Source organism: Granulosicoccus sp. 3-233 (genome assembly GCF_052681095.1).
In genome coordinates this window covers 73781-131451 of the sequence record NZ_JBQYLE010000012.1, presented here as the reverse complement: position 1 = coordinate 131451, position 57671 = coordinate 73781, and the positions used below count along the sequence as shown (strand labels likewise).

At 59.4% G+C, this 57671-nt stretch carries 51 protein-coding genes (2 of these 51 running past the window's edge); 19 read left to right on the top strand and 32 right to left on the bottom strand.

Annotation, left to right across the window (positions count from 1 at the left end; translation table 11 throughout):
- Positions 1-653, bottom strand: the 5' portion of a protein-coding gene (locus tag ACUNV4_RS25180) for a hypothetical protein (protein WP_430881413.1). Its footprint begins 1096 nt before the window's first position; the window shows 653 of its 1749 coding nt (coding positions 1-653); its start codon is at positions 651-653; its stop codon lies beyond the left edge, outside the window.
- Between the two features lie 260 nt (positions 654-913).
- Between ACUNV4_RS25180 and hemH the strand changes: the two genes are divergently transcribed.
- Complete coding sequence (hemH, locus tag ACUNV4_RS25175) at positions 914-2044, top strand: ferrochelatase (RefSeq protein ID WP_430881412.1); 1131 nt, start codon at positions 914-916, stop codon at positions 2042-2044.
- A 156-nt stretch (positions 2045-2200) separates the two neighbouring features.
- On the opposite strand, the gene ACUNV4_RS25170 is transcribed toward hemH, so the two are convergent.
- The 7 genes from ACUNV4_RS25170 to ACUNV4_RS25140 form a co-directional block, all read right to left on the bottom strand.
- Positions 2201-3400: a serine hydrolase domain-containing protein gene (locus ACUNV4_RS25170; protein WP_430881411.1), complete on the bottom strand. Its 1200-nt coding sequence runs from the start codon at positions 3398-3400 to the stop codon at positions 2201-2203.
- Between the two features lie 49 nt (positions 3401-3449).
- On the bottom strand, positions 3450-5264 hold the full coding sequence (locus ACUNV4_RS25165; RefSeq protein ID WP_430881410.1) for a GGDEF/EAL domain-containing response regulator: 1815 nt from the start codon (positions 5262-5264) through the stop codon (positions 3450-3452).
- Between the two features lie 9 nt (positions 5265-5273).
- Entirely contained in the window at positions 5274-7973 is a 2700-nt protein-coding gene (locus tag ACUNV4_RS25160; RefSeq protein ID WP_430881409.1) for a hybrid sensor histidine kinase/response regulator, read from the bottom strand.
- 167 nt (positions 7974-8140) lie between these two features.
- Positions 8141-10315: an HlyD family efflux transporter periplasmic adaptor subunit gene (locus ACUNV4_RS25155; RefSeq protein ID WP_430881408.1), complete on the bottom strand. Its 2175-nt coding sequence runs from the start codon at positions 10313-10315 to the stop codon at positions 8141-8143.
- A complete protein-coding gene (locus ACUNV4_RS25150) occupies positions 10252-12099 on the bottom strand; it encodes an efflux RND transporter periplasmic adaptor subunit (protein WP_430881407.1) in 1848 nt (615 codons plus the stop codon). The genes ACUNV4_RS25155 and ACUNV4_RS25150 overlap by 64 nt, the downstream gene beginning before the upstream one ends.
- Before the next feature lie 62 nt (positions 12100-12161).
- Positions 12162-13232: a hypothetical protein gene (locus ACUNV4_RS25145; protein ID WP_430881406.1), complete on the bottom strand. Its 1071-nt coding sequence runs from the start codon at positions 13230-13232 to the stop codon at positions 12162-12164.
- Between the two features lie 41 nt (positions 13233-13273).
- Positions 13274-14092, bottom strand: coding sequence for a peptidoglycan-binding domain-containing protein (locus ACUNV4_RS25140; RefSeq protein ID WP_430881405.1), 819 nt, complete (start codon positions 14090-14092; stop codon positions 13274-13276).
- Between ACUNV4_RS25140 and ACUNV4_RS25135 the strand changes: the two genes are divergently transcribed.
- A complete protein-coding gene (locus tag ACUNV4_RS25135) occupies positions 14091-14420 on the top strand; it encodes a hypothetical protein (RefSeq protein WP_430881404.1) in 330 nt (109 codons plus the stop codon). The genes ACUNV4_RS25140 and ACUNV4_RS25135 overlap by 2 nt on opposite strands.
- On the opposite strand, the gene ACUNV4_RS25130 is transcribed toward ACUNV4_RS25135, so the two are convergent.
- The 8 genes from ACUNV4_RS25130 to ACUNV4_RS25095 form a co-directional block, all read right to left on the bottom strand.
- A complete protein-coding gene (locus ACUNV4_RS25130; protein ID WP_430881403.1) occupies positions 14348-14797 on the bottom strand; it encodes a chemotaxis protein CheX in 450 nt (149 codons plus the stop codon). The two genes, ACUNV4_RS25135 and ACUNV4_RS25130, sit on opposite strands and share 73 nt — an antisense overlap.
- A 42-nt stretch (positions 14798-14839) precedes the next feature.
- Positions 14840-15652 (bottom strand): CheR family methyltransferase, encoded by an 813-nt coding sequence (locus ACUNV4_RS25125; protein WP_430881402.1) that lies wholly within the window; start codon positions 15650-15652, stop codon positions 14840-14842.
- Positions 15649-16815, bottom strand: a complete 1167-nt coding sequence (locus ACUNV4_RS25120; RefSeq protein WP_430881401.1) for a protein-glutamate methylesterase/protein-glutamine glutaminase — start codon at positions 16813-16815, stop codon at positions 15649-15651. The genes ACUNV4_RS25125 and ACUNV4_RS25120 overlap by 4 nt, the downstream gene beginning before the upstream one ends.
- A 5-nt stretch (positions 16816-16820) precedes the next feature.
- Positions 16821-17207 carry a response regulator gene (locus ACUNV4_RS25115; protein WP_430881400.1) on the bottom strand — a complete coding sequence of 129 codons (387 nt, stop codon included), beginning with the start codon at positions 17205-17207 and terminating at the stop codon, positions 16821-16823.
- A 202-nt stretch (positions 17208-17409) separates the two neighbouring features.
- Positions 17410-17868 carry a chemotaxis protein CheW gene (locus ACUNV4_RS25110; protein ID WP_430881399.1) on the bottom strand — a complete coding sequence of 153 codons (459 nt, stop codon included), beginning with the start codon at positions 17866-17868 and terminating at the stop codon, positions 17410-17412.
- The gene (locus ACUNV4_RS25105; RefSeq protein WP_430881398.1) at positions 17865-20630 is read right to left on the bottom strand and encodes a chemotaxis protein CheW; all 2766 of its coding nucleotides are present in this window, start codon (positions 20628-20630) and stop codon (positions 17865-17867) included. Before ACUNV4_RS25105 ends, ACUNV4_RS25110 begins: the two co-directional genes overlap by 4 nt.
- Before the next feature lie 230 nt (positions 20631-20860).
- A complete protein-coding gene (locus ACUNV4_RS25100; RefSeq protein WP_430881397.1) occupies positions 20861-21277 on the bottom strand; it encodes a response regulator in 417 nt (138 codons plus the stop codon).
- Positions 21274-21696: a hypothetical protein gene (locus tag ACUNV4_RS25095; protein WP_430881396.1), complete on the bottom strand. Its 423-nt coding sequence runs from the start codon at positions 21694-21696 to the stop codon at positions 21274-21276. Before ACUNV4_RS25095 ends, ACUNV4_RS25100 begins: the two co-directional genes overlap by 4 nt.
- 333 nt (positions 21697-22029) lie before the next feature.
- Here ACUNV4_RS25095 and ACUNV4_RS25090 point away from each other — a divergent pair, with 333 nt between their 5' ends.
- A complete protein-coding gene (locus ACUNV4_RS25090) occupies positions 22030-23256 on the top strand; it encodes a DUF937 domain-containing protein (RefSeq protein WP_430881395.1) in 1227 nt (408 codons plus the stop codon).
- A 113-nt stretch (positions 23257-23369) separates the two neighbouring features.
- Here ACUNV4_RS25090 and ACUNV4_RS25085 read toward each other — a convergent pair whose 3' ends face one another.
- Genes ACUNV4_RS25085 through ACUNV4_RS25075 form a run of 3 tightly spaced genes read right to left on the bottom strand, consistent with a single transcriptional unit; the run spans position 23370 to position 26262 of the window.
- A complete protein-coding gene (locus tag ACUNV4_RS25085; protein ID WP_430881394.1) occupies positions 23370-24266 on the bottom strand; it encodes an N-acetylmuramic acid 6-phosphate etherase in 897 nt (298 codons plus the stop codon).
- Complete coding sequence (locus ACUNV4_RS25080) at positions 24263-25396, bottom strand: N-acetylglucosamine-6-phosphate deacetylase (protein WP_430881393.1); 1134 nt, start codon at positions 25394-25396, stop codon at positions 24263-24265. The genes ACUNV4_RS25085 and ACUNV4_RS25080 overlap by 4 nt, the downstream gene beginning before the upstream one ends.
- Complete coding sequence (locus ACUNV4_RS25075; protein WP_430881392.1) at positions 25393-26262, bottom strand: BadF/BadG/BcrA/BcrD ATPase family protein; 870 nt, start codon at positions 26260-26262, stop codon at positions 25393-25395. The genes ACUNV4_RS25080 and ACUNV4_RS25075 overlap by 4 nt, the downstream gene beginning before the upstream one ends.
- 190 nt (positions 26263-26452) lie before the next feature.
- Here ACUNV4_RS25075 and ACUNV4_RS25070 point away from each other — a divergent pair, with 190 nt between their 5' ends.
- From ACUNV4_RS25070 to ACUNV4_RS25045, 6 genes are all read left to right on the top strand, one after another.
- Positions 26453-27703: an ABC transporter substrate-binding protein gene (locus ACUNV4_RS25070; protein WP_430881391.1), complete on the top strand. Its 1251-nt coding sequence runs from the start codon at positions 26453-26455 to the stop codon at positions 27701-27703.
- A 175-nt stretch (positions 27704-27878) separates the two neighbouring features.
- A complete protein-coding gene (locus ACUNV4_RS25065; RefSeq protein ID WP_430881390.1) occupies positions 27879-28823 on the top strand; it encodes a carbohydrate ABC transporter permease in 945 nt (314 codons plus the stop codon).
- Positions 28820-29659 (top strand): carbohydrate ABC transporter permease, encoded by an 840-nt coding sequence (locus ACUNV4_RS25060; protein WP_430881389.1) that lies wholly within the window; start codon positions 28820-28822, stop codon positions 29657-29659. The genes ACUNV4_RS25065 and ACUNV4_RS25060 overlap by 4 nt, the downstream gene beginning before the upstream one ends.
- Positions 29659-30705, top strand: coding sequence for an ABC transporter ATP-binding protein (locus ACUNV4_RS25055; protein ID WP_430881388.1), 1047 nt, complete (start codon positions 29659-29661; stop codon positions 30703-30705). Before ACUNV4_RS25060 ends, ACUNV4_RS25055 begins: the two co-directional genes overlap by 1 nt.
- Positions 30705-31484, top strand: a complete 780-nt coding sequence (nagB, locus tag ACUNV4_RS25050) for a glucosamine-6-phosphate deaminase (RefSeq protein WP_430881387.1) — start codon at positions 30705-30707, stop codon at positions 31482-31484. The genes ACUNV4_RS25055 and nagB overlap by 1 nt, the downstream gene beginning before the upstream one ends.
- A 156-nt stretch (positions 31485-31640) precedes the next feature.
- Positions 31641-32159, top strand: a complete 519-nt coding sequence (locus ACUNV4_RS25045; protein ID WP_430881386.1) for a hypothetical protein — start codon at positions 31641-31643, stop codon at positions 32157-32159.
- A gap of 108 nt (positions 32160-32267) precedes the next feature.
- On the opposite strand, the gene ACUNV4_RS25040 is transcribed toward ACUNV4_RS25045, so the two are convergent.
- Positions 32268-33662, bottom strand: a complete 1395-nt coding sequence (locus tag ACUNV4_RS25040; RefSeq protein ID WP_430881385.1) for an MATE family efflux transporter — start codon at positions 33660-33662, stop codon at positions 32268-32270.
- 411 nt (positions 33663-34073) lie between these two features.
- Here ACUNV4_RS25040 and ACUNV4_RS25035 point away from each other — a divergent pair, with 411 nt between their 5' ends.
- Entirely contained in the window at positions 34074-35054 is a 981-nt protein-coding gene (locus ACUNV4_RS25035) for a YHYH protein (protein ID WP_430881384.1), read from the top strand.
- An 82-nt stretch (positions 35055-35136) separates the two neighbouring features.
- On the opposite strand, the gene ACUNV4_RS25030 is transcribed toward ACUNV4_RS25035, so the two are convergent.
- The 8 genes from ACUNV4_RS25030 to ACUNV4_RS24995 all read right to left on the bottom strand — a co-directional run bounded on the left by ACUNV4_RS25030 (position 35137) and on the right by ACUNV4_RS24995 (position 43867).
- Positions 35137-35496, bottom strand: a complete 360-nt coding sequence (locus tag ACUNV4_RS25030; protein WP_430881383.1) for a VOC family protein — start codon at positions 35494-35496, stop codon at positions 35137-35139.
- A gap of 441 nt (positions 35497-35937) precedes the next feature.
- Positions 35938-36993, bottom strand: a complete 1056-nt coding sequence (locus ACUNV4_RS25025; protein WP_430881382.1) for a Gfo/Idh/MocA family protein — start codon at positions 36991-36993, stop codon at positions 35938-35940.
- A gap of 26 nt (positions 36994-37019) precedes the next feature.
- Positions 37020-37994: an ABC transporter ATP-binding protein gene (locus ACUNV4_RS25020; protein WP_430881381.1), complete on the bottom strand. Its 975-nt coding sequence runs from the start codon at positions 37992-37994 to the stop codon at positions 37020-37022.
- Positions 37995-38002: 8 nt separating this feature from the next.
- The gene (locus tag ACUNV4_RS25015) at positions 38003-38986 is read right to left on the bottom strand and encodes an ABC transporter ATP-binding protein (protein ID WP_430881380.1); all 984 of its coding nucleotides are present in this window, start codon (positions 38984-38986) and stop codon (positions 38003-38005) included.
- A gap of 1 nt (position 38987) precedes the next feature.
- The gene (locus ACUNV4_RS25010; protein WP_430881379.1) at positions 38988-39920 is read right to left on the bottom strand and encodes an ABC transporter permease subunit; all 933 of its coding nucleotides are present in this window, start codon (positions 39918-39920) and stop codon (positions 38988-38990) included.
- Positions 39917-40921 (bottom strand): ABC transporter permease subunit, encoded by a 1005-nt coding sequence (locus ACUNV4_RS25005; protein ID WP_430881378.1) that lies wholly within the window; start codon positions 40919-40921, stop codon positions 39917-39919. Before ACUNV4_RS25005 ends, ACUNV4_RS25010 begins: the two co-directional genes overlap by 4 nt.
- A 78-nt stretch (positions 40922-40999) precedes the next feature.
- On the bottom strand, positions 41000-42103 hold the full coding sequence (locus ACUNV4_RS25000) for a M24 family metallopeptidase (RefSeq protein ID WP_430881377.1): 1104 nt from the start codon (positions 42101-42103) through the stop codon (positions 41000-41002).
- Positions 42104-42268: 165 nt separating this feature from the next.
- Positions 42269-43867 carry an ABC transporter substrate-binding protein gene (locus ACUNV4_RS24995; RefSeq protein ID WP_430881376.1) on the bottom strand — a complete coding sequence of 533 codons (1599 nt, stop codon included), beginning with the start codon at positions 43865-43867 and terminating at the stop codon, positions 42269-42271.
- Between the two features lie 222 nt (positions 43868-44089).
- Here ACUNV4_RS24995 and ACUNV4_RS24990 point away from each other — a divergent pair, with 222 nt between their 5' ends.
- Together ACUNV4_RS24990 and ACUNV4_RS24985 are read left to right on the top strand one after the other, a co-directional pair.
- Positions 44090-44755 carry a Crp/Fnr family transcriptional regulator gene (locus tag ACUNV4_RS24990; RefSeq protein ID WP_430881375.1) on the top strand — a complete coding sequence of 222 codons (666 nt, stop codon included), beginning with the start codon at positions 44090-44092 and terminating at the stop codon, positions 44753-44755.
- Between the two features lie 420 nt (positions 44756-45175).
- Positions 45176-46087, top strand: a complete 912-nt coding sequence (locus tag ACUNV4_RS24985) for a DUF4344 domain-containing metallopeptidase (protein WP_430881374.1) — start codon at positions 45176-45178, stop codon at positions 46085-46087.
- A 42-nt stretch (positions 46088-46129) separates the two neighbouring features.
- On the opposite strand, the gene ACUNV4_RS24980 is transcribed toward ACUNV4_RS24985, so the two are convergent.
- The 3 genes from ACUNV4_RS24980 to ACUNV4_RS24970 form a co-directional block, all read right to left on the bottom strand.
- On the bottom strand, positions 46130-46621 hold the full coding sequence (locus ACUNV4_RS24980) for a cupin domain-containing protein (RefSeq protein ID WP_430881373.1): 492 nt from the start codon (positions 46619-46621) through the stop codon (positions 46130-46132).
- 136 nt (positions 46622-46757) lie between these two features.
- The gene (locus ACUNV4_RS24975) at positions 46758-48167 is read right to left on the bottom strand and encodes an AI-2E family transporter (RefSeq protein WP_430881372.1); all 1410 of its coding nucleotides are present in this window, start codon (positions 48165-48167) and stop codon (positions 46758-46760) included.
- A 113-nt stretch (positions 48168-48280) separates the two neighbouring features.
- The gene (locus ACUNV4_RS24970) at positions 48281-49192 is read right to left on the bottom strand and encodes an SMP-30/gluconolactonase/LRE family protein (RefSeq protein WP_430881371.1); all 912 of its coding nucleotides are present in this window, start codon (positions 49190-49192) and stop codon (positions 48281-48283) included.
- Between the two features lie 172 nt (positions 49193-49364).
- Here ACUNV4_RS24970 and ACUNV4_RS24965 point away from each other — a divergent pair, with 172 nt between their 5' ends.
- The 4 genes from ACUNV4_RS24965 to gnd all read left to right on the top strand — a co-directional run bounded on the left by ACUNV4_RS24965 (position 49365) and on the right by gnd (position 53570).
- Positions 49365-50453: a LacI family DNA-binding transcriptional regulator gene (locus tag ACUNV4_RS24965; RefSeq protein WP_430881370.1), complete on the top strand. Its 1089-nt coding sequence runs from the start codon at positions 49365-49367 to the stop codon at positions 50451-50453.
- A gap of 5 nt (positions 50454-50458) precedes the next feature.
- Positions 50459-51025, top strand: a complete 567-nt coding sequence (locus ACUNV4_RS24960; RefSeq protein ID WP_430881369.1) for a gluconokinase — start codon at positions 50459-50461, stop codon at positions 51023-51025.
- An 81-nt stretch (positions 51026-51106) separates the two neighbouring features.
- Positions 51107-52051, top strand: coding sequence for a 2-hydroxyacid dehydrogenase (locus tag ACUNV4_RS24955; RefSeq protein ID WP_430881368.1), 945 nt, complete (start codon positions 51107-51109; stop codon positions 52049-52051).
- A 70-nt stretch (positions 52052-52121) separates the two neighbouring features.
- Positions 52122-53570 (top strand): decarboxylating NADP(+)-dependent phosphogluconate dehydrogenase, encoded by a 1449-nt coding sequence (gene gnd, locus ACUNV4_RS24950; RefSeq protein WP_430881367.1) that lies wholly within the window; start codon positions 52122-52124, stop codon positions 53568-53570.
- A gap of 130 nt (positions 53571-53700) precedes the next feature.
- Here gnd and ACUNV4_RS24945 read toward each other — a convergent pair whose 3' ends face one another.
- Positions 53701-54312, bottom strand: coding sequence for an HAD-IA family hydrolase (locus tag ACUNV4_RS24945; RefSeq protein ID WP_430881366.1), 612 nt, complete (start codon positions 54310-54312; stop codon positions 53701-53703).
- Positions 54313-54597: 285 nt separating this feature from the next.
- On the opposite strand from ACUNV4_RS24945, the gene ACUNV4_RS24940 reads away from it, so the two are divergent.
- The 3 genes from ACUNV4_RS24940 to ACUNV4_RS24930 all read left to right on the top strand — a co-directional run.
- Entirely contained in the window at positions 54598-55587 is a 990-nt protein-coding gene (locus ACUNV4_RS24940; protein ID WP_430881365.1) for an extracellular solute-binding protein, read from the top strand.
- Positions 55588-55770: 183 nt separating this feature from the next.
- Positions 55771-56874, top strand: coding sequence for an ABC transporter ATP-binding protein (locus ACUNV4_RS24935; RefSeq protein WP_430881364.1), 1104 nt, complete (start codon positions 55771-55773; stop codon positions 56872-56874).
- Positions 56874-57671 carry the 5' portion of an ABC transporter permease gene (locus ACUNV4_RS24930; protein WP_430881363.1) on the top strand. It continues 867 nt past the right edge of the window, so 798 of the gene's 1665 nt are visible here — the first part of the coding sequence; its start codon is at positions 56874-56876; the stop codon falls past the right edge of the window. The genes ACUNV4_RS24935 and ACUNV4_RS24930 overlap by 1 nt, the downstream gene beginning before the upstream one ends.

Here is a 57671-nt window from a genome sequence, read left to right as displayed (position 1 = left end):
ACGCCCGTGTCGATCATCCGGGCTCCCAGTGACTCGATCTGCTCCTTGGCCGCCTTGCGAATATCATAGGCCTCGACCTGTGCGCCAAGACGTCTGGCAGTGGCAATGGCCTGCAATCCGGCAACCCCTGCGCCGATCACCAGCACCCGGGACGGTCGAATGGTACCCGCCGCCGTGGTCAGCATCGGAAACAGTCGCGGCGACAGTTCTGCAGCCAGCAAGGCCGCCTTGTAGCCGGCAACCGTGGCCTGAGAGGACAGGGCATCCATTGGTTGCGCGCGCGTTGTCCGCGGCAGATGATCCATGCCCAGCACCGTGATCTGGCGCTCTTGCAGTGCACGCAACTCATCGACATGCTGGAACGCCGACATGATGCACACCAGTACCGAGCGCTCCGGCAACAGGGCGATTTCCTCGAGAGTCGGACACACGACCTTGACGACGATGTCGACATCCTGCACCAGCTCGGCAAAATCCTCGACGACAGTGACCCCCTGATAGGCCTCATCGTAGAAACTGGCGGCATGACCGCATTCGGCCTCGATGCGAACCTGCATGCCATCCTGCAGCAGTCGTTCCACTCGAGACGGGTCCAGGGCAACCCGGCGTTCGCCGGAGCGACGCTCTCGGGGTAAGGCGATGATCAGCGACAAGGCGCACCTCTTTCGCGTTGACTAATCGGCATATGTCCGAACGGTTATACTGATGATTGGCTGCAGTTTACCCGTACTGACTCGATACGAGTGAACCGAGTCACCAGGATAGCGACATATGACTACCTGACCTGAAAAGGTCACGGCTGCTGCTGGCGTGACGCTTGCGTTACCACGGCGGCAATCTTGCAACGCTCCAAGCCGATGGAATCAGCGTAACAGTGTGCACTGATCCCCTTCAGGCACGATCCGAACTCTTCATGAAATACATTGGAACACCGAATCACGAACATGGCACAGCGGCGCGTCTGGGCGTTCTGCTGGTCAATCTGGGTACGCCAGAGGCCCCGGAAACCGGACCGGTACGGCGTTATCTGGCCGAATTTCTGAGTGATCCCCGCATCATCGAAGCGCCACGCTGGCTGTGGAAGATCATCCTGCATGGTGTCATCCTGCGGATCCGCCCTGCTCGCAGCGCCAAGGCCTACCGGGAGGTGTGGTCCGAACAGAGCGGCTCCCCCCTGCTGAGTATCTCGCGCCAGCAGGCCGCTGCGCTCCAGCAGGACCTGCAGCAACGATTCGGTGAACCGGTCACGGTCGCTCTGGGCATGCGCTATGGTCAACCCTCCATCGACAGCGCCATTGCTGAACTCGAGGCTGCCAACGTGCGCCGGCTGCTTGTACTGCCGATGTACCCCCAGTATTCGGGAACCACCACGGCCTCGGTATTCGACGCAGTCACGCAGCGACTGCAGCGTACCCGCTGGATACCCGAGATGCGCTTCATCAATCAGTACTGCGATCATGCCGCTTTCATCCGCTCACTGGCGAACAGTGTCCGCGAAAGCTGGGAAGCGAACGGTCGTGGCGAGCTGCTGGTCACCTCCTATCACGGCATCCCCCAGCGCTATGTGCTCGACGGCGACCCCTACTTCTGCCTCTGTCACAAGACATCCAGACTCCTGGCCGAAGAACTGGGCATCGCCAGCGACCGCATCAGAGTGGTCTTCCAGTCACGCGTCGGGCGCGAAGAATGGCTGCGACCGTATTGCGACGACACCATGAAGGCACTGCCGGCCGAGGGTTTCAAGTCGATCGACATCATGTCTCCGGCCTTCTCTGCCGACTGCCTGGAAACCATCGAGGAGATCTGCGGCGAGAACCGCGAATACTTCGAGGAAAATGGTGGCGAGCGCTTTCAGTACATTCCCTGTCTGAACGATCGTCCTGACCATATCGCCTTTCTCGGCAGCCTGGTGGAACAACACTGTCAGGGCTGGCCGGAAGCCGATGCGCAACGCGACCGGCAGGCGCAGGAGCAACAGAACAAAGCGACAGCCGAGCGCGCTGCGGCCATGAAACCATCGTTTGCCAGTGGCCGCCCGAACTGAGCCCTGACGAGCGATCCGGCTCCGACAAGCCCTGCCACACACACGGGTCGGTAACGCGTGGCAGTGTCACTTCACGGGCGAAGCCCCGTGACAGCCAGAAGTGGGGGGGCTTGCAACACCGCATCGACGGATGATCACCGATGCGGGTCTGCCCGCTCAGCCGAGGGCGGCGTAGGCCAGGCCCTGCATGTCAGGCCCGAGACTGATTTCCGAGCCCAGATACTGCGTCATGACGATGCCGCTGAATTCACGGGCCGGATCCACCCAGAACCAGGTGGAGGCAGCCCCCGCCCATCCGCCTTCACCACAGGCACTGAGCCGCAGGGCTGCCGATGTGTCCACCATGAGACGTCCGGTCAGACCCCAGCCGTAACCCGGGTAGGCCTTGTCTCCGATCGTGATCGGCATCTGCGAGTCACGCAGGCGATTCTGCCACGCCAGATCCAGCATGGGCCGCGACAGCAACCGGGCCCCGTCAGGCGTCTTGCCGTGCATGAGCACACCCATGAAGCGGCGATAATCGCGCATGCTGGAGTACAGGCCGATTCCGCCACGGGTGAAGGTCTCGCTATCCGAAGGATAGCTCTGTTCGACATCCATGGGCTGCAGTCTGTTGACGGGAGCCCGATCAGTGGCTCCCGCCACGGGTACTTGCCCAAGCTCTCGCTGCCCGAACATCTGCGCCAGCCGTGAGCGGTTCTCGGCACCCACCTGAAATGCGGTTTCCTCCATGCCCAGCGGTGCAAACAGCGATTCCTGCAGACAGGTCCCCAAGGGCTTGTCGGAGACACGCTCGAGAACGCCGGCGAGGACATCGGTGGAATAGCTGTAATACCAGCATGACCCCGGTTGATGGGCCAGCGGCATCTCTGCCAGCGCCACGCAGAGCTCCTGCAGCGAGCGCCCTCCGTCGGCTGCAAAACCGGCGTCACGGTATCCCTCGGCCACCTTGCAACCGGGCAGGAAATCATAGGACAGACCTGAACGGTGCGTCAGCAGATCCTCGATGGTCATGGCGCGTTGCAGCGCTTGCAGACGACCATCGGAGGCCAGCACCTGCTGTTGGCCGAACTCCGGAATGTAACGGCTGACCGGATCATCCAGCTGCAGCAGACCGGATTCGATCAGCTGCAGACAATACACGGACACGATCGGTTTGGTCATCGAGTACAGGCGGAACAGGGTGTCCTCACTCATGGCCTGCAAGGCTTGTGCATCACGATGGCCGTCGGCGCCCTGCGCCACGACACGACCTTGATGTTCGACACACCAGGTCACTCCGGAGAACTGACGCGCCTCGATCAGGCGGCGAACGTGCGTTTCCAGAACCCTGCCACGCTCAGACTGAAACTCCATACAACAGAACCCTTGCCACAGAACCGATGGCAGACAGTCTATCGCAGCATCAGGCGCATTTCCTCACGTCATTCAGCATCAACTGCATGAATTCAGCGGCTTCGACGGGCCGACTCTTCAGGTAGCCCTGATATTCCTCGCATCCGAGCCTCGCAACCAGATCCAGCTGAACCTGCTCTTCGATACCTTCTGCCACCACGCTGAGCCCGAGATCATGCGCCAGCGATACGATGGCCTTGACGATCGGCGCCTTTTCATCCGCCGACTCGATCTCCATGATGAATGAGCGATCGATCTTCAGCTGATCTATCGGAAAGCGTTGCAGATAGCTCAGGGACGAATAGCCGGTACCGAAATCATCCACCGAGATGCGGACACCAAGATCACGCAGCCTTGACAGCTTGCCGATGTTCGCCTCGACGTCGTCCATGATCATGTTCTCCGTCAACTCGATGATCAGTGCCTCGGGCGGCAGGCCGGTTCGTTTCAGGATCTCATCCACCGACTGGTGAAAGCCGGCTTCGTACAACTGCCGGATGGATACATTGACCGCGATCTTGAAGGCGGGGTTGCACTCCCTGCGAAAGATCGCCGCCTGCAGACAGGCGGCCTCGAGCACCCAGTGACCGATCGCAACGATCATGCCCGTGGACTCGGCGACCGGCACGAAATCCACGGGTGAGACGAATCCGAGATCCGGGTTTTCCCACCTCAGCAAGGCTTCCGCACCGTTGATCAGACCGCTGCGTATATCGACCTTGGGCTGATACACCAGCCTCATTTCCTCATTGACCAGCGCCGTGCGCATGGCGTTTTCCAGGCGCAGGGCGCGACGTGCCATCGACACCATGTCTGCCGAGTACAGGGCATAACCCGGCGACTGCTGTTCCTTGGCATACCGCATGGCGGTCTCGGCATTGTTGATCAGGCTCTCGACCGTGCGGGCCGTTTCATCCAGTGCCGAGATGCCGACGCTGGTCGAGACATAGACATCCTGTTGCTCGACCACAAAGGGCTTTTCCAGTTCGGCAATCAGCAGAGGCATCCATTCCTGCACCCAGACTTCATCGCATCGATCGGTACCGAACTGCGCCAATACACCAAAACGTGCGCCACCCAGGCGAGCGATACAGTGGGGTTTCAGCGTGTCCTTGCGCAAGGGTGAGATACCCTGCGCGTGATCGAACACCACTTGCATTCGCTGACTGAAGGCCCACAGCACATCATCACCCTGCTCCGAGCCGAATGTGTCGTTGATCGACTTGAAGCGGTTGATGTTGAACAGCAATAGCGCCACTCGGCTGCTGGTCGCCGCCGCCGACTTCATCAGCTTCTGTACCAGCCTGGAGAAATACAGCCGATTCGGCAAGTTGGTCAGAGCATCGAAATGCATGAGGCGCTGCTCATAGGCGCGCGCCACAATGGTGTTCTTCATGCGCAGTGCCAGCTCATTGGCATCGACCGGTTTGGGCAGAAAATCCGTTGCTCCCAGTTGCAAGGCCTCGACCTTGGTCTCCGGATCATTGGACGAAGTCAGCACGATCACCGGCAACTGCTTCAACTCGGGATCGGAGCGCACCTCGCTGAGAATCTCCAGTCCGGAGACATCGGGCATGTTCAGATCGAGCAGCAGGACACTGGGCCTTTCACTGCGAAGGGTCGACATCGCCAACCTGGAGTCCGTCACACTGACAAACCGGCCATAGCCCTGAGCCGTCAGATGCAGTTGCAACACGCGCATGTTGATCGGCTCATCATCGACCATCATGATCTTGGAGCTCGCCACCAGTTTGCTTGTCTGCGGGTCCATCAATACCGCGGGACGCTCGCTGCCGGCCTTGTCGGTGGACTCACCCTGTGACATGACTATTGATCAACCGGCGGCACTGGGGCGGGGTGTCACGTGCCAGCCGGCAAGTACCTGTCGGGTAAATGCCTGCAGCTGCTCCTGCAAGTCCATCAGCCGCGAACTGTCGCCATGGGCACAGGCCTCGATCTCGTTACAGAGATCGGCAAAGCCGCCAAAGCCGACATTACCGCCCGAACCACGCAACCAGTGCGCTATCTGGGCGATGGTCTCGCCATCGTTCTGCTCAATTGCCATTGTCAACCTGAGTTGCTCTTCCTGGACTCGCTGTATGAACTGTTCAACGACTTCGTAGAAATCCGGAATCTGCACCGGCAATGTGGTGTAGACAGGCTCGACGCCGTCAAAGTCATCCTGTTCACTCTCCACTTCCTGAGAATCGGCAGCAATGGCAGAGTCTGAAGCTTCGACGGCAGACTGCTCGTCAATCAGACCCGTTTCGGCTTCCGGCTCCATCTCGACAACGCGCCGCTCGCCTCCCAGCTGTCTTGCCAGCAGATCGCCCAGCAGGTTCATGTCGATCGGCTTGACCATGTAATGCGAAAAGCCGGCTTCCAGAATGTCTTTCTCGAAGCCTTTCATCGCATTCGCCGTCAAGGCCACCACGGGCAGCTCCAGCCCTGCCTTGCGCATTTCGGCAACCGCTTCATACCCATCCATTACCGGCATCTGAATATCCATGAAAATCAGGTCGAATGGCTCTGATTGCATGGCGTCAACAGCCATGTCAAGTCCTTCCTTACCGTTTTCGGCCACGGTCACATGAAGCTTGAGGCCGGTCAGTATGACCGTCATCAGTTGCCGGTTCTCGGGTCCGTCATCCACCACGAGAATGCGGCTTTCGGGCAAGTCCCAGGTAACCTGCACAGGCACTTCAATACGCTCCAGCGATTCCATGATGTCAGCGGGTGACAGCAATGTGTACGATTCCTGTGCAACCGGCAGCTCGACATGAAAGGTACTGCCGACGCCCTCTTCACTGGATACTTCCAGGGTGCCATTCATCGCCTCGGTCAGTTGCCGGCTGATCGACAGGCCGAGCCCGGTCCCGCCGAAGCGTCTGGAAATGCTGGCACTGGCCTGGGTAAAGGCATCGAATATTTTTGCCTGCTGCTCTTCGCTCATGCCGATGCCGCTGTCCACGACATCGATCCGGATGCGGGCCTGTTCCGGCTTCTGCGCGGCGATGAAAGACAGCTGGACCCGTACCGCCCCCTGATCCGTGAACTTGATGGCATTGCCGACCAGATTGGTGATGACCTGTCGCAGGCGAGACGGATCGGCAATGATCCTGTCGGGAAATTCCGAGAGAATCTGCACCTGCAGGTCGATGCTCTTCTCATCAGCCTTGGACTGCAGGACCCGCACGACATCCTGGGCAATCGAGGGACAATCGCAAGGCAGTTCCTCCACCTCCATGGCGCCGGACTCGACCTTGGACAGATCCAGTACATCATTGATCAGTTCCAGCAGGTGCTGACCACTGTTGGAAATGGTATTCAGATAGCCCAGTCGTTCCGATTCACTGGTGCGGTTGTTGCGTTTCATCACCTCGGTGAAGCCGAGGATGGCGGTCATCGGCGTGCGTATCTCGTGACTCATGTTGGACAGAAAGGCACTCTTGGCCTGACTGGCCTCCTCGGCGATCTTCATCGATTCTCGCAGCAGAATCTCCTGTTCCTCCAGCTGGGTGACATCATCCATGCTGATCAGAACGCCACCCACCTGATCGTTGGCCGCAAACACCGGGGAACAGTTGACGATGAAGACACGTACCTGCCCCGATGCGTCGGTGAAGCCGATCTTTTCGTGACGGGTTGTCTTCGCCTCGAACAGGGAAGCATCCCAGACATGACCTTCCTGCAGATCATTGCCCTGCCACGGCAGCTCACCAGCGGACATACCCAGCAACGATTCCGACTCCTTGCCGGTCAACTCGGCAAAGGCAGAGTTCGCCAGTACGATATTGCCGCGTGCGTCCAGCACCAGCAATGCCTCGGCAATGGTATCCAGCGCTGACCTGACTCGAGACGGTACGGCTTCCGAGGGATTCAGCTCCTTGAGCATCTTGCCCAGAAACAGATAGAACAGGGGGAAACAACCCAGACTGATGAAGCCCATCAGGAACAGTGGTGACTCGCGGTATCGCACGTGCCAGGGCTGGTTGTCCATCGACACGAAGCGAAAGACCAGATGCCCCCATTCTCGGCCACGTTGCAATAGTGGCACCTTCACATCGTCGGTAATCAACTGCTCGGCAGTGATGCCATCGGGCAGCGGGCGCTGCGAAGGCAACTCGATACTGCCACCGCTGCGGCGTTGCAGATCGATGAGGTGTATGTCCACATTCTGTTCGATGACAAACTCGAGCGAAGAACGCAATCCGGAGATATCGCCGGCACGAAGCAGAACCGAGCCCAGCGTAGCCACGGATTCCGAGAGAACCACTCTTGTCTGCATCCTGGCGCTCTGGCGATCCGGAACCAGCCCGAGAAACAGAGCCAGCAGAACCACACTACTGACAAAGGAAGACAGGCCGATGGCGATATGAAAGCGCGCGCTCATCTTCGGCAGGTAGCGAAACGGATTCACCATGCCGAGCCAATCTCGCCATCCTCTGCCGCCGTTGCGACGCACAGCGCCTTTCGCGGCCGTGTTACCTTGCCTGTCAGTCTCGGTGGCAGATGCCACCCTGGACGAGGGCATGCTCACGACTCCCGATGCACGGATTCAGCCGGACAACTCCCTGTCACGGGCACACCACCGCACACTGTCTGGCAGTCGGTCATGGTTGCAACCTCTTCGTATTCATCCCTGGCAAGCAGCAATTAATGAACCTGCCCTGCAGATCGCCTGCAAATAACCGTTTCAAGTCAGGCACCCAGGTGCTTGAGAAGAAGCTGCCGGGAACTGCGCCACCAGCGAGCCCCCAGCGTCTCGGGAGGATGCTTCAGGGTAATGTAGGCCCGCCCTCCGAGTCCGCCGTGATCCGCTGCGCGGATCTGTTCATCAGGCGTCAATTCCAGATGGAAGATCTCCTCCAGCGTTTGCAGTTCCCCTTGCCCCGACTCCACGGCAATGCCTCCGAAGCCATTGTCAGCCAGTGCCATGCTCGGCAGTCTGTTGTTGCCGGCGGGAATCTGGCGACTCAGGACCGCCGGCACCACTGTTGCAATATCGTCGGAGAAGCGTACTTGCGCCTGCCTGACCCCGGTCTGCAGCTTGCCCAGCTGACGCTGATCAACCACGGCCTTGACGACAACCGGCTCATCTCCCACCACATACAACAGCAGATCTCCCTGCAGGACTCGCTGACCATTGAGCAGCCTGTTCCGGGTAAAGGCCACGTGCCCGTCTCGCGGCGCCACCACTCGCAGCGATGCAATTCTCTGCTGCAGGGCATCGAGCAACTCCTGACGCCTTTCGATCTCGACTCGCGTGACGGCGGCATGCTGCGGCAGGTTCTGGCGCTGCGCAGCGTGTTCAAGCAGCAGCTGTGCCATGGCTGATTCCTGCCGTCGCCGCTCTACCTCAAGCTCGGGGGCCAGCAAATGCACCAGCAGTTGTCCCGCCACCACCGCTTCGCCGTCGCGCACCTGCCACTCGGATATCTCTCCGCTTTCCGCCACGAAGACCTCACTCTGCTCCGGACTCCAGACAATGCCCTCGGCACGTGTCGACGAAGGCAATGGCAGCAGCATGACCGGCAGTACCAGTAACAGAACCAGCAGACCCAGTCTGGCAGTGGCGCGTAGCCGATGACCCTGCAACTGACTGGAAATGGCCAGATAGGCGGCCAGACGTGGCAATGGACGAATGAACATCGGCACGATGGAGAACAAGGCCAGCAACAGGCCGACCTCATGAAAACGTGTCACGAGAAACACGGCAATCACCAGCGATATCGACAAGCGATACACCAGACTGGCCAGCGCGTAGGGCAGCAGCCAGCGGCGTTCTCCCTCAGCCATCAGGGGACGCGTGATGCCATCGGCGGCAAGGAGATAGCGCTTGAACAGATATTGCCAGTAGGCCAGTGACCGGCGCGCCAGGCCCGGACTGTCGAGCAGGTCTTCCAGCAGATAGTAGCCATCGAATTTCAACAGCGGATTGGCATTGAACAGCACGACTGACACGAACCCCAGCAACATCACCGCAAAGGCCATGTCGGTAAGCACACTACTCTCCAGGGTGTACCACAGGATCAACGCCACACTGGCCAGACTCAGGTCACACAACATGCCGGCGGCAGTCACCGCCAGACGGTCGCGACGGCGCGGCAGGGACCAGGCGTCCGTCGCATTGACATAGGGCACTGGCATCAGCACCAGCAGGGAGATTCCGGCTTCCCGCACGTCTCCTCCCAGCCGTTGCAGAACCAGACCGTGCGAGAGTTCATGCAGGCACTTCAGGCAGGGATACAGGAGCAGATACTGCCACCACTGTTCCGGTGCCGACAGCACACGGTTCCAGTCGCGCAGCAGCTCCGCGCTGTTGAGCATGGCCAGCACCGCTGCCAGCCCGAACAGGGCCAGTATCGTCAGCACTGCAGTGCGAGCACTGACAACTCCGACGAGGCGTGCCAGATACGCCAGCAACCGTGACGGGTTGCACAAAGGCAGCTTCAGCATCAGGGGGTTGAAGGCGGCCCGTCGCCCCGCTCTGGCGGTTGCTTGACCAGGCTGCATGCCCTGCAATACCCCCAGACGTTGCAGATGCGCGACCGACTCCAGCAGGCTCTTGGAGTCGAAAAGCGGTTCGTGACGTGTCAGCCAGTCTCGCAGCGAGCACTGGCCCTGCAGCCGTGTCAGCGCCTGCCACAAGCCGGCATCGATCCGCAGGAACTGACCCGAGACCGTATTCTGCACGATTGCCCAGCGCCGGTTGCGAATGCGCTGTTCCCGTACTCGGACATGGGGGGCCAGTGATGGCTTGCACTCCAGTTCGTCTGCCACGGCTTGCATCTCGGAGACTGCCGCTGTGCTCATGCCACCAGCCCGAGCTTCCAGGCCAGCCAGACGCAGCGTGTCCACAATGAGCCCCACCACTGAGCCAGGCGTGACTCACGGCCGACCAGAATCTTGCCAATGCCTTTCATGCCCGGCCGCAGACCCGCATCGGATTCCAGCGGAGTGGCGTAGACCTTGAAGGTATTCTCCCCCTGACTTGCATTTGCCACCGGAATCAGCGTATCGACGCGTGCCTGTCTGCGTTGCTTGGGGTCTGCAGCCATGCGCAGACTCAGCAGCTGCCCCGGTTCGACTTCCGAGATGCGGCGCTCCGGCACCTGCAGTGCCAGCCGGTAATGCTCGGCCGAGCCGACTTCGAACAGTATCTTGCCGGCCTTGACGGCAGAGCCCAGCGCATCCTCGACGGCATCGCTGAGCACGATGCCCGCCACCGGAGCTCGCAGTTCATGCCGCGCCAGCTGCGCCCTGACCTGATCCAGTTCCGCCTGAATCAATACGCGGCTCTCTCTCAATGAACTCAGCTCCACCCGATCATGGGAAGCCAGAGCACTGAGATGGTCCTGCTGGTTCTTCTGGGCTTCGGCTGCCCATTTGTCGGCTTGTCGCAACAGATCTTCATCATCAAGCCGGGCCAGCAGATCACCCTTGGCGACGCGATCGCCCGCCCGAGCCTGTACCGACTTCACATAGCCGTCCAGTGGTGCAATCAGGGCGTGACGTTCAGCGGCCTCGACCATGACGTCGGCAGACAGACGCTTGTCAACCGGCCACAACATCAGTAGCAGTACGATGACAGCGGCTCCGACCTGCAAGCCTGTTTTCAGGCCTCGCTGCAAGCGCGCGTCCAGGCTGCGTCGACAGCGGTGCCACAGCAACGCCGGCAGGTTCTGCTGGCAGCGCCACTGCAGCCAGGCACTCTGTACAAGAGGTGCCAGTGATGCCTGCAGGATGCTACGTTCGCTAGCCGACAGACGAGTCTCATCCTGCCATTGCAGAGATACCACCAGCAGCTCACCATCGACCGATACCGGGATCATGAGACTCGATGTCCAGTCCGATTCCGCGCTCGACCGGGTATCCGACAGCGGTTTGCTCGCCGCTGCCATTCTGGATTGATACAAGGGCTGCGCCGAGCCTTCGGCATACCGCCTGTCTGCATGACTGGCCAGATCACGTACTGCAATTGCGGAACGGTCGATGTTTGTCTGACCGGACACAGCCATCACCCTTGACCTGCGTCGTCCCTGTCTGTCAGCCCGCATCCAGTGCAGAGCGCAGACACTTCCCGGATAATGATTCCCGAGGAGATCAATCAGCTGGGTGATGCTCAAGGATTCGGGCAGATCACCATCGACTGCCGAAAACCGTGACTCGGCAGGCTGAACGACCTGACCTCGCCATCGAGCACTCTTCAGGGCCCAGCTTGCCAGCCCCAGCAAGGAACCCTGCTGTTGCCGAGTCAATGCGCCATTGATCAACAGCAAAACGGTCGATTCAGACGAGCTCTCCTCGCTCCCCGGCAATGGCAGTCCGAGCAGGACATCACCGTTATCCGGCAATTGCAGGCGTTGTCGGCTGCCGCGCAGCACTGCCCGGCGTGCCAGCGCCAGGCCGGCATCGGGAATTTCGAGAGTGGCTGGTGTTCGTGCGGATACCGCAGCACTCACATTTCCGGGTGCGGTTTCCGTGATGCAGACCAGCGCCAGTCCGTGAGTCCCCTGCAGCAACTCGGACAGCCAGAGCAACCAGGCCTCGTCATGTCCGACCGCGGATTCAGCATTTTCCACCGGATCGCCGGCAAGCTGGTGCGGATGGTCTGTTTCGGCTTGAGAGGCGACCAGAAGATCGTCAGCAGCAGGCATTGAACATCAGGACCGGGTTCGGCAACAGGAACCACTGAAGAGCAACTATCCTGCCAAACGGCTCACTGCGTGACGGCTCGAGCACCTGCAGCGGACTGCTGCCTCTTGCTGTTGTAGAGCTGACGTTCGATCAGTTCCAGCTCACCCTGTTCCTCCTCCGACAGTGTCAGACTGCGTAACGCCAGAATGGCAGCACTGCGAGGTGAAAAGCCCTGTCCGGAATCGCGCAGCATCTGCCACAGCGAACTGCGTACCGCCACACTGTCCTCTTCATGCCCGACGAGCGCGTAGGCAGCTGCCTCACGCACTCGTTCGCTGGCATCCGTCAGCCCCGCCAGCAACACAGGTGTATCCCGACCGTCGGTGCTCAATCGCGACAGTATGTCAAGGCTGATGCCTCTGACACCGTCATCCGGATGCGATGCCATGACGGCCACCTGATCGGCAAGCAGGGCCTGATTTTCGGTATTCACGGTACCGGGTCTTGCCAGCGTGGCCAGGGTATTCACCAGAACACGGGGTTCGATTTCCGTGGCCAGCAACTCGGAGGCAATCTGCTGGACCTCGGCGCTACCCGGCTGCGCCCTCTGCAGCATCTGCAGGCCAAGTTCGCGTGAGGCATCATCGCCGGAATAGACCAGTTCGCTGGCCAGCAGCGTGACATCGGCCCCGCCGGCGTGTCCCAGCAGTTTCATCAACCGATGGCGCCGATCAGGGTCCTGCTCCTGACGAAATTCATCGATCAGACGCTGCAGCAAGGCAGGGTCTGCCCGCAATAGCGCCACCGTGGCATCGAAGTCCTCATCGCCGATCACGGTGCCTGCCAAGCGGGAGACATCCAGCGTGATACCTGCACCGGGCAGGACCGACTCAACGTCGCGCTCACGAGCATCATCGGGTTTTGATGCCTGCTCAGCCGCTTCGCCATCGATCAGCGTCGATGACTGCGTGGACAGCGCAAACGGTGAGGCAGACAAGCCCGCCGATCCGGTGTCGGCTGCTGGCGCCACTTCCTTGTCGGCAGGAGCGCTCTCCAGGGATCGCCTTGCAGTATCCGGCGACAGCCAGAGCCAGGCGGTCACCACCAGGGCGCAAAGCCCGGAGATGGTGGCCACTTGCAGGCTCATGCTCATGTTCGATCCATCCGGCGTGTCAGGGATTCACCATGTACTCATCAAAGCCTGCCGAAGGGCAGTTCGTAGGAGAAGGGGATTTCCTCGGCTTCGTTGGGCTGATTACGTGCCAGCGTCCAGCCGCCGGCTTCCGAATTGACGAATTCCTGATAGAACAGCGGGATACCGGCACAGCGCCCACTGGTGAACCCGTAGGTATCACGCGTTTCGTCAGCCCCGGCGATGGCCAGCAACTCCAGCCTCGTCTGCAGCCGCCCCCAGGTTTCCCGTCCGACAACGCCGTCTGGTGTCAATGACTCTGCATTCTGGAACTCGATGGCGGCCGCTTCACTCAATTCGCCGTACTCACCGTCGGCGAAGGCAATATAACTGCTGGCATTGCCAAAACCGGAACAATACAGCACACGCTGGATACCGACGGAAAACAGGCTGTCGGCAAACTGGCCACCTGTCAGCGAACGCTCGACAAGACAGTTGTCATTCCATGCGGCATTGACCGATGAATTGTCCTCGCCGCTTTCACTGCCGCAGGGATTGTCGGCGGACACTTCCACGAATTCTCCCTCATTACCGGTATCGCCTTCCAGTTCGGCCTCGGTAAGCAAGGTGAGATCATCGCGCCCGTCGCCGTCAAGATCAACGAATTCATCGTCCAGATCAATGATCCCGTCGCCGTCGGCATCGTCATCCTCATCATTGATGAATCCATCGTTATCGAAATCCTGTTCGCCCAGCGGCACCTCGGATCCGTCGCCGTCACCACTGCTGCTGCCACCGCACGCTGCCAACACGCCTGTCATCGTGGCAACCAGGACGAATTGACCAGCCTGCTTGCCGATCAGGGGGAATTTTCTTGCCATGTCACACTCCAGCATTGCCAATAACGCGATTCATGCGGAATATCCCGCACTGGACAGTGGTGAACTCGATTCACAGGCAAGCTGCCAACTGCGCACCACCGATGCCAGTCTAGTCTATCCGGCAAGACGAGGTGAATCCACAGGAACCTGGGTGAGTGTTTGCGACAAATGTTTGCAGACGCAGGGTCAGAACAGGAACAACCGCCCGCTACCGCTGTCCGGCGTCATTGAACCCGCCGGGCCTTCGATCGGCTGTCAGGCGGCCCTGACGCCACTGGCCGATTCCATGACGGCCACCGCCAGAGGCATGGATTCGCAGCTGAAGTAGACCCATTCATGCTGCCCCCGCGTCCTTTTCTCGGACGGCAGGATTTCGGGCAGGGCCAGATCGCAACTTTCCGGCAGCATGCACTTGACCGTGCCTCCCAGCATATTGGTCAGCTCGGTAATCGTGTCCACCAGATCGCGCGAATCGACATCATCGACAGGGATACTGAAGATGTCGGATGCGGCACGAGTCAACAGCTCAAGGCTGACCCTGACCTTGACTACACCGTTCCACGCACCCGAGATGCCGATACTGGCAGTCAGATACTGACCCGAATGCAGGGCAGATCGACCACCCGGGTGAACCGGCAGATCGAGCACCGTCATGCAGACCACGTCAACGATCTCGTTCAGTTCTTCTTCACTCAGTATAGTCATGGCTTTCTCTACCCGGACAATGCAACGAGACGAACCCGTTACTCAGGCAATCTTGTAATAGTGGCTTTTTTCAGAGGTTACGCGTTGATAGTCGGTATTCAGATTCAATGTCGTTTCCGACAAGCCCAGAAACAGACAGCCATCCGGCTTCAGGACACGACTGGTATTGCGCAGGATCGAAGACTTGGCCTCCGGGTCGAAATAGATCAGCACATTGCGCAGGAAGATGACATCCATCTCGGGCAGCGCGCCCCAGTCCCGGATCAGGTTCAACGTATGAAACTCGACCATCTTCATGAGCTCCGGCTTTACCTGCCAGGCCAGTCCTTGCTGGGTGAAGTACCTGGCCAGCAGTTGTGCCGGCAGACCGCGGTTCACTTCGAGGCGGTTGTAGGTGCCCGCCTGAGCCTTCGCCACGACTTCCCGGGAAATGTCGGTACCGATGATGGACACTCGAGGGACCAGTGCCGGGCAGAACTCGTGGATGGCCATCGCGATGGTATAGGCTTCCTGCCCGGTGGAACAGGCAGCACACCAGATTCTGATCGGGTCATTGTGCGTAGCCGCGATACGCGGCAACACTTCCTGACACAGCGTATCGAAGGGGTGAGAATCCCGAAAGAACGACGTCTCATTGGTGGTCATGGCGTCCACTACCTGCTCCACCAGGCCAGCTTCCCGCCTGCCGCGCAAGGAGGAGACCAGCTCGGCGATATCAGCGTGACCGGTTTTTCTGAGCAGGGAAGTCAATCTGGACACGACCAGGTATTTCATGTCGGGCTCGATCGAAATCGCCGATTCGCGATAGACCAGCTCACGGACATAATCGAAGTCGATCGCATTGATGTCGCTCATGATCCCCGCCCTCCGGACCCCGGTAACCGATGGTTCGATGCGTTGGCAGCCTTGTCGCCCGTGTCGCCCACCTGATGGACGGTGCTTCCTTCGGCAACCATGACCCGGTCGAGGATCGCCCTCGCCATGCGCTCCAGCGGCACTTGAGCTTCGGCCAATCCAGCCTGCGCCACCAGCTTCGGCATGCCCCAGACCACACTGCTCGCCTCATCCTGAACCAGGATGCTGCCTCCTGCGGCGTACATCACTTCCGAGCCCTTCAGCCCATCCCGCCCCATGCCGGTCATCACGATTCCCAGACATCTCGCACCATGAATGGCGGCGGCGGAGCGGAACAGCGGGTCCACGGAAGGTCGACAGGAATTCTCCATGGGATTCTGATTCAGCCGGATGACATCGGTACCGCCAACCCTCTCCAGCACCATGTGATAGTCACCCGGCGCGACATACACCGTGCCTGCCTGCAGACGATCGCCAGCGCATGCTTCACAAACGGTCAGCTTGCTGGCCGCGTTCAATCGTGCCGCCAGCTTGCCGGTGAACTCGGCAGGCATGTGCTGCACGATACAGATCGGCACCCCGAAATTGCCGGGCAGTTGCAGCAGCAGACGGGTCAGTGCATCCGGCCCCCCGGTAGACACCCCGATGACCACCAGCTCGGGCCCCGCATTCTGTGTGGAGACGAATCGCCCCGGGGCTCTGTCCGGCTGTTCAGCGACTACCGGCTCCTCGGCGACCATGTCACCGGCACAGTCCAGATCACACAGGGCCGCAATCTTGGGCAGCAGATCCTGATTCAGGGTTTCCCGAATGGCACTGATACCACCGGCGGAAACCGGTTTGGCGGCATATTCATGTGCGCCCAGGGTCAGCGCATCCAGTGCGGCATCCGAGCCTTCCGATGTCAGTGAGCTGACCATCACCGTGCGAACGTCAGGCCAGTTGCGTCGCAGTTCCATCAGAGTCTGTATGCCATCCATCTGCGGCATCAGGATATCCAGAGTCACCAGATGCGGACGCAGGCTATCCATCTTCTCCAGAGCCTCGCGACCATTCACGGCAACACCGACCACCTCCATCTGCGGATGTGAATTGATCACATCCGACAGCAGCCGCTGATACATCGAGGAGTCATCAACGACCAGAATACGTTTGTTAGCCATGGTGCTCAGGCAGCAACCAGACCCAACAACCTGAGCTTGTCGATGATGACATCTTCGGTAAACGGCTTCATCACGTATTCATTGGCCCCCGCTGCCATCGCCTTGACCACTCTCGACATCTCCGTTTCCGTTGTGACCATCATCAGCCACAGGTCTCTGTTTTCAGGATCGGATCTGACGGCCCGAACGAATTCGTAGCCATTCATCTGCGGCATGTTCCAGTCGACCAGCGCGATGGAAATATCATCATGCTCCTTGAGGCACTCCAGCCCTTCCAGTCCGTTTGCCGCCTCCGAAGTGCGAAAACCCACGCCATGCAATACGCGTTTGAGTATCGCTCGCATGGCCCGCGAGTCGTCGATTATCAGTGCGTGAACAGAGGACTGTGACATGACCATATTCCTGGTGATTTTCGGTATCGTCTCGTTAGAGATTGGCGGACGTCCCTGAAATAACGGCAGTGTTGCCGGAAAGTTGACTGGACTTCCTGTCCGCGCCGTTCGTTCTCGATCGGGCAGCGACGGTGTGAGTGGCAATGCCCACTGTGGTACACGCTTGCCCCAGACGCTCGACTGTTCGTGGACCGAGGCATGTTCAGGCCGCCTGGCGCCTGTTCAGTACATCTGCACTGACGACTTTTTCGATCGCCATGGTCAGCAGCAGGGATCCGTCAAGCTTGTAGGCACGCTGAATGAGTTCTCGTGCCATGCCCTGCAGATTGTCCGGAGGCGCTTCAAAGCTGTCATCGGACAATTCCAGTACATCACCAATGCGATCCACCAGCAGACTGAAGGCACCCAGCTGGGTCTTGACCACGATGTTCATCGGCACCTCGTCAGGCTGCCTGTCAGGCAACTCCAGCAGGCTTCGCAGATCCACGGCTGTGACGATCTGTCCCCGCAGATTGATCAGTCCCTTGACCACATGGGGAGCCAGTGCCACCGGAGTGATCTCCTGAAAGCGGATGATCTCCTGGACCAGTTCGACCTCGATGCCGAAGTAGTATCGGTCCAGATAGAATGTACAGTAGGTCTGAGGCTTCGATGTGCTCATGCCGCTTCCTCCAGATCACTGATCAGATCGGATGTCGCGCTGATGAAGGAGCTCACATCCAGCAACTCGGTAACCTGTCCGTCGATCGCCGCCGTGCCCAGCACACCATCGCGGCTGGCCTTGCCACGGGTGTTCAGTACCTCATCCACCACGTCTATGATCTCCTTGACGATCAGGCCGATCTGACGCCCTTCTTCGCCAAACACCACCACTTGCAACAGGCCATCTTCCACGGGCTGATCTGCATGCATGGCACGACGCTCGTGCAGGAAATCCGACAGTTGCACCAGTGGAAGAATCTGTCCACGGTACTGCACTACCACATTGTTTCCCGCCGTTTCGGTGCGCTCCACTTCGAACTGTTCGAGTCGCGCAACGCGATTCAGCGGGATCGCCAGACGACCATCACTGGCGGTACTGACAAGCAGCAGGGTCTCACTCTTGCCGACCTTCTCGGCGATTCCGCTGACATTCAGGCTGACCGTACGATCAGGGCTGTCACTCATGACACGTGCGCGCTGCCCGATGCCAAGGGTATCCAGTATCAGGGCCACCCGACCATCGCCCATGATGGTGGCACCGGCAAACACCGGGATCGTCTTCAGCGCTTCGGTCAGGGGCTTGACCACGATTTCCTGGGTGTCGTTTATCTGATCGACGACCAGGCCGAAACGACATTTCTCGGCCTGCAATACCACGATATTCAAGGCGCCTTCCTGTGGTGTGTCGAGTCGAAGCTCCTTGTTCAGATAAACGATGGGCAACAACTGTCCTCGCAGTCGATGCACCGGGCAACCGTGGATGAACTCGATGGCATGCGACTGTTCTTCTTCATCGATCCGGATGAGTTCGATCAGATTGACCTGGGGAATGGCAAATCGCTGCCCTCCCGTGGATACGATCAGTGCAGGCACGATGGCCAGAGTCAGGGGCACGCGTATCTTGAACACCGTGCCTCGACCCACCTCGGTGTCAAGATCGATGGCGCCGCTGATCTTCTCGATATTGGTCTTGACCACATCCATGCCGACACCTCGACCCGAGATGTTGGTGACCGCCTCCGCCGTGGACAGCCCCGGCAGAAAGATCATCTTGCAGATTTCCTGATCCGACATGCGAGCGGCCTGCTCGGCAGTCACCACACCGTTCTCGATCGCCTTCTTGCTGATGCGCTGCGGGTTGATGCCGCCGCCATCATCGGAGATCTCGATATGCACTTGCCCCCCTTCGTGAAAGGCGCGCAGCAACAGCGTACCTTCCTCGGGCTTGCCGGCGGCGAGACGCTGTTCGGGGGTTTCGATGCCATGATCGACAGAGTTTCTGACAAGATGGGTGATGGGGTCCTTCATTGCCTCGATCAGACTTTTATCCAGTTCCGTCGATTTGCCTTCCATCTCCACCCGTATCTGCTTGCCGCAGGCACGCGACAGATCACGTACCACCCTTGGCAATTTGGCCCAGACACTGTGTATGGGTTGCATGCGGGTCTGCATGACGCCTTCCTGCAGCTCACTGGTGATCAGGTTAAGTCGCTGCGCTGCAGCCACGACCTGCGTATTCTCATGTGCGCCGACGTATTCGACAATCTGGTTGCGGGCCAGCACCAGCTCACCCACCAGATTCATCAATGAGTCGAGTACCGGTACATCCACGCGTATCGACGCCTCGACGATACCGGCCGTGGACTTGTCCTCGCGACCGACGGCAGGCTTGTCGGTCGCCGCCGCAACTGGCGTGCTGACGACATTCGCCGCCTTGTCGGCAGAGCTGCCGCTTTCCGCAGACTCTGCGGTGCGCTGATCCGGTTCGACGGCAGGTGGCTCACTCACCGGCGTTGGCTTGCCCTCGGCCTGTGCTGTGGCCGGTATCTCACTGCCACTCCGGGTCTTGCCATGGTCCTTCAGTTCAGTCAACTGGTCGATCAATTGCGTATACAGTTTTCGCCCATCATGACCATGGTCGGAGATCTCCGACAGCATCGCTCGCACGGCATCCACCATGGCGAGCAGACCCGTCGCTATCTCCTCGGTCATGCTGAATTCACCGTCTCGCAGTTTCACCAGCAGATTTTCACCAATGTGCGTGACCTTCTCCAGCCTGTCGAAACCGAAAAAGCCGCAGGTGCCCTTGATGGTATGCATGGACCGGAAAATCGACGACAGCAACTCTCGGTTGTCAGGTTGCTCTTCCAGCTCGATCAGCTCGCTGTCGACACGATCCAGGTTCTCGTAGCTCTCCTGCAGAAAGTCACGAAGCACCTCCTTCATCTCATCGTCCAGCTCCATGACCACCGGATCTTCAGCCAGTTCTTCCTCGACCACGGGCGTCTGCTCGGCAATGACAGCAGGCGTTGCCGGTACCGTCGGACCTGCTGCCGGGGCTTCGGTCAGGATATAGGCCTTGCTCTTCAATCGTTCGATCAACCCATCGAAGCGCACTTCTTCCGAACCGGTGGCAGTGATACGCTCCACCAGAGCGCGCAGTCCATCCGCCAGCTCCACCAGCAGATTGATGGTGTCGTCATTGACAGCTTCGACATGTGTCAGCAAGCCATGCAACACCGACTCCCCGGCATGTGCCAGTGTCTCGATACCGGAAAATTCCATCAGGCCCGCCTCGGCCTTGAGGGAATGAAGCATCGACATGATGTGAATCAGCGCCTGCGTGTCCTGTGGACTGTCCAGCAGGGAAGCAAGTTCGGAATCCAGCTGATTCAGACCATCATTGCTCTTGGACAGGAAGTCTAGTAGTACATCAGGCATGGTACGGGTTCTCTGGCTTTGCTCATGGAGCCTGAAACTGCAGCAACTAGACTGCTATCGACTCAAGCGCTGTCGACTGAACCATTCCCGACCTGGCTGACGTTAGCTGAGAGGCGGTGCAGACCTACGGCTCGCACCGTTGACCCGGTACTCTCTTACACGGAAGCGGCCTATCGATCCGGCTCCCGACCGTCAGTGACCAGGCACCATACAGTGACTCTGCAGGGCCGTCAGGGAACCTGCAGGTGCCGGTCAAGCAGTTCTGTCAGCTTCAGGCGATCGCAGATATGCTGCTTTTCCAGAAGATCGACATTCATGGCCTCGAACAGTTCTCCGGAGCCCTGCGGTGGACGAACGGCAGAGCACAGATAGACCTGGGTCTGCGTCAGATCCGAGTTGTCGTGCAACTCACTGATGAAATCCAGCCCCGTCATCTCGGGCATGTAGTAGTCCACGATCAGCAAGCGGGGCGTGCTTGTCTTCAGGTACGCCAGGGCTTCATCGGCCTGTGTGAACAGGCGTGACTGGAAATGACCCTTGCTGATGATCCATGAAACGATCTCGACCGTGAGTGCATCGTCATCCACCATGACCAGTTCATTGAGTGGACGTCTGGTTCCCGTGGAAGCCGCCAGAGCGGCACTCATCGATTCGTATCCTCTGCTCGACCCGGTCCGCTGATCAGGCGCTCCCTCTCCAGACGCTCCTTGAGCTTGTCTATCGACGTGTGCAGCCGTGACAGGCAGAATCGACAATCTGCATCCAGCATCATGAGCCGATCCGCGGATTCAGCGATAAGGGCAACATCATTGGACTCCAGAATTTCCTGGTACTGGTCAGTCAGATCCTGAAAACTGGCGCCCAGTGCCGCACTGAACCCATTGACGATGGCCAGAGATGCCCGCAGATCATGTGACGACATCCCCTTGTCGCTGGCAACAGTCTCACCGGCATGGTCCGGCGTCACGGTATCGGAATCGCCGTGTGACTGCTGCAAATCATCAGTGGGCACAACACTGTCGATCTTCATCTCATCGGCCTGTTGGTTGACGAATTTCGTGAGCATGGATACGCAAATGCCTTTCAGCTCCTGCAACTACCGGGCCGATGACACCTGTTACACATGCCTGATGAAGATATCGACCGCGCTGGCCGACTCTTGAAGCGACGACACCCATCAGGGGCCTTGCATGCGGTGTTCAGTGACAGGAATCCCGCCGGTATTGCGCGTACAGCCTCACCGGGCGGGAATTGTGACATTGTTGTAAACAATCAGGCCCCGACCACACGGCATGCACCGAGACGATGGACGCTGGGTATCATCCGGAACATCGGTGCACTCCGGCCCATCGGGAATCTCGCCTTGCACCCATTGCTGTAGTAACTCGGGAGAAAACTTATGTCATTCAACCTGATCGACCTGACCAGGGATCAGATCAGTGATCGGTTGCTCGGCATCATCGGCGGTATTCTCGACACACAAGACAGCCAGACCAGAGAGGCACTGTCCGCTGCGCTGCCCGGGCTGCTGAGCGGACTGATGAACGCCTGCAGTCAGCCGGCCGGGGCAAGCGCCTTGCTCGAGGCAGCCCGCAGCCAGAACGATGATGTTCTGCAGAACCTCTGCACTCTGCTGGACAGCAACCAGTCCAGCGCCGTCGCCACCCGGGGCAATTCCACCCTGTCCTGCCTCCTGGGCAGCAACGCACAAGGCCAACTGGCCGCAGTCATCGCCACTTACGCCGGAGTCAGTCGAGGCAACAGCAGTACATTGCTCGGCATGCTGACACCGCTCATCATTGGCGTCATCAAGAGGAAGATTCTCGACGATGGCATGCGCAGCAATGCTCTGATCCGCATGTTCAGAGCGCAGCGCAGCAACATCGGCGCTGCCATGCCACGCGGCCTTGCCGACCAGTTGCAGACTGCCGGATTCTTCGACAGCATTTCGACCGAGCCCGTCCTGGGGACCATGTCCACATCGAACGAAACAGCCCCTCTGACGCCTCGGCAGATTACTCCCGATTCGGGCATCACTCGCTCGGGCGGTGGCGTCCTGAAATGGCTGCTACCGCTGGTCGTGGTGGCGATTCCGGCTTTTTTCTGGATGCAATACCGGGGTGAGCAGGGTGACTCTGTGTCCATACCCCTCGACCAGACACACGATGCCGCGCCCCGGGCAACCGGCAAGCCGGTAGCCACGGTCCAGACACCGGCGCAGGCCACACTGGCCGACACGGTACAGAACGCCGATTCTCTGTTCGCCGAGGCGGTCCAGGCAGCGCAGGCCAGCATGCCCGAAGGCGTGGACCTGGCCAGCCTGACAAACAGACTGGAAGCGGTGTTCGGCTCGACAAGCCAGGCACTGGCCGGTATCAGTGATATCGAATCCGCCAGAACGGCGGTCGAGAACATCGAGGCAGCCAGTGACCGGCTGGACGAGCTGCAACCGGCCATATCGGACCTGCCAGCGGCTGCCGATGGTCCTGTCAATGCCATCGTGAGCAACGGCATCACGGTCCTGAAACCACTGATCGACAGGGTTACCGCCATTCCGGGAGTGGCCGAGCTGGTGCAACCCGTACTGGGTCCCATGCTGGAAACCCTGCAGGAGCTGACCGACTGAGTAGCGCATCGGCAAGCTCCCCGGACGCTGCGACAACGACAGTGCCGATCAGCTGGCCGTGCAGCGCTACCGTTTTCCCGGTCCGGCCCTGCCAACAGCCTCGGCCCGGTCCATCACTGCAGCTCTTTCATGGCCGCCCGCAAGGAGCCCTTGTGCTGCTCCAGTCGACGACGACCCTGGTCGGCACTGTCACCCAATGCGATCAGGGCAGCCAGTTTCACCCAGCCATCGGCCGCCGCCACTGCGGCAGCAGCCGGCTCTTCGGCGATCTGTGGCAACACGCCCTGCAACAGGCGAATACGTCGTTGATCCAGTTTGCGATTCACGGCGGCCATATCCACCATCAGATTGCCGTAAGTGCGATTGAGCCGAATCATCAGCGTTGTACTGAACAGGTTCAACGCGATCTTCTGCGCCGTCCCGGCAGCCATCCGGGTAGAACCTGCCAGCACTTCTGCGCCACTGTCGAGCCAGACGGGGCACTCGGCTGCACGCAACAGCCGGGTATCCGGATTGTTCGACATGCCGATCGTCAGCGCACCACGCTCTCGCGCACTTTCCAGCCAGGCACAGGTCCAGGGTGATTGCCCACTGGCGGCCAGTGCAATGACCACATCACTGTCATTGACAGCGGCCTCTGCCACATCGCGGCTGGCGGCTTCCGCATCATCTTCCACCCCTTCGATACTCGACAGCAATGCCTCGGAACCGCCGGCCATGCACAACAGCAGCCGCTCATGCGGCCAGCCGTAGGTCGGCCACATTTCCGCGCCATCCTGCACCGCCAGTCGTCCGGAGGCACCCGCGCCTGCCAGAATGAGTCGCCCCCCAGCCCCGGCCAGTCGCTCGGCGGCGGCGGTTACCGCACTATCCAGTGAATCCCGCGCCTGTCTGACGGCCTCGACCGCTCGCATCTGACTGTCGAGCAGGACGTCCAGAATCTCACTATTGGCCTTCAGATCCAGATCCTTGAGCGTCTCATCGATACTTTCGGTTGGCATCAGTGTCATGGCAATGTATCCAGTGTCTGTCGTATTCCGTCGAGCCAGAGTGCTTCCGGCTCATCGTTGTTGATTTCCAGCCAGCAGGCTCGAGCACCCGGTGCAATACAGCCGTAGTCGTCTCGCTGCAGCCATTGCGCCGGCACCCTGCTGCTCAGCTGCGCAATCTGTTCCCAGCTCAGCCCCCAACCGCGCAATACCTGCATGGAACGCTGCTGCGTCAGACAGCTGCCGGCCAGCGTGCCATCGGGCAGAACGACGCGATGTCCGACCTTGTCGATGGACAATGAACCCAGTTGATACTGACCATCGGGCATGCCCGCAGCAGCGGTGGCATCGGTGATGCTGTACAGGCCATCGATGGACCGACGCGCTGCATCGAAGGCGGCCTTGTCGACATGAATACCGTCAGTGATGATCTCGGCATGGGAGGCATAGGCCAAGGCTGCCACCGCCGCTCCGCCGTCGCGATGCAGTACCGGACTCATTGCATTATACAAGTGCGTCACCCCGACACCTTGCAGCAGTGCGGCAGCAGCGCTCGCCCAGCTGCACAACGTATGACCAATCTGGGCGCGTACGCCATAACGCTTGCACAACAGCGGCACCGCCCCGTCTTCATCCAGCTCCGGAGCATAGGTGATGACCCGGACCAGACCGGTCTTGAACCAGGATTCCAGTCGCTGCAAATCCAGCGGGGCCGGAAAATCCGGCTGCGCCCCGAGCTTGCCGGGACTGATGAACGGCCCTTCCAGATGCACACCCAGCAAATGCGCAGCCGACTTGCCACCGGCCGAGTCGGGTGAGTCTTGCGCGTCGATCTCGCGGCTGACACGTCCGACACTGGCCAGGAAATCCTCGATGGCCTCGAAGGGTGCAGTGACCGAGGTAGCCAGCATGCCGGCCGTGCCATGGGCCGCATGGGTTTGCAGGACCTTGCGCAAGGCAGCATCACCCTGCATCACGTCAGCCCCACCTCCACCATGTACATGCAGATCCAGCGGCGCCGGAATGAACAAGGGTTCATTGGCCGATACTTCATCTTCGCACAGGGCATGCACGATGGCGTCGTGCGTACAGACACCGTTGAACCAGCCTTCCCGGCAGAGCCAGCGCCCGCGGGTTTCCTGTCGTGTCATGGCGCCTCTCCGCAGGAATCGGCCCAGAGTTGCCACAGCCCCTGCAGGGCATCGCCTCGGGCAGGGTGCAATCGATCACCAATATACGCTCCCAGTCGATCCTGCATTCGCTCACCGATGCCCCCCACCACATGGACAGGCAGCTGGTCCGGGGCCAACTCCAGCAGGGCCAGGGCATGAGCCACACCATCATCCAGAAGGGACAGAGCCAGGGGGTCGCCGTTTGCCGCATGTTCGAACACCAGCGGTGCCAGTTGCGCCAGTACCCCCGACTGCGTCTGCGTACTCCACTGCTGAATCTCGGAAACACGCGTCCCCAGACGCGCAGTCAATGCCTCGATCAGACTGCCACTGTGGTGCCGCCCATCGACGTGCCATAGATACAGCTGCACCAGACGCATGCCCAGCCAGGCACCGGAGCCTTCATCGCCCACCGGAAAACCCCAGCCACCCACCATACCGCTCTGACCTTTCTCATCCAGCCAGTGCAGCACACTGCCGGTACCGATCGCCAGACAGATGCCGGGCTTGCCGGCACTGGCCCCCAGCAACTGGGCATGACCATCGGTGACCAGAGTGTGCGCCAGAGCTTCGGGCAGCTGTGCCAGAAAAACCCGGCGCCGGGTTTCCTGCAGTGAGCCTGCCAGCCCCATCATCAGTCGATCCGGCAGCCAGCCCGGCGAGCGATGCAACTGCCTTCGCAACTGCACCAGGCCCGAGTCGATGTTCTTCCAGGCCTCCTCGGCGCCGCGCGACAGACTCGCATGCCCGTCCACGATCACTCTGGCCAGCGGCATACCGGATTCGTCAAAAGCCGCCAACCGACAACGACTGCCGCCTCCGTCCACCGCCACGATTACTGCCATGCCATCAGTCCTGCCTTTTTCTCGAGCGTGAAGAATAGCCGGATGAGGCAGGGATACACACGATACACACCTGTTGCAAGCGTTCGTCTCGCAGAGCTGCCCCATCCGCCGGGAAGTTGCATTTTACGCCGCAACCCAAAGGCGATAGTATCCAACTACCCGAACATTCAATCACACAGAGGAAAGATCCATGCGTGGATTCCTGCCAAGAACTGTCGCACTGGCCGTCGGCCTTTGCCTGTCCGGTATTGCACTGGCCGACAAGACGATCATTACCATCGAAAGCTGGCGCGCCGAGGATCAGGCCATCTGGGACGATCTGATCCTGCCCGCCTTCGAAGCCGAGCATCCGGATATCGATGTGCAGTTCAAGCCCACCACTGCGACCGAATACAACGCCGCCCTGAATGCGCGTCTGGCTGGCGGCACCGCCGGCGACATCATCACCTGCCGGCCCTTCGACAATGCTCTGGCCATGTACGATGCCGGTAATCTGAGCGATATCAAGGACCTGCCAGGACTCGAGAACTTCTCCGATGTGGCCAAGGGTGCCTGGTCCACCGATGCCGGTGATGCCACCTTCTGCGTCCCCATGGCCTCGGTCATCCATGGCTTCATGTACAACAAGGATGCCTTCGCCGAACTCGGCCTGGAAGTACCGGCCACCGAAGCCGATTTCTATGCCGTGCTCGACGCGATCAAGGAAGATGGCAGCTACATCCCCATGGCCATGGGTACCAAGGACCAGTGGGAAGCGGCCACCATGGGCTATACCAATGTCGGTCCCACCTACTGGAACGGCGAGGAAGGCCGGCTGGCGCTGCTCGGTGGCGAGGCGAAATTCACGGATGATGCCTTTGTCGAAGGCTTCCGTCAGATGGAAAAATGGGTGCCGTATCTGGGTAACGGTTACCAGGCGCAGTCCTATACCGACAGCCAGAATCTCTTCACCCTGGGGCGTGCTGCCATCTATCCCACCGGTTCCTGGGAAATCACGGGCTTTCAGGAAAATGCCGATTTCGAGATCGGCGCATTCGCACCGCCAGCCAGGGATGCCGACAGCAGCTGCTACATCAGTGACCATACCGATATCGGTATCGGCATGAACGCCGCCACCAAGAACAAGGATGCTGCGCTGGCCTTCCTCGAGTGGACCACATCAGCCGAGTTTGCCGGTCTGCTGACCAATGCGGCACCCGGCTTCTTCTCCCTGGCCAATCATGACATCACGGTGGAGAACGAACTGGCCAAGGAATTCATCGCCATGCGTGGTGAGTGCGAAGCCACCATCCGGGTAGCGCACCAGATCCTGTCTCGGGGAGAGCCTGCGCTGGGCAATCATCTGTGGACACTGACAGCCAATGTGATCAACGGCAGCATGAGTGCCGATGAAGCGGCGGCCGATGCGCAGGCCAACGTCGACAGCTGGTACCAGCCATAAACCAGGCCCCGGCGTCTGCGTGGCGGTATGCGCAGACGCCGGACTTGCATCTTGCCGGCATCCACCCGTTCCCTGTTCATCGTCTACTTCCGACTGATATGCATCAGCAACGCTTTCGAACCATCAAGCGCGCACCCGGCCAGACCCTCCGTTACACCGGTGGATCGACTGTCGCGTGACTGAACCAGCTTCCACGACGAGACCACCACGCGCCGGCCGACGTTGGTACATCCTAGTATTTCTGGCACCGGCGACACTGATCTACACCGTCTTCGCCATCTACCCCATCTTCGAATCCCTGCGACTGTCGCTGTACAGCGCGCAGGAGAACCAACCCGTGTTCGTCGGCCTTGCCAACTATGCGAAGTTGATTGGCGAACCCTACTGGGCCGATCAGTTCTGGAACGCCTTCAAGAACAACGTGCTGCTGTTCCTGCTGCACATGCTGATCCAGAACCCCATCGCCCTGGCCCTGGCCGCCCTGCTGAGCGTTCCCACGCTCAAGGGGGCTGCCACCTATCGCACCATCTTCTTCCTGCCCACCCTGCTGTCGGTGGTCGTGGTCGGATTCATCTGGCAACTGATTCTCTCGCCGCTGTGGGGCGTGACGCCCGATGCCATGAAGGCGCTCGGCATCGGCCATCTGTTCCGCCCCTGGCTGGGCCTCGAAAGCAGTGCACTGGTCACGGTCACCCTGATTTCCATCTGGCAGTACGTCGGCATTCCGCTGATGCTGTTCTATGCCGCGCTGCTCAATGTACCGGAAGAGACCATCGAAGCGGCACGCATTGATGGTCTCAATGGCTGGTGGATCTTCTGGAAGGTGAAACTGCCACTGATTCTGCCAACGCTCGGGCTGGTGGCGATACTCACCTACATCGGCAACTTCACTGCCAGCTTCGATATCATCTACTCACTGCAGGGCGGCATGGCTGGTCCCAACTTCTCTACCGATGTCATGGGCACCTTCCTGTTCCGCAGCTTCTTCGGCTTTCAGGCGCAACTGGGTGATGAATACATGGGAGCCACGGTGGCCTCGGCGCTGTTCTTCATCATACTGGTGGGTGTAGGCTGCTATCTGTTCGGCGTGCAGCGCAGACTGCAACGGTACGACTCATGAGACGCATACAGGATCGACTCGGCAGCGTCGGCATTCATGCCATCCTGCTGAGCTGGACACTGCTGGCGCTGTTCCCGCTGGCCCTGATCGTGGTCAACAGCTTCAAGACGCGCAAGGCCATATTCGGAGACCCGCTGGGTCTGCCCACGGGCAAGGCACTCTCGCTCAAGGGGTATCAGAGCGTCATGACGAACAGCGACTTCCCGATGTTCTTCGGCAACAGCCTGATCGTTACCTGCGTGTCGCTGTTCTTCATCCTGCTGTTCGGTGCCATGGCGGCGCATGCAGTGTCCGAATACCGCTTCAAGGGCAATACCTTCATCGGCATCTATCTGATACTGGGCATCATGGTGCCGATACGATTGGGCACGGTTGCATTGTTGAATCTGATCGTGGACCTGGGCCTGGCCAATACCCTGACTGCCCTGATACTCGTGTACACCGCACAGGGCCTGCCCATCGCCATCTTCATCTTCACCGAGTTCCTGCGCTCGGTCTCACGTGAAATCAAGGACAGCGCGCGCATCGATGGCCTGTCCGAATACCGCATCTTCTTCGAAGTGGTGATTCCGCTGGTTCGCCCGGTCATTGCCACCGTTGCCGTGTTCTCCATGATCCCCATCTGGAACGATCTGTGGTTCCCGCTCATTCTCTCGCCCGGCGAGGAGACGCGTACCGTCACCCTTGGCGTACAGCAGTTCATCGGGCAGTACACGGTTCAATGGGGGTCGGTACTGGCGGCCCTGTCAGTGGCCATCCTGCCGGTTCTCATCATGTATGTGATCTTTTCTCGCCAGCTGATTCGCGGCATTACCTCTGGAGCAGTCAAAGGCTGATGGCTACGCTTGAACTCAAGGGCGTCGAGAAATTCTTCGGCGCCACTCAGGTCATTCACGACATGAACCTGTCAGTGGCTGACGGCGAACTGGTGGTCTTTGTCGGCCCCAGTGGCTGCGGCAAATCCACGCTGCTGCGCATGATTGCAGGCCTGGAGACACTCAGCAGCGGCGAGATCCATATCGACGGTCAGCGGGTCGATTATCAACCGCCTTCCAACCGTGGCATTGCCATGGTATTCCAATCGTATGCGCTCTATCCGCACAAGGATGTGCGCGGCAACCTGGGTTTCTCGCTCAAGCACGACAAGGTCGAGAAAAGCGAGATCGATCGCCGGGTGAACATTGCCGCCGACATTCTGGGACTGCAGGAGCTGATGAGTCGCAAGCCACGCGAACTCTCCGGTGGACAACGTCAGCGAGTCGCCATCGGGCGTGCCATCGTGCGTGAGCCCAAGGTCTTCCTGTTCGACGAACCCCTGTCGAATCTGGATGCGGCGCTGCGGGTCCACATGCGAGTCGAGATCCTGAAACTGCATCAGCGACTGAAGAACACGATGATCTACGTCACCCACGATCAGGTGGAAGCCATGACTCTGGCAGATCGCATCGTCGTGTTCCGAGCCGGCAAGGTCGAACAGATCGGCACTCCCCTGGAACTCTATCGAACCCCGAGCAATCGCTTCGTGGCGGGCTTCATCGGATCTCCAGCCATGAATTTTCTCGATGCCCAATGCACGGGCGGCCAGGTCACCCTGAATGGTCGGAATGTCTGCCACAGCGCGCATCCGGATGGGCCCATGACGCTCGGTGTCCGCCCCGAACATCTGCAGGTGGATGAACAGGGGCCTTTCCAGGGTAGCGTTCAGGTGTTCGAACACCTCGGTGGCGAAGCTTTCGTGCATCTGAGTCTCGCCGATGGGCAGACCCTGGTTGCCAAGCTCGATGGCGAACACCAGTTCCGTCCGGGTGACACCTGTCAACTGGGGATTGCAACAGACAAGTGTCATGTCTTCGACCGGGACGGCCTGCGCATCGCTTCCTGATGGAAATCATCATACGCCCCGATGCCAGCGCAGCCGTCGAACTGGTGTCCAGTCTGCTGTCACAACGCATCCGCAGTCAACCGGATTGCGTGCTGGGGCTTGCCACCGGTCGCACCATGGAGCAGTTGTACGAGAGCCTGGCCCGGCAGCCACTCTCCTTCCGGCAATGCTCCACGTTCAATCTGGATGAATACGTCGGCCTGACTGCCGATGACCCGCAATCCTATCGGCATTACATGCAGCAACATCTCTTTTCGAAGACCGACATCGATCTGCGGAATACCCATGTACCCGATGGCAGTGCCAGCGACCTGAAACAGGCCGCAAGCGACTACGAACAGGCGATTCAGGCTGCAGGTGGGATCGATGTGCAGCTGCTGGGCATCGGTGAAGCCGGACATATCGGATTCAACGAGCCCCTGTCAGCCATCATGTCGCGTACTCGGGACAAATGCCTGACACCGACCACGCGTCGGCAGAACGCCGGCATGTTCGGCGGAGACGCCGAGCGTGTCCCCAGCCGTGCCCTCACGATGGGTGTTGGAACCATACTGGATGCGCGTGAAATCATTCTGCTGGCCACCGGCAAGGCCAAGGCGGCCATCATCGCCCAGGCGGTGGAAGGCCCCATTACCTCGATGGTCAGCGCCTCCGCCCTGCAACTGCACCCCAACTGCAAGGTTATCGTCGATGACGATGCGGCCTCTGGATTGCAAGGACGCGAGTACTACGATTTCGTATTCGACAATGAACCCGAATGGGCAGATTTTCGACCCTGAGGGCAGATCATCACGACGCTGCATCGTTCAGCTGGGGTTAATGACACTCTGCGTATGCTGTGGTATCCACATCGCTAATGCAGCGTTCATCCCGCACAGACACTACGGCCCTGTGCCGCCTGCCTGATCATCCGACAGACAACACGGACACACACCATGCAATTCAAGGCTTCGACTCTGACCCTTTCCACGCTTGCCAGTCTGGTTCTACTGACAGCCTGTGACAGTTCCACCGGTGGTGCCGCAGGTGATGATCTCGACGACAATCTGGAAGCGATCGAACTGCTGGCGCCGTTCACGGGCATCTACGATCTTCAGGACGACTGGAGCACACTCGACGGCATGGATACGGATGAAGCCTTTCTGACGATCGATACACCGGGATCCGAGGGTACGTCCGAGGCGCTGTTCCACGACTTCGATGATCTCGACAACTGTTTTCCGAGTCGCCCCACCGAGGGCATTGTGCGCAAGGATGATTTCAGCGACCGCATCTTTCTCGATGACATCTTCCAGTTCGCTGACGCCGAGCTGTTTCTCTCGGGCACGACCCTGACCATCGAGTTCAATGATGATTTCGATCTGGACGCCGATGGCAGCACACAGGATCGAATCAGTGTCACCGCAGAACAGCTGGGTGTTGCCCGCCTGTCGGATCTGGGGGCAGACTGCTGATCGCCGCACCGATGGTGGAACGGATGCATGACGTATGCGGCTGGACACCGGATTCCATACCAGGATGACTTTGCCGAGTGCCCGACAAGCACTGAAGCAGCGACATTGTCAGGCACTCACATCATGCAACTGCCTTTTCCAGTGGCCACCGTATACTCGCTGATGAAACGGAAAGGCCTTGACCACCTCTTCGAGCAGGATGATCGAATAGATCCAGAATACCGACAGGTCCAGATAGACCACTGACAACACCGTCAGTGGGACCGTCACCAGCCACTGCGATCCCATGTGAATCTTCATCGAACTGGCGGCATCGCCACCGGCCCGCAGCAGATTGCCACACAGTGTGTTTGACGTGCGCAACAGAGGCAGCAATATCAACAGCGGCAGAAACTGCCACAGATAGCCCAGCGTCTCGGGCTGCAGACCCGGATACAGCCATTCGAACGAGTAACACATGAGGACGAAGCTGAGCGCCACCAGCAGGCCCAGGCAAAAGGAGAAACGCCAGGCACGAGCGACAAAGTCATCCAGCATATCCAGCCGACCACCCCCCAGAATCTGCCCCACCAGTATGCCCGTCGCCTGCGCCCAGGAGGTCACGATCTGTCCACCGACCCGAACCCAGGGAAAGATCAACGTCAGTGCCGCGAATTGATTCACGCCCAGTCGAGAGTAGAACAGCATGCAGACACTCAGGGACAGTGTCATGCTGATGAACGAGCCGGCTATGGGCCAGGCCTGCACAAAGTGCCTGCGCACATCCTGCAGCGCACCGCCCGATGGGCTTCCACGCTTCAGAGTCACTGCAAACGGCCCTGAATACAGACACCACAGCAGGAAGATCGAGCGAAGCGATACAGCAGCCAGTGTACCCATGGCCGCCCCCGCCAGCCCCATGGCAGGCAGGCCGGCATGACCATGAATCAGCAGAAAGCTCAGCAAGGCATTCACCGGCAGTTCGATCAGATTGCTGTAGAACGGAATGCGACTGTTGCCGCTGGCGTTGAAGAAAACCGTGATGTTCTGGGAAACGGCGACACCCACGAATACCAGGCAGAAGATCGACAGATAGCGCATTGCCTGCTCTGCAATAGAGGGTGTTTCCGCCAGTCTCTGCAGTAGATCCCCCGCGGCGAACTGAATCAGCGCGATGCCGACTCCGGCAACCAGCAGATTGATGAGCAACCCTGCCCGAAAGCCCGATCTGATGGCGTTATTCCGCCTGGCGCCAACCGCTTGCGCCACAATCAACTGGGTACCATTGGAAAAGGCGAACAGCGACCCGATGACCAGGCTCGCCAGACTCGCCGCCAGACCCATCGCCGCCAGCGATTGCTCACCCAAGGGCGTTATCAGTACGGTATCCACGATCAGAACTGCCTGCAACAGCAGGGCATTGAGTGCAAGCGGCCAGGCAAGCGCCCCCACGGTACGCAATGTGGGCACGGCCAACTCGGGCGCAGAATCCCGGGGACTGGTGCAACAGGCCTTCTCAGCCATTGTGGATCACTATCGGTCGTTCCAGAGAGGTGATGCAGACTCCATGACCGCTGTCGACAGCCGACACCATTCACGCTGCAATATCTGATTATACTTCATGTATATCAGATATGAGCATGCTGACTGTCAATGGCGGCGTTCGCCGCATTCGGACCATTGCTCGCCGGTTTCCCGATCGATATGACGGCTACCGGTCAATGAGAGGAATTCCGCAACAAGTTGATACATGAGTGAAACCTGAACATACATCGCAAAACGAGCATGCCGGTAGGATTCACCGGCAGTGCAGCTGTTCGCCCGATGACAGGCCTCCAAGCCGCTTGAGTTGGCCGTGCGACTGACCATTCAACCTGACCACGACAGTGTCTGCCTTCAACAATGACCGCTCCCACGAAATCAATGCAAGGTGCGATGCTTCGCTGTGCACTGCTCGGTTTGATGCTGCATGTCGGCCATTCGCAAGCACATGAAACAGACCCGACTCCACAGGGGATAGCCGACCACTGCGCTCTGATAAAGGACTCCGTGGAACAAGCCGGATTTGCCGATCAGGTCAGCGTCAGCTGCGAAAACGGATTCGCCTATCTGAGCTCTTCCAGCTATCCCGATCATGAACTGATGACAGGTATTGTCGGATCCAACGAACAAGTACCCATTCCGGCGGTCGGCTATTCGGCCCCCGTTCCTCTGCAGGCGACACCAGGCTCAACCCCGAAGACACGTGATGCAGCACTGGCTATCGCCGTCAACGGCGTGCCAATATTCGACTATACCGGAGGCGGTGAGATGAGCGAGCAGGATCTTCATCACCACCAGACGCAACACGATACCCTGCTGACGGAGCAGCTCGATGCCTGCGGTGGGCATGCAGGACGCGGTGACGATTACCACTATCACATGGCCCCCGGCTGCATGATGGAGGCCATGGAAAACGCCGGTGATGCTGCCATCATCGGCTGGGCATTCGACGGCTTTCCGCTCTTCGGGAACAACAACCCCGATGGCACAAAGATGGACGAGCAGGCGCTGGATGTCTGCAATGGGCAGACCGATGAGACCTTTGGCTATCGCTATCACACCTCGGACGAGGCGCCGTACATCATTCAATGCCTGATGGGAAACGTGCCTGATTTCGACCGCCTGCCACGTATCGCACCGCTGAGACCTGCAGAAGGCAGCGAACCCATGCAAGCCGGACGTCCACCTGCCGGAGGGGTAGACGACCTTGTATTCACGCAATTCGATTCAGGTTCCCGCAGTCTGGATTATTCCTATCAGGGGGAGGCCTACTACATTCGCTACAAGCCTTCCGACTCGCCGGCTTGCTACGAACTGGAGACAAGGACGGTCACCAACAACGGCGTCGTAAAGACTGGCGTGTATTGCCGATGAACAATTGCTCGCACGCGATGACGGACAAGGTTTTTCACCAGCACTGGTGCACAGCCTTGCGGTGCGGCACAAGCCGCCCTGATCAGGCCCCGGTTTTGGTCCAGGCCGCCATTTCGTTACCGTGAGGATCAACGAAATGGAAGCGGCGCCCACCGGGGAACTCGAATATGGCCTTGTTGATGCGACCACCGGCGGCAATCACGGATTGCTCTGTCGCCTCCAGGTCACTGGCGTAGAAGATCACCAGCGCTGCACCCTGTTCGCTGGTTGACACCTTGTCGGAACGGTAGAAACCTCCGTCCAGTTTGCCGTCAGAGAACGCACGATACTGTTCGCCGTAATCCTCGAAGCTCCAGCCGAACACTTTTTCGTAAAACGCCTGCACCGCATCGAAATCACCTGCGGGTAGTTCGATGTAATCGATTTTCAGATCAGTGGACATCGTTTGCCTCCGGCTAGTACAGCTGTTTGTATTGCTGCTTGTACTGCTTGTACTGCTTGTACTGCTTGTACTGCGTGTACTGCGTGTACTGCGTGTACTGCGTGTACTGCGTGTACTGCGTGTACCGCTTGTACCGCTTGTACCGCTTGTACCGCTTGTACCGCTTGTACCGCTTGTACCGCTTGTACCGCTTGTACCGCTTGCACCGCTTGCACCGCTTGCACCGCTTGCACCGCTTGCACCGCTTTTACCGCTTGTACCGCTTGTACTGCTTGTACTGCTTGTACTGCTTGTACTGCTTGTACCGCTTGTACCGCTTGCAACACTACCTTTCCTGCTTCTTGTACAGCTGCCTGAACCATTGCGTGAGCAACTGCCCGCACTGACTCTCCCGAACCGACCAACACACCGCTGTCAATGACGCTGGCATTGCCCTTCGGTCTACAGATCCACCGACTTGCCACTTCTGACACTCTCGTCCGCTGCAATGCAGACGCGTAACGATTGCACGGCATCGCGCCAGTGCCGGGTCAGATCTGTATTGTTGCATATGGCATCGTACAGATACGCCTGCTCACGATCACACAGAGCCTGGTGACCGGGCTCGTCCTGCATGTCGAGCAGCACATCCGGTGTGGAAAAATGACCCGCCTCATCCAGCGCCGCCCGGTGCAGGCGAATGCGCGAAGTGCGGGTATGGGCATCGATATCGTCCGAGCGAACATTATCATCCATCACGATGGACACTGCCCCCCGGGGGGAAATGATGTCCTTCACGAAGAAGGCGCTCTCGGAAATCATCGGTCCCCAACCCGCTTCATACCAACCCACCGAGCCATCATCGAAGCGCACCTGGAAGTGTCCGTAGTTGTACATGTCACTGCTGACATCCTCACTCAGACGTACCCCCATGCCGGTTACCTGCACTGGCATGGCATCGGTTATCTGGCACATGACATCGACATAGTGAACACCGCAATCCACCAATGGCGAGGTGGATTGCATCAGTTGCAGATGAGTCTGCCAGGTAGCCCCCGAAGACTGCTGATTGAGATTGAGTCGGAACACATAGGGTCCACCCAGATCACGGGCTTCCTGAATCAGTCGCGTCCATGACGGGTGGTGCCGCAGGATATAGCCCACCACCAGCTTGCGATCGTGTTTTCGAGCTGCCGCGACCACTCGCTCGGCATCGGCAACCGTCGTTGCCATGGGTTTTTCGAGAAAGACATGTCGCCCCCTTTCCAACGCCGCAATGGCAAAGGCGGCGTGCGAGTCCGTGTAGGTATTGATCGACACCACATCGCATTCCAGAGAGTCGAGCGCCTGATGAAAATCGCTGTACATCGGATAATCCGCCAGTTCTGCTGGCAGATTGTCCGGTGTCGAACGATTGACCAATCCGATGATCTCGAATCCCGGATGCGCATGACAGGCAAGGGCATGACTGCGCCCCATGTTGCCGAGACCTGCAATCAGAATCTTCAATGGCCGCATCAAGCTGTCCTGTTCATCTCATGGCATTACAAGGGAAAATAACACGCCACCGGATGGGCTTCCTGTTCATCCAGTTCGGGGGCTGACTGCCGACAGCGTTCCTCGGCCTTCCAGCATCGTGGATTGAAGGCACAGCCCTTGGGCGGTTTCAGCGGTGACGGCAGTTCACCCTCCAGGCGAATGCGAGTCTGCTCTCGTGTCGGATCCGCCACCGGCGTGGCCGACAGCAATGCTCGCGTGTACGGATGGCGCGGCGCATCGAACACATCACTGGCAAGCCCTTTCTCCACCACACGCCCCAGGTACATCACCATGACTTCATCGGCCATGTGTCGAACCACCGACAGATCATGGGAAATGAACAGATAGGCCAGATTCAGACGCTCCTGCAGTTCCACCAGCAGATTGAGGATCTGCGACTGTATGGACAGATCCAGAGCCGATACCGGTTCATCGAGCACCAGAATGCGCGGATCCAGCATCAGTGCGCGTGCCACGGCAATGCGCTGCCGCTGACCACCGGAGAACATGTGCGGATAGCGATCGTAGTGCTCCGGGCGCAAGCCGACCATCGCCAGCATCTCCCGCGCCTGCTGCTCACGCTGAGCTCTGGAGACATCCGGCCGATTGATCAGCACCGGCTCTTCCAGAATGCGTCCGATGGTCTGCCGCGGGTTCAGGGAGCCGAAGGGGTCCTGAAAGACAATCTGCACCGATGCACGCAGCGCAGCCTGTTGTGCGTCGGTCAGTGGTTCGTCACTGCGAATGTGATGACCGTCGAGCGTCAGTTCTCCCGAGGAAGGCTGTTCGATCATGGTCACTACACGTGCCAGCGTCGACTTCCCGCAGCCTGACTCACCCACCACCGCCAGGGTGCGTCCAGCCTGCAGGCTGAAGGAGGCATTGCTCAGCGCCTTGACGGTCGCCGTACCACCAAAGAAGCCGTTGGACACCTCATAGTGACGGCTGAGCGCCCGGGCTTCGATCAGAGTGTTGTCCATGGTCTGGCTCACGAGGCAGCTCGCTGGGGCACGCCCTTGATCAGCGGATAATGACATCTTGCCCGTCCCAGTTCGACAGGTGCAGTACCCGGTCTGACCTGGCGGCAGTGATCGTCAGCGTACTGACAGCGAGGAGAGAACAGGCAACCTGCCGGACGATCGAACTGCCCCGGCACCACACCGGGAATACTCGGCAGACGTCGGGTCGTGGCTCTTTCCGGCAGTGCCGCCAGCAAGGCATCGGTGTAAGGATGGTGCGGTTCGGCAAACAGATCACGCACTGCCTGTTCCTCCACTTTCTGGCCCGCGTACTGCACACTGACACGTTGTGCAGTCTCGGCCACCACCCCCATGTCGTGCGTGATGAGCACCAGCGCCATGCCGGTATCCTTCTGCAAGTCGAGAAGCAGTTCCAGAATCTGCGCCTGAATGGTGACATCCAGGGCAGTCGTCGGTTCATCGGCAATCAGCAATTTGGGCTTGCAGGCAATGGCCATGGCGATCATCACCCGCTGACACATACCGCCCGACAGCTGATGGGGAAAGGCACGCAGGCGTCGCTCCGGTTCCGGCAATCCGACCTGTTCCAGCAACTCGACAGCACGCTTCTGGCGCTCCCGACGCGACAGCGGCAGATGCGCCTTGAGCGCTTCTCGCAACTGGAAACCCACGGTGAAACACGGATTGAGACTGGACATGGGCTCCTGAAAGATCATCGCCACATCCTTGCCGATGATGGAGCGCCGGGTGCGATCATCGGCACGAGACAGGTCCACACCATCGAACATCATCGAGTCGGAGCTGATGGTGGCGGTCCAGGGCAGCAGCCCCATCAAGGCCAGCATGGACACCGATTTGCCACTGCCGGATTCACCGACGATGGCCAGCACATCACCCACATCCACCTGCACGTCGACACCATCAACCGCCCGAAACTGGCCGTTGGCCGTCTTGAAATCCACTGACAGATTACGTACGTCGAGTAAAGGCACCTTAACTCCGCTTCAGCTTGGGGTCCAGGGCATCACGCAGCCCGTCGCCCATCAGGTTGATGGCCAGCACATTGATCAGAATGGCGAGCCCCGGAAAGGTCACGACCCACCAGGCACGCAACACGAATTCGCGTGAATCGGCCAGCATGGTTCCCCATTCCGGCGTCGGCGGCTGCGCCCCCAAGCCCAGAAAACCCAGCGCGGCCGCATCCAGGATGGCAGTGGAAAACGACAAGGCTGCCTGCACGATGATCGGTGCCAGACAGTTGGGCAGCACGGTCACGAACATCAGACGCATGCGACTGGCACCGACCACGCGAGCACTGGTGACATAGTCCTTGGGCAATTCCTGCAGCACCGCAGCTCGCGTGAGTCTGACGTAATGTGGCTGCAGCACGATCGCGATGGCAATCATCGCGTTGATCAGGGAGGGACCGAGTATGGCAACCATGACCAGGGCCAGCAACAGACTGGGAAACGCCAGCAGAATGTCCATCAGACGCATGATCAGGGTATCGACCCAGCCTCGGGCAAAACCGGCCACCAGACCGATGAACACCCCGGAACCGGCCGCTATCAGGACGACGATCACCCCGATGAAAAACGAATACCGTGCACCGTGAATGAGCCGTGACAACAGGTCACGCCCGATGGCGTCCGTTCCCAGCAGGAATTCGGAGGTGCCTCCTTCCTGCCAGGCGGGCGGTTGCAGCAGAGCCTGACGAAACTGCTCCGTGGGTGAGTGCGGAGCCAGTACATCGGCGAAGGCCGCAATGAGGATGAAGGCCAGAAAGACCACCAGACCCACCACTGCCCCGGTATTTTCACTGAAATAGCTCCAGAACTCCCTGAAGCGCCCCGGTCTGGCCATGACACCGCCCTGCCCTTCGGCAGCGCTGGCGGTCACGACGTTGCTGTTGTCACTGGCCGTCATTTGCGGATCTTCGGATTGATGAGGCCATAGAGAATGTCCACGACCAGATTGACGACCATGACAATCACCGCAATCATCAGCAGGCCACCCTGCACAGCGGTATAGTCGCGACTGTTGATACCTTCCACCATCCACTTGCCGATTCCCGGCCAGGAGAAGATGGTTTCCGTCAGGATGGCACCGGCCATCAGCGTACCCACCGACAGCCCGATGACCGTGATGACCGGTATCAGGGCATTGCGCAAGGCATGCAGCCCGTTGACACGCAGGGGCCCCAGCCCCTTGGCACGTGCCGTGCGCACATAATCCTCACTGAGCACTTCCAGCATGGCCGAGCGCGTCTGTCTGGCGATGACCGCCAGGGGAATCGTGCCCAGCACGATCGTTGGCAGGATCAGATGCTGAACCGCCGAGGCGAACGCACCGTCCTGTCCCGAACGCAGGCTGTCGATCAGCATGAATCCGGTGTCGGTAGGAAAGAAGTACATCAGGGAAATTCGCCCCGACACCGGGGTCCACCCCAGCATGCCGGAAAACAGGATGATCAGCAGCAACGCCCACCAGAATATCGGCATGGAATAGCCCACCAGCGCGGTGGACATCAGCGCCTGATCCGGCCACTTGCCGCGTTTCACGGCAGCGATGATGCCCGCCGGAAGTCCCAGTACCACCGCAAAGACGATGGCACACAGCGACAGCTCCAGTGTGGCCGGAAACAGGGCGAAGAATTCATCCCACACCGGTCGTTTGGTCTTGAACGAGGTCCCCAGGTCACCCTGCAGTATGCCCTTCAGGTAGTCCCAGTACTGGCTGATCAGTGGCTGGTCGAACCCGAACTGCGTCATGAGCTGCGCGTAGCGCTCATCGGTCATGCCACGTTCACCTGCCATCAGCAGGATCGGATCACCGGGCAGCAGGCGAATGAACAGAAAGGAGACGATGGACACACCGATGAAGGTCGGTATGAAAGTGCCCAGTCGCCGCAAGATGAAATTCAGCATGGCTCAATTCTGCCTGAAGCACGTGGACTGCCGGCTGGCGGTCCGGGACATGTCGATGAGACGGGTATCCTGCACGGCCTAGCCAACCAGTGTCAGGGACTTGTCGAAGCTGGTCAGCGACTCCGCCCCGTCATCGGTCACGAGCACATCGTCTTCGATCCGCACACCGATATCGGCAAGGTCGTACAGGCCCGGTTCTATCGTGAACACCATACCGGCTTCCAGCGATTGCCGGTTACCACGCATGATATAGGGATCCTCGTGAATGTCACGCCCGAGCCCGTGACCCGTCTTGTGACGGATCCTGTCGGCAAAGGCAGACTCTTCCAGCACGCGGGTGGTGGCGTCGTCCACATCGTGCGCGGTGGCGCCCGGGCGGGTTGCGGCATGGCCTGCCAGATTGGCAGCCAGTACGGTCTGATAGACCTCCGCGCGTGCATCACTGCAATGCTGTACGAAGAAGGTACGAGTGATATCGGCACACAAGCCGCCGGCACGCGCTCCGAAATCGATCAGCAGCGAATCACCGGGCTTGATGGCATAGTCGTCACGCGAATGGGCATGCGGACGAGCCGAATTCTCCGCGGCGGCCACGATCGGTGAAAAGGAAAAGTCCTCGGCTCCTTCACCGAACAGATTCTGCACCAGAATGTTCTCGATCGCACGTTCCGTCATGCCGACCTTGACCGCATCCAGCGTGTTTGCCAGTGCTCGTTCGGAGATGGCAATCGCCCGGCGCAGAATCTCGATTTCCTCTGCGCTCTTGCACAGACGCAAGGCCGCAATGCATTTCTGGGCGTCATGCACGGACAGACCGGGCGCTGCCTTGCGCAGAGCCTGATCGACAAAGACGCGCATGACCTGACCTTCCACCCCCACGGAGCCCAGCGGCAGGTGTTGCAGCAGCTTTTCGAAGGCTGGCTGGTAACCATCCTGATCGCGCCAGTCGAACACCTCACCTTCGAAGCCGATCTGTTCGAAGGAGGCCAGCTCCAGATTCGGGACCACGGCAGCCGGCATGCCCATGGCCGGAATGATGATGACCAGCGGTCGCTCGTTCTGGTGAAACTCCTTGCCGAACAATCGCGAGAAGTTGGCACCGGGAACCAGCGCAATGGCATCCAGTGATGCCTTCTGAGCGACGGCGCGGAATGGTTCGTATCGATCTGTCATGGAGTTCATGATCCTTCAGTCCTTGGAATTGCACAAGATACAGCCCTGTGGCAAGTCCGGTCATGGGTCGGGCAGGAAAGCTGCCTCGACAGCTGGAACGGCGGCAAGCTGCACCTTGCCACCAACGAGAAACGGCCGCAGATGCGGCCGTCTCCCCGTACCACTCAGGCGAAACTAGTTGGCCAGAGAAACACCGTAGAAGATGTGACCACCAAAGGGGTCGATCTTGAAGTCCTGGACTTCATTGCGCACGGGCTTGTATACGACCGAGTGAGCAATGGTATCCCAGGGTGCCTGTTCCTTGAAGATGATCTGGGCTTCTTCATACAGACGTGTGCGTTCGGCCTGGTCAGAGGTGACCTTGGCCTGCTGCAGCAGATCATCGAAAGGCTTGTAGCACCATTGGGCACGGTTGGCGTTGCCGACCGCATCGCAACCGAGCAGAACCGCCAGGAAGTTGTCAGGGTCACCATTGTCCCCTGTCCAACCCAGCAGGACAGCCCCCTTTCGATCCAGTTCCTTGGACAGCTTCAGGTATTCACCCCACTCGTAGGAGACGATTTCGACGTCGACACCAACCTTGGCAAGGTCTTCCTGCATCACCTCGGCCATCCGTCGTGCGTTCGGGTTGTAGGGGCGCTGCACCGGCATGGCCCAGATTTCCATCTTCAGGTCTTCCACGCCTTCGGCCGCCAGCATTTCCTTCGCCTTTTCGGGATCGTAGGGATCGTCTACCGTGGCCTCGTTATAGGACCAGATGGTTGGTGGAATGGGGTTCTTGGCAATCTTGCCCGATCCCTGGAAGACCACATCGAGAATGGCTTGCTTGTTGATGGCCATGTTCAGGGCCTTGCGTACGTTGACATTGTCAAACGGTGCAACCTGGGTGTTGTAGGCCAGATAACCCACATTCAGACCTTCCTGTTCCATCAGCGTGATGCTGTCATCGCTGGCCATGGCTTCCAGATCGGCAGGGTTCGGGTAAGGCATGACATGGCACTCGCCGGCCTTCACTTTCTGGTATCGAACCGAGGCATCCGGCGTGATGGCGAAGACCAGATTGTCGATGTCGGCCTTGCCAGCCCAGTACTCGTCAAATGCCTGATAGCGGATGACGGCATCCTTCTGGTAACCGACGAACTTGAACGGACCGGTGCCGATCGGCTGCTGGTTCAGCAGTTCCGGGGTTCCGGCTTCCAGCAGGGATGCCGCATATTCCTCGGACAGGATGGAGGCGAAATCCATGGCCAGATTGGCGATCATGGGAGCTTCCGGACGCGTCAGGGAGAACTTGACCGTCAGGTCGTCAACGGCTTCGATGGACTCGATGAGATCCGGCATGGACATGCCGTTGAAGTATTCCCAGGTACCGCCGGAAACCTGATTGTAGGGGTTGTCGGCCAGACGCTGGCGCTCGAAGGAGAACACCACGTCGTTGGCGTTCATGTCACGCGTGGGGGTGAAATATTCCGTGGAGTGGAATTTCACACCGGGGCGCAGCTTGAACGTATAGGTGAGACCGTCTTCGGACACCTCGTAGCTTTCTGCCAGAGCGGGAACCGTATTGGTCGTGCCGCGTTCGAATTCCACCAGCTTGTTGTAGATCTGGCGCGAAGACGCATCGAATGTCGTACCGGCCGTGTACAGAGCCGGGTCAAAACCTTCCGGAGACCCTTCGGAGCAGTACACCAGCGTGTCCTGACTCAGGGCCTGGGTGCTGAGACTCAGGCCGAGCAGGCCTAGTCCCATCAATCCGAGCTTGTTAATTGCCATTATCAGTTCTACCTATCAATGATGAAGAGTTCAACGGCAAGGCAGCTGTCCTTGCCAGCGCTCACTCGTGTACGACGGTGAGATCCCGATCAGTGTACCTCAGCATGATGATTCAGACATAAACCCGTGCCTGAGACACGACAAATCCGCCGAGACCCGTATCACCCTTCCCAGGGTTGCTAGAATGTAGAAGAGCATCCGCTGACAGAGCCAGATCCACTCATGACAAGCAACATCGAATTGCTCCGACACGTCGACCTGTTCGAGCACCTCACCGAGGAGCAGCTGTCCGATCTTGCCGCACAGGCGCGCGAGCTCAGTTTCAGAAAGCACGCCATCATGATGACCGAAGGCGATGCCGGTGAATCCATGTATGTGATCAGAAGCGGTTCGGTCAAGGTGTTCGTCAGTGACGAGGAAGGCCGTGAACTGGTCCTCTACCAACAGGGCCCCGGCGCCGTCATCGGGGATATCTCACTGCTCGATGACGAACCTCGTTCGGCCTCTGTCAGCACGCTCGAAGCCACCACGGCACTGATGATCGGCAAGCAGGCCTTTCTGGATTGTCTGCGTGCCAGCCCGGAAATGGCCATCAACATCATTCGCTCACTGACGCAGCGACTGCGCGACGCCACCGAAGGCAGCCGCAGCCTGGCACTGGACAATGTCTATCGCCGACTGGCCGACAAGCTGCAGGAACTGTGTATCGAGCGCGAAGGAATGCCTCCCGTCATGCCTCGCAAGTACTCACACCAGGAGCTGGGCAACATGATCGGCGCATCTCGGGAAATGGTCGGCAAGGTGATGGCGGAACTGGTCAAGGGCGACTATATCGAGCTGCGCGACGGCTGCATTCACCTGATGAAGAAACTGCCTCGCAACTGGTAGCTTCTGCACAGCGGGTCCGGCAAGGGCCAGCGTGCCATCACGGACCTGGCCTTGTAGCCTGGCCCTGCCAGCCCTGAACTCATCGGACGGACATCGCTCGACCGGTAATCGCCACCCACTTGAAAACCGGTAGCAATCCGCTCATCGGTTCGCGGAGTTGCGAAGTCCGGCAACGGCCAGCCAAAAGAACAGGCAAACCTGTAGCCCCTGACGTTCTATAATGATGCGCCGTGAATCACGGCTTCTCATGAACCTTTTCGACAGGATGTCGTCAAGATCTGTTCGGACAGGCGCCAAAAGCAGTCTGTCATTGATCATATCCCCCGGCAAGCGGTCCCGCTTCCAGAGCACGACAATACTACTCTGGCTTGATTGCCGCACCTATCATGCTCCCGCAGCACGCAGAGAACCCACGCAGCCATGCTCACGAAGAACAAGCTCTCCCGCATTCTTGCTTTGTCGATTCCCCTGAGCGGTCTAGCCGCCTGTGGTGGCGGTGGCAGTGGTGGCGAATCGAATTTTCTCGCTGATGACCCCGTCCCCAATTTCTCGTTTGCGGTGGACAGTGACTTCGCCAGTCAGACTTCTGAGGACTTCATCGCCTTTGTCGAAGAGGACCTCGGCAACTCCGTCGAGACTCTCAATCGTATCCAGAATTTCTTCAACAATACAACCATTCCGGTCAGCTACACAGCGTGCGAGGAAGCCAACGCCTTCTATTCACTGCTGGACCGCTCGATCACACTCTGCCATGAGCTGACCAATCTGGGTTACAACTACTACCTGCAGCAGGACGAAGAAACGCTCGATGAGGAAAGCCGGCAGGCTATCGCCTTCAACCGGGCCTTCGCGATGATGAATTTCGTGCTGTATCACGAAATGGGTCATGCCATGGATGACCTTCGGGAGCTGGGTATCGGTGGCAATTTCGAATCGGTCGCCGACGCCATTTCCGTGGTGCTGTCCGTGCAGACCGGCCAACCTCAAGCGGGCATATACGGGGGACTGTTCTTCCTCATCGACACCAATGCCAGCTTTGGCGACGAACACATCGGTGGAGCAGACAGAGCCGGCGATATTCTCTGCTGGACCATCGGCAGCAGCTCTCTCGTGGCCGCCGCCTTTCCCAGCGCCACGGACTTGTTCAACAATGAAGGCAGGGACTGCGTCGGTGAATACGCCAACCAGCACGAGTTTGTGACCCAGCTGATTCCGTTTCTGGACGAAGTACCGCCCAAGAGCGCACTGAAAACCAGCGAAGCCGCACTGGCGGCGGAATTTGCAGGCATGGACGACTACATGGTCGAAATGCTGGGCAGCAGAGACCGGTAGACAAATCCGATGGCGGACAATGCCGAGGCCTGAGCAATGCCGCTACTTGGCACCAGCCGATGATTCCGGTACGACGATGGCCTCATGCTCCACCAGATTCCATGGCAGAGCTGCGCTGCGATAGAGGCGTTTTCCGAGTTTCGGGTAGTCGCCTGTATCGTGAGCCAGGCGCTCTCCCACGACCAGGCAGATCAGGGGTTCGCTGCCGGTATTTCTGAGGCTATGGGGCAGCCCGCCCTTGCGGTAGCCAATGAAGTCACCGGCACTGATGGGAAATTGCTCATCGCCGATACAGGCGGTGGCTTCCCCCGACAGCACATAGACACATTCATCTTCGTGATGATGCACATGATGCTCCGTGCTCTCACAACCGGGAGGCACGTCGATCAGATGCACCCCGAAGCCGGTCAATCCGGTCAGATCGCCCAGGGACTTGTTGTTCCGCCGTGCATTGGCGTTCAGAAAATGCTGCTTGTCCACTCCCGGCATCTGACTGATGTCGTCGGCAGTTACCAGATAGCGTTGATCGCTCATGCGTGTATCCTGCGGTTCAAGGCGGGTGCCGGCAGGCAACCCCGCTCGATGACGTTACAGCGATACTGACAACGCTGCAAGCGCGACATGGGCGGCCGTCAGTCAGGACAGCAGCCCGAGTTGCGATCCCGCCCGCTCAGGAACGCCGCCGCCGACGCCGACGTCGCCGACTGCTGGCAACAGGCGGATCCGTGCGCGATTCCGCAAGCGGCTCTGCCATCGGTGTTGCCGATGGTTCCGCAGGCGTTGCCGAATGCTTATCCACCGACTTATCCACAGGCTCTGCGGCGTGTCCGTCATCCGACAGATCGATGGTCAAGGGCTCGCCAGTCAGTGAAACCGCATTGCGCTGCACTGCCGCCCCCCTGTCGGTACCCTCGTCTGCAGCCAGCTCGGCCTCTGCTGCCGCTTCCTGCTGACGGGGCTTCTGCCCCCCCATGCGTTCCAGCGTCTCATGCGGAAACTCGATGGCGCCGCGACGCGGTCGGAAAGCCGTCGTCGGCAGCCAGTCCTTGAATTCATGCCCGTACAGCTCCCACAGGGTGACGAACAAAGCGGCGATGATCGGCCCGATGACGAAGCCCATGAAGCCGAACATCAGCAATCCACCCAGGGTACTGAAGAAGATCAGCAATTCATGCAGTTGCGTATCGTTGCCTACCAGCTTGGGTCGCAGCAGATTATCCACAGTCCCCACCACCACAATGCAGAACACACTCACGGCAACCGCTTCAACCAGATTGCCCCCCACTATCAGATAGATGACGGCCGGTATCCAGATCAGGGCGGTACCCACACCCGGCACGACCGACAACACCATCATGGCCACAGCCCAGAACAGGGAACTGGGGATTCCGGCGAAATACAGGGCCAGACCGGCCAGCGCTCCCTGCAGGAATCCGATGACCGCCGTTCCCTTGAGCGTCGCCCGTGTTACCGACGTGAACCGCTGCAGCAGCTTGGTCTCGTCCTCGTCATTCAGCGGGAGGTAGTACAGCATGTAGAACAGCAGGCGGTCGCCATCGATCAGGAAGAAGAACAGGGTGTACAGAACGATCATGACACTCAACAGAACGTTGAATGTGCCGAAGGTGATGGATTGCAACGCATTCACCATCCAGCCACTGACCAGTCCGGCCAGATCTCCCAGGCGACTCAGAGCCTGCTCGCGATAGGGCTCGATGTGCTCGTAGAACGGCAGACCTTCCAGCGTTTCGGTGATCAGACCGGGGGTAGCGAGCTGCTGACGTACCCAGGGCACGGCCGTTTCCGCGATATCCAGCGCCTGCGAAGTCACGGTACCCAGCAGCAGGCTCAGAGGCACCATGACGAACAAGATGATGGTCAGCAGGGTCAGTGCAGAAGCCAGCCCGGGACGCTCGCCAATGACCGAGAGAATCTTGTGGTACAGCGGCGAGAACAGGGCGGCAAACAGGGCGGCGATGAACACGGCCTGCAGAAAGGGTTTGATCAGTGCCAGAAACAGCAGCGTGATACCAATCAGCAGCAGGATCAGGACACCGCGATTGACGAGGCGTTGTTGCATGAGACGTTCACTGACTCGGGGGTGAGGCCATTATAGGGTGAGCGGTGGACACTCAGCGTGTCATTGCATCAAGCTATCCCGAACAGCTCGGGCTGTGGCCGGCGACGCCGATATCAGCCGTTGATTGCCAGGTACAGGGAGTAGAGCGAGCTGGTTCCGCAGATGAACAGACGATTGCGCCGGGGGCCACCGAAGGTGACGTTGGCCACCAGCTCCGGGATGCGGATCTTGCCGATCAGCTGACCTGCGGCGTTCAGGCAATGCACGCCATCGGCGGCACTGGTCCAGATGCGGCCACCCAGGTCGACCCGAAACCCGTCGAACAGACCCGCCGTACACTCGGCCAGCACCCGCGACTCGCCCAGACTCCTGCCATCATCGGACACCTGCAGGGCACGGATGTGTTTCGGTCCATCGGGCGCATGGGAGGCGCCGGTATCGGCAATGTACAGTAGGGATTCATCGGGCGAGAAGGCCAGACCATTGGGCTTGACGAAATCTGACGCCACCACACTCAGGCTGCCATCGGGATCGATGCGGTACACCTGACAGGGCAATTCGGGTTCGGCGCTTTCCCCTTCATAGTCACTCATGATGCCGTAGCTGGGGTCGGTGAACCAGATGGAACCGTCCGACTTGACCACCACGTCATTCGGCGAATTCAGTGATCGACCCTCGAATTCGCTGGCCAGTACACGGATCGAACCATCATGTTCGGTGCGCGTGACGCGTCGGGTCAGGTGCTCGCAACTGACCAGACGTCCTTGTGCGTCCACGGTATTGCCGTTGCTGAACTGGCTGGGCTGGCGGAAAACCGCGACATGTCCGGATGCTTCGTCGAAACGCATCATGCGATTGTTGGGAATATCAGACCAGACAAGATAACGGCTGGCGGCAAACCAGGCAGGGCCTTCCGACCAACGGGCGCCTGTCCACAGCCGCTCGACCCGGGCATGCCCGATCAGACACTCGGCAAATGACGGATCGATGACTTCCAGTTCGCATCCTTCCAGCTCCCCGTACATGGTGTCAGTGCTCCTCAAGCCTTGATGAATCAATGGTGTTAACGCTATCATCGCATACTTCCTTAGCGACCAAAGTGGCTTTCATCCGTTCGACCCTCAGCCGCTCTCGCGCTGCCGCCCGCGCATCCACCCCTGCATTCACACGCACTGACCAACGGACCATCCAGCACCCATGAGCCGCAAGGCGAGCAAAGCCAGAAGCATTACCAGCCGCGACGTGGCGGCGCTGGCCGGCGTCTCGCTGATGACGGTGTCGCGTACCTTGCGCACTCCCGAGATGGTGTCACCGGCGACCCGCAAGCGGGTTCAGTCGGCCGCACGCGAGCTCAACTACGTACCCGATCTGGCCGCAGGATCCCTGTCCAGCAAGCGAAGTGGACACGTGGCCGTCCTGTTGCCATCCCTGCGCCATGCCGGATTCCTGCGGACCGTCGATGGTCTGTCGGATACCTTGCGGGACAATGGCTACCACTTGCTGATCGGCGACTGCTACTACTCCGTCGAGCAACAACTGGAACTGCTGCGCATGTTGCTGGGCCGCCGTCCGGAGGCCATCGTGCTGATCTCGGGCCTGGATTCGCCCGCCGCACAGGATCTGCTGGCACGCGCCGACATTCCCGTCGTCGAGACCTGGCACTGGCCGGACGAACCGCGCAATCGGGTGGTCGGCTTCTCTCAGTTCGATGTGGGGCATGCCATGGCCCGATCCCTGATCGAGCAGGGCCATGTCCACATCGGCTTTCTGGGCGCTCTGGGGCCGTATGATCCGAACGGGGAACAGCGGCGGCAGGGACATCTGAGCGCGCTACGCGATGCCGGTCTGCGCAGCGACATCCAGGCTTCCATCGGCAAGGCGCCGATGGAAATCGAGGACGGTGCCAAGGGGGCCTCCCTGCTGCTGGATCGCTTTCCGGAGATGGATGCCCTGGCCTGTGCGTCGGACATGACGGCACTGGGTGTGCTGCATGAGTGCCGTCGACGCGACTGTGTGGTCCCGCAACAACTCGCTGTAGCCGGCTTCGGCGATTTCGACTTCGCCCCCTACCTGCATCCCTCTCTCACCAGTGTTCGCCTGCCCAGTTATCGCATCGGCCAGCAGGCGGCACAGCTTATCATGGCCACCATCAATGGCGAGACGCCACCACCCGTGCCTCACTGCAACCTCGGGTTCGAGCTGGTCCACCGACAAAGCACCGGGCACGACGGTGAGCTCATGACGTATTCTTCCTCTACCCCTGACCCCGGCCAACCCAAGGTGTGACGCCCATGATGACTGAAGCAGAAACGGCAACGCTCGACGCCTCACCCGGCAGCCCATTGATCGTGGTGGTCATGGGGGTCAGTGGCTGCGGCAAATCCAGCGTGGCAGAACAACTGGCCAGTGATCTGCAGGCTCACTTCAAGGATGGTGATGAGCTGCACCCCGCCAGCAATATCGACAAGATGGCCGCCGGCACGCCCTTGACCGATGAGGACCGACAACCCTGGCTGGAAGATGTCGCCCGTTACGCGGCGAACCAGGCCGCGCAGCATGGCATCTGTGTCATCGCCTGCTCGGCCCTGAAACAGCGCTATCGGCAAACCCTGAATACAGCCGGACAGGTGGTGTATGTCTTTCTCGAGGGCTCACGCGATCTGATTGCCTCGCGCATGCATCTGCGCACCGGACACTTCATGCCCGAAACCCTGCTCGATAGCCAGTTCGCTGCCCTGGAGGATCCGCGTCAGGAAGACAATGTGGTGACAGTCAGCATCGATGCAGACATCCAGAGCATCTCGCGCAATGCCGTTGCGGCGCTGCAGGCTGGCGGCTATGCAACCAGGCAGCGCTGACACGCCACCTGCGGATACAGCGCCTGCCTCCTTTCGAACGTCCCCGCCTTGCTGTCGGGGCCTTGCACCGGAACCCGCGTCATGAGTCACACTCTCCTGCTGATCGGACCCCTGCTGCCTTCCGTGGTGAGCACTCTGGAATCCAGCTACACGCTCCATCGTTACTGGCAGAGCGAAGACAAGGATGCCTTGCTGGCCGATATCGCCGATGACTGCGTCGCCGTGGTCACCGATGGTGGTAGTGGTGTCTCGGCAGACATTCTGAAAAAACTGCCGCGGGTGAAGATCGTATCCGTCTTCGGCGTCGGAGTCGACGCCGTCGATCTGGACTACTGTCGCGACCACGGCATCAACGTCAGCAACACACCGGATGTCCTGAGCGATGATGTGGCCGACATGGCCATGGCGCTGGCTCTGGCCGTGTCGCGCAAGCTGATCGTCGGTGATCAGTACGCCCGCGCCGGCAAATGGCCGGTTTCGGGCGCGATGTCACTGTCACGCCGCGTCATGGGCAAACGTGCCGGCATCTATGGCATGGGCAGCATCGGCAAGGCGCTGGCACAGCGACTGGAAGGCTTCCGCATGCCCATCAGCTACTGCAACCGCAGTCCACGCAGCGATTCCGGACACTACACATTCGTGGCCTCGCTGCAAGAGCTGGCCCGCCAAGTGGACTATCTGTTCGTCACCGCCGCTGCCACGTCGGGCACCATCGGTTCGATCAACGCCACGGTTCTCGATGCTCTGGGTCCCGACGGATATCTGATCAACGTGTCTCGCGGCACTCTGGTTGATGAATCCGCACTGCTTTCGAGCCTGCAGGAAAAACGCATCGCTGGTGCCGGCCTTGATGTGTTTGCCAATGAACCGATCATCCCGGAAGCCTTCTTCTCATTGGAGAACGTCGTCCTGCAGCCACACAATGCCAGCGGTACCCGGGAGACACGGGAAGCCATGGGCAAACTGGTATTGGACAATCTGGCAGCACATTTCGCTGGCCAGCCCTTGCTGACAGCCGTCACCTGAGCCGGCCTGTTACCATTCCCTACTTCAGCATTCCACAGATTCAAGGCCACAGGTTGGCAGGAGCATGTACGTGAGCGCATCAGCAGATATTGCCGTCATCGGACTGGCCGTCATGGGTCAGAATCTCATTCTCAACATGAACGATAATGGATTCAAGGTCGTGGCATTCAACCGGACCCATGCCAAGACGCAGGAATTCCTGAACGGGCCAGCGAAGGACACACAGATCATCGGCGCGCAGACGCTGGAAGAACTGGTTGCCTCACTGGCCAGCCCACGCAAGATCATGCTGATGGTCAAGGCCGGCCCTGCCGTCGACGCCGTCATCGAAGAGCTGGTCGACTTGCTGGACAAGGGCGACATCATCATCGATGGTGGCAATTCGAACTTCGAGGATTCCGAGCGTCGTGCGGCAGAACTGGCGGACAAGGGTCTGCTGTTTGTCGGCAGTGGCGTCTCCGGCGGTGAGGAAGGCGCCCGACACGGCCCCTCCCTGATGCCCGGCGGCCACAAGGAAGCCTGGCCGCATCTGAAGCCGATCTTCCAGTCCATCGCCGCCAAGACCGATGCCGGCGAGCCCTGCTGCGACTGGGTCGGCGATGGCGGGGCGGGGCATTTCGTCAAGATGGTGCACAATGGAATCGAGTACGGCGACATGCAACTCATCTGCGAAGCCTATGACTTCATGCAGAACGGCCTGGGCATGGACAATGAGGCCATGCAAGCGACCTTCGCCGAATGGAACAAGGGGGCTCTGGACAGTTATCTGATCGAGATAACTGCCGACATCCTGGGCTTCAAGGATGGCGATACCTACGTCGTTGACACCATCATGGACCGCGCTGGTCAGAAGGGCACCGGCAAATGGACCGGCATCAACGCGCTGGAACTCGGCATACCCCTGACGCTCATCGGTGAAGCGGTATTCGCACGCGCCCTGTCAGCCATCAAGGAAGAACGTGTCACGGCCTCCGGCGTATTGCAAGGGCCCGCCGTCCAGTCCACCGGAGCCCCGTCGGAATGGGTGGATGCGCTGGGCGAAGCTCTGTTTGCAGCCAAGATCATCTCCTATACCCAAGGCTACATGCTGATGCGCGCTGCCGCCGAGGAATACCAGTGGGACTTGCAGTACGGTTCCATCGCACAGATGTGGCGTGGTGGCTGCATCATCCGTTCGGCCTTTCTCGACGACATCAAGGCGGCCTACGACAAGTCCCCCGAGCTGGCCAATCTGCTGCTCGATGACTACTTCCGCGACCGCATTCACGAAACACAGGGTAGCTGGCGCCGGGTGATCGGTGAAGCCGTCAGTCGGGGTATTCCGGTGCCGGCCATGAGTGCGGCCCTGTCATTCTATGACGGTTATCGCAGTGCTCGCCTGCCAGCCAATCTGCTGCAGGCGCAACGTGATTATTTCGGTGCGCACACCTATCAGAAAGTGGATGGGGATGGCAGCTGGCACCACACCGACTGGATCGGCAGCGGTTCGTCGGTGTCAAGCAGCACCTACGACGCCTGAGCCTCGCCGCAGCTGAACCGCTGCAGAATCGGATGGTTCGCGAAGCCTGTCGCATCGTGAACCATCCGGCTCGCCCCTCTACCCGCCATCATGCGAGCACTCGGCGCCACGCTTCGCCAACGAATCACTGTCAGGGGAGTGCATCCACGGCATCGATGACCGAGCGGGGAGACTCCACCAGGACGGTTTGCAAGCCGACTCGAGCAGCGCCCTCGATGTTTTCAGGCGTATCGTCGAAGAAGAGTATGTTCTGCAGAGGCGTGCCGATGGAACGCGAGATGTATTCGAATGCCTCAGCGTCAGGCTTGCGCAAGCCGATCTCGGAGGACACGAACAGATGCCGGAACGTCTGTCGAATACGTGGATGCACCGTGTCCCAGTACACCTGATGAGTCGCATTGGTATTGGTGAAACCATCACAGGGATAACGATGACTGATGGCCTGAATGGCATCCAGTGCCTCCGTGATCTCATCGCCGAAGATGGCATTCCAGGCTGCAACGATGTCGGCATCGGCAGCGTCGAGTTTCAGCTGTTCGCGCAGATGCTGCAGATACGCGGCTTCACCGAGCAAGCCTCTTTCATGCTGCCGGTAGGCTTCGTCCATGGAGAAACGTTGGCGAATGGCCTGTAATGGCAAGGCGCTGAGTCCTTCCATTGCCTGGAAGACCTTGCCGAAGTCCACCTCCAGAACAACCCCGCCCATATCGAACAACAGTGCTTCAACGTGTGGTGATGACAATGCCTGTCCCCTCCTGATTTTCCAACAGGCCATGCCTTGCCCGATGCAGGGTCATGCCTGTGCCGATCCCGCAAGATAGCAGAACGCCCCCTTGAACAACAGAATTCTGGCAAGTTGAATCAATCTTTGAGACACTTGAGCGATGGCCTGCGGCTGGAAGAGCAGCAGGCGGCGTCCGGGCCAATGCCAGTCGAGCATGCCGGGCAACTGCCACCAGACACGAGCTCAAGGCCACAGAGCGATCGGATTTCTCCACAATGTGTTCCCGACAACCGAGGATTCAGCATGATCAAGAAGTTTTTCGGAATGACTCCACTGAGCCTGGCACTGGCAGGCAGCCTGATGATGACCCACGCTGCTCAGGCAGCCGACCCCGTCACGGTTTATACGGCAGCACCACAAACCATCGTTGATGAGCTGGTGCCCCTGTTTACCGAACAGACCGGGATTGACGTCGATATTGTCAAGGCTGGCACCGGGGAGCTCATCAACCGTATCAAGGCCGAAGGAGAAGGCAAGGGTGCGGATGTCATCTGGAGTGTCGGTGGCGAAGTGCTCGATTTCAACGCGAATCTGTTCGAAACCTATGAACCGGCCGAGGCTGACAAGATCAATCCAGCCATGCGTACCAGCACCTGGCTGCCATTTACTGCCGTCGTCAGTGTGTTCATCGTCAATCCGGAAGAACTCGACGACAAGCCGGCCCCTGCCAGCTGGGCGGACCTGGCCAAGCCTGACTACCTGGAAATGATCTCCTCGGCAAGAGCCGATAAATCCGGTTCATCCTATATCCAGCTGGCCACCGTGATTCAGGCCTTCGGGGAAGAAAAGGGTTGGGAGATATACAAGGGCATCCTCACCAACTTCATTCTGTCCAACAGTTCCGGCGCGGTACCGAAGTTCGTCAATGATGGAGAACTGCCCATTGGCGTCACACTGGAAGATGCCGCGCTGCGCTACAAGCTGGGTGGCGGCCCCGTGGAGATTGTCTATCCCAGCGATGGCACCTCCATCGTGCCCGATGGCATGGCACTGCTCAAGGGCGCTGCCAACGCTGACGGTGGCAAGCAGTTTCTCGACTTCATGACGTCTGCAACCGCTCAGGAAGTGGTGGCATCCGTTGGTCGCAGACCGATTCGCAGCGATGTCGACTCAGTGCCGGAACTGCTGCCCTTGTCCGACGTGCCGGCAATCGAGTATGACGCTGTCTGGGCGGCAGAGAACCGCGAACGCTTGCTGAAGCTCTGGTCGGACTTGGTACTCGAGGTGCAGTAGTCTTCGAGCACGCATCCCGAGACTGTCACGCAGCATGACGTATGCCATGCTGCGTGACAGGCAGCCGAGATCGTATGTCTGGCGGCCGCGCGCCTCCAGGCACCTGGCCATTCCCTGAGCAGCACTGGCTATTGCAAGCCTGAGCATCGCCCCTTCACACTGCAGACCCAGGCACTTCTCTCCGTGGCAAACGTTTTCATCGACCGAGTCAAGAAAAGTTATGGCAATGTCGTTGCATTGCACGACATCACTCTTGATATTCCTTCAGGATCCTTCTTTACTCTGCTGGGCCCCAGTGGGTGCGGGAAAACCACCTTGCTGCGCACCATTGCAGGCTTTCATCATCAGGATCAGGGCAGCATCAGCGTCGGTGAGCAGGTGCTTGATGCCATTCCCGTACATCGCCGGGACATCGGCATGGTGTTCCAGGACTACGCCATCTTTCCTCATCTGTCAGTCAGAGACAATATCGCTTTCGGCTTGCGCCAGCGCAAGGTGTCACGGGCGGATGTGAAGACACGCGTTGCCGATATTCTTCGGGTGGTGCAGCTTGAACATCTGGCGGACCGCATGCCTCATGAGCTCAGTGGCGGGCAGCAACAGCGTGTTGGCCTGGCGCGCGCGCTGGTCACACGGCCCAAGGTGCTGCTGATGGACGAACCCCTGTCCAATCTGGATGCACAACTGCGAATCGACCTGCGACGCGAGCTTCGCTCCCTGCAACAGGAGCTGGGGATCACGACCATCTATGTCACCCACGATCAGGAAGAAGCCCTGGAAATGTCCGATCATGTCTGTGTCATGTATCAGGGTGTGATTCAACAGGCGGCCAACCCCTGGACCATCTATCAGGAACCTGCCAATCGATTCGTCGCCTCCTTCGTCGGCACCAACAACTTCGTACCCATCCGGCTCAGGGAAGGCAAGCCATTTCTGGGAGACCAGCCCATTGGCGACATCCGGAATCTGCCAGACGCACCGGACGGCTCGACCATCGTCGCGTCCATCCGCCCTGAGCATGTCGCCCTGCACACAGGGCCTGCCATCGCGCAGGACGAATGCGAGTCGACCGAGTTCGTTCACCTTGCTGCCACCTTGCGCTACCAGAGCTTTGCAGGACGCGAGTTGCGTCTGACCGCGGGTCTCACGGATGATATCGAGGTTCAGTTCATCACCGAACCCCGACCCGATTACCTGAACCTGGCACCCCGGTCGCCGATCACCTTGCGTGTACGGCGTGATCGTATCGGACTCTATGCGGACGGGGATACGGGAGTACGCCTGTGATGCCAGCCACGCGACTCCGACAGTGGCGCCCGGATTTCTGGGGCATGGTCCTGCTTGCCACGCTGGCACTGATCACCACCCTGCTGTTTCTACCGGTTGGCAAGGTGTTCCTATTGAGCTTCACCGATGCCGAAACGGGGCAGTACACGCTGGCCAACTATGCGCGCATTTTCAGCCACCAGTACTACATCAAGGCGCTGAACAACACACTGATTGTCGGTGTGGCAGGCATGATCGGCGCCTGTCTTCTCGGCGTTCCGCTGGCCTACTGCATGTCCCGCTACCACATTCCGGGAAAATCACTGATTTCCACCCTTGCAGTACTGGCCCTGGTTTCCCCACCCTTCATCGGTGCCTATGCCTGGATCATGATATTCGGTGCCAATGGTGTCGTGACCAACTGGTTCGAGCTGATCGGTATCGAGACACCCACCATCTACGGCTACACCGGCATCATCCTGGTATTCAGCCTGAAGTTCTATCCCTTCGTCTACCTGATGACCGAAAGCGCCTTTACCTCCATCAACAAGTCGCTGGAGGAGGCTGCGGAAAATCTGGGCTGCACCCCTTTCCAGCGCTTCAGGAAGGTGACCTTGCCACTGGTATTCCCCGCTGTCAGCACCGGTGCCATTCTCAGCTTCGTCCTGTCGATTGCCGATTTCGGAACCCCCTCCATCATCGGGCGCAAGGTTCGCACCCTGTCGACGGTGGCCTATAGCCAATACACCTCCGAGCTGGGCGGGCCGCCGACACTGGCAGTGACCGTGTCGATGCTGATGATCGCCATCTCGATTGCC

Coding starts and splice junctions, on each gene's coding strand:
- hemH (WP_430881412.1), top strand. CDS start 914: ATGAAATACATTGGAACACCGAATCACGAACATGGCACAGCGGCGCGT.
- ACUNV4_RS25170 (WP_430881411.1), bottom strand. CDS start 3,400: ATGGAGTTTCAGTCTGAGCGTGGCAGGGTTCTGGAAACGCACGTTCGC.
- ACUNV4_RS25165 (WP_430881410.1), bottom strand. CDS start 5,264: ATGTCACAGGGTGAGTCCACCGACAAGGCCGGCAGCGAGCGTCCCGCG.
- ACUNV4_RS25160 (WP_430881409.1), bottom strand. CDS start 7,973: ATGCCCTCGTCCAGGGTGGCATCTGCCACCGAGACTGACAGGCAAGGT.
- ACUNV4_RS25150 (WP_430881407.1), bottom strand. CDS start 12,099: ATGCCTGCTGCTGACGATCTTCTGGTCGCCTCTCAAGCCGAAACAGAC.
- ACUNV4_RS25145 (WP_430881406.1), bottom strand. CDS start 13,232: ATGAGCATGAGCCTGCAAGTGGCCACCATCTCCGGGCTTTGCGCCCTG.
- ACUNV4_RS25135 (WP_430881404.1), top strand. CDS start 14,091: ATGTCACACTCCAGCATTGCCAATAACGCGATTCATGCGGAATATCCC.
- ACUNV4_RS25140 (WP_430881405.1), bottom strand. CDS start 14,092: ATGGCAAGAAAATTCCCCCTGATCGGCAAGCAGGCTGGTCAATTCGTC.
- ACUNV4_RS25130 (WP_430881403.1), bottom strand. CDS start 14,797: ATGACTATACTGAGTGAAGAAGAACTGAACGAGATCGTTGACGTGGTC.
- ACUNV4_RS25125 (WP_430881402.1), bottom strand. CDS start 15,652: ATGAGCGACATCAATGCGATCGACTTCGATTATGTCCGTGAGCTGGTC.
- ACUNV4_RS25120 (WP_430881401.1), bottom strand. CDS start 16,815: ATGGCTAACAAACGTATTCTGGTCGTTGATGACTCCTCGATGTATCAG.
- ACUNV4_RS25115 (WP_430881400.1), bottom strand. CDS start 17,207: ATGTCACAGTCCTCTGTTCACGCACTGATAATCGACGACTCGCGGGCC.
- ACUNV4_RS25110 (WP_430881399.1), bottom strand. CDS start 17,868: ATGAGCACATCGAAGCCTCAGACCTACTGTACATTCTATCTGGACCGA.
- ACUNV4_RS25105 (WP_430881398.1), bottom strand. CDS start 20,630: ATGCCTGATGTACTACTAGACTTCCTGTCCAAGAGCAATGATGGTCTG.
- ACUNV4_RS25100 (WP_430881397.1), bottom strand. CDS start 21,277: ATGAGTGCCGCTCTGGCGGCTTCCACGGGAACCAGACGTCCACTCAAT.
- ACUNV4_RS25095 (WP_430881396.1), bottom strand. CDS start 21,696: ATGCTCACGAAATTCGTCAACCAACAGGCCGATGAGATGAAGATCGAC.
- ACUNV4_RS25090 (WP_430881395.1), top strand. CDS start 22,030: ATGTCATTCAACCTGATCGACCTGACCAGGGATCAGATCAGTGATCGG.
- ACUNV4_RS25085 (WP_430881394.1), bottom strand. CDS start 24,266: ATGACACTGATGCCAACCGAAAGTATCGATGAGACGCTCAAGGATCTG.
- ACUNV4_RS25080 (WP_430881393.1), bottom strand. CDS start 25,396: ATGACACGACAGGAAACCCGCGGGCGCTGGCTCTGCCGGGAAGGCTGG.
- ACUNV4_RS25075 (WP_430881392.1), bottom strand. CDS start 26,262: ATGGCAGTAATCGTGGCGGTGGACGGAGGCGGCAGTCGTTGTCGGTTG.
- ACUNV4_RS25070 (WP_430881391.1), top strand. CDS start 26,453: ATGCGTGGATTCCTGCCAAGAACTGTCGCACTGGCCGTCGGCCTTTGC.
- ACUNV4_RS25060 (WP_430881389.1), top strand. CDS start 28,820: ATGAGACGCATACAGGATCGACTCGGCAGCGTCGGCATTCATGCCATC.
- ACUNV4_RS25055 (WP_430881388.1), top strand. CDS start 29,659: ATGGCTACGCTTGAACTCAAGGGCGTCGAGAAATTCTTCGGCGCCACT.
- nagB (WP_430881387.1), top strand. CDS start 30,705: ATGGAAATCATCATACGCCCCGATGCCAGCGCAGCCGTCGAACTGGTG.
- ACUNV4_RS25045 (WP_430881386.1), top strand. CDS start 31,641: ATGCAATTCAAGGCTTCGACTCTGACCCTTTCCACGCTTGCCAGTCTG.
- ACUNV4_RS25040 (WP_430881385.1), bottom strand. CDS start 33,662: ATGGCTGAGAAGGCCTGTTGCACCAGTCCCCGGGATTCTGCGCCCGAG.
- ACUNV4_RS25035 (WP_430881384.1), top strand. CDS start 34,074: ATGCTTCGCTGTGCACTGCTCGGTTTGATGCTGCATGTCGGCCATTCG.
- ACUNV4_RS25030 (WP_430881383.1), bottom strand. CDS start 35,496: ATGTCCACTGATCTGAAAATCGATTACATCGAACTACCCGCAGGTGAT.
- ACUNV4_RS25025 (WP_430881382.1), bottom strand. CDS start 36,993: ATGCGGCCATTGAAGATTCTGATTGCAGGTCTCGGCAACATGGGGCGC.
- ACUNV4_RS25020 (WP_430881381.1), bottom strand. CDS start 37,994: ATGGACAACACTCTGATCGAAGCCCGGGCGCTCAGCCGTCACTATGAG.
- ACUNV4_RS25010 (WP_430881379.1), bottom strand. CDS start 39,920: ATGACGGCCAGTGACAACAGCAACGTCGTGACCGCCAGCGCTGCCGAA.
- ACUNV4_RS25005 (WP_430881378.1), bottom strand. CDS start 40,921: ATGCTGAATTTCATCTTGCGGCGACTGGGCACTTTCATACCGACCTTC.
- ACUNV4_RS25000 (WP_430881377.1), bottom strand. CDS start 42,103: ATGAACTCCATGACAGATCGATACGAACCATTCCGCGCCGTCGCTCAG.
- ACUNV4_RS24995 (WP_430881376.1), bottom strand. CDS start 43,867: ATGGCAATTAACAAGCTCGGATTGATGGGACTAGGCCTGCTCGGCCTG.
- ACUNV4_RS24990 (WP_430881375.1), top strand. CDS start 44,090: ATGACAAGCAACATCGAATTGCTCCGACACGTCGACCTGTTCGAGCAC.
- ACUNV4_RS24985 (WP_430881374.1), top strand. CDS start 45,176: ATGCTCACGAAGAACAAGCTCTCCCGCATTCTTGCTTTGTCGATTCCC.
- ACUNV4_RS24980 (WP_430881373.1), bottom strand. CDS start 46,621: ATGAGCGATCAACGCTATCTGGTAACTGCCGACGACATCAGTCAGATG.
- ACUNV4_RS24975 (WP_430881372.1), bottom strand. CDS start 48,167: ATGCAACAACGCCTCGTCAATCGCGGTGTCCTGATCCTGCTGCTGATT.
- ACUNV4_RS24970 (WP_430881371.1), bottom strand. CDS start 49,192: ATGTACGGGGAGCTGGAAGGATGCGAACTGGAAGTCATCGATCCGTCA.
- ACUNV4_RS24965 (WP_430881370.1), top strand. CDS start 49,365: ATGAGCCGCAAGGCGAGCAAAGCCAGAAGCATTACCAGCCGCGACGTG.
- ACUNV4_RS24960 (WP_430881369.1), top strand. CDS start 50,459: ATGATGACTGAAGCAGAAACGGCAACGCTCGACGCCTCACCCGGCAGC.
- ACUNV4_RS24955 (WP_430881368.1), top strand. CDS start 51,107: ATGAGTCACACTCTCCTGCTGATCGGACCCCTGCTGCCTTCCGTGGTG.
- ACUNV4_RS24940 (WP_430881365.1), top strand. CDS start 54,598: ATGATCAAGAAGTTTTTCGGAATGACTCCACTGAGCCTGGCACTGGCA.